Genomic DNA, 55,937 nt, shown 5'->3' on the forward strand with positions numbered 1-55,937 from the left:
CCCTTTACTCGGTCCGCGGAAGCCCGACACTGACAAAGAAGCGAGTGGCCCAACGCCCACTTCACAACACACGCAAACATCACGCCGCCCAAATAATGCAAGCACGCTTGATTGTTTCTGGCGCCCCTGCCATGCTCCCCTCATGTCCGATCCAACGCACGTGTTCGACGACCTGCGTGAGGAGAGCGAGGAACTCGACCGGCTGGTAGCCGAGTTGAGCCCGGAGGGCTGGGCGGTCGCGACTCCCGCCCCCCGCTGGACCGTCGCCCACCAGATCGCCCACCTGGCCTGGACCGATCACTCGGCGTTGCTCGCCGTGACGGACGAGGACGCGTTCGGTGCGCTGGTCGAGAAGGCGCTCGCCGCTCCCGAGTCGTTCGTGGACCAGGGCGCGGAAGAGGGTGCCGCCAAGCCTCCCGCTCGGCTTCTTGCCGACTGGCGGGCCGGGCGGACCGCCCTGTTGGCTGCCCTCTACGCCGCACCCACGAAGACCCGCTTCCCCTGGTACGGCCCACCCATGTCGGCCGCCTCCATGGCCACCGGTCGCCTCATGGAGACCTGGGCCCACGGCCAGGATGTCGCGGACGCGGTGGGTGCGGTCAGAACACCTACGGACCGGCTCCGGCATGTGGTGCGCATCGGTGTACGGGCGCGTGACTTCGCCTTCGGCGCGCATGGGCTCACCCCGCCGAGTGAGGAGTTTCGGGTCGAAATTGTCGCTCCCTCCGGCGAGTTGTGGACCTACGGTCCCGACACCGCCCCGCAGCGCGTCACCGGTCCCGCCCTCGACTTCTGCCTTCTCGTCACCCAGCGAGCCCACCGCGCCGACCTCGCGGTGGAGGCCGTAGGACCCGATGCCGGTCGGTGGCTCGACATCGCCCAGGCCTTCGCGGGACCACCCGGCCCCGGGCGACAGCCGAAGTCGAAGGGGACCGGCCAGTGAGCCCCCGGCTCACGTCCCGGCTCGCGCCCCTCCGCATAGGCAACGCCTCCGGTTTCTACGGCGACCGCTTCGACGCCCTGCGCGAGATGCTCACCGGTGGACAGCTCGACGTCCTCACCGGCGACTATCTCGCCGAGCTCACCATGCTCATCCTGGCCCGGGACCGGCTCAAGGACCCGAGCGCCGGATACGCCCGCACCTTCCTGAAGCAGTTGGAGGAGTGCCTCGGGCTCGCCCACGAGCGCGGGGTGCGGATCGTCACCAACGCCGGCGGCCTCAATCCGGCCGGACTCGCCGATGCCGTACGGAAGTTGGCCGATCGGCTCGGGATATCCGTGCGGGTCGCGCATGTCGAGGGGGACGATCTCGTCGGCCGGTATCCGGGGTCTCTCGCCGCTCACGCCTATCTGGGTGGGTTCGGTATCGCCGCCTGTCTCGGCGCGGGGGCCGATGTCGTCGTGACCGGGCGGGTCACCGACGCGGCCCTGGTGACCGGTCCCGCCGCCGCCCACTTCGGGTGGGGGGCCGGCGACCACGACCGGCTCGCGGGTGCTGTGGTCGCCGGACATGTGCTGGAGTGCGGGACCCAGGCCACCGGCGGCAACTACGCCTTCTTCACCGAGCACACGGCGGAGAAGCTTCGCCGCCCCGGCTTTCCGCTCGCCGAGATCCATGAGGACGGTTCGTCCGTCATCACCAAGCATCCCGGCACAGGGGGAGTCGTCGACGTCGGCACCGTCACCGCTCAGCTGCTCTACGAGACGCAGGGGGCGCGGTACGCCGGTCCCGATGTCACCGCCCGCCTCGACACCGTAAGGCTCGCGGACGACGGGCCCGACCGGGTGCGGATCGAGGGGGTGCGGGGGGAGGCCCCGCCGCCGACGCTCAAGGTCGGGCTCAACCGGCTGGGGGGTTTCCGCAACGAGGTCACCTTCGTGCTCACCGGACTCGACATCGAGCGCAAGGCAGCCCTTGTGCGGGAGCAGATGAACCTCGCGTTCAGCAACGCCAAGTCCCGGCCCGGTGAACTTCGTTGGGATCTCGCCCGCACGGATCACGCCGACGCGCCGACCGAGGAGACCGCCAGTGCGCTGCTTCGGCTTGTCGTCCGGGACGCCGATCAGGAGGTTGTCGGGCGGGCGCTGAGTGCGGCTGCCGTCGAGCTCGCGTTGGCCAGCTACCCGGGCTTCCATGTGCTGACCCCACCTGGAAAGGGAGCGCCCTATGGCGTCTTCGACGATGTGTATGTCCCCCATGGCACCGTCGACCATGTCGCCGTCCTCCACGACGGGCGCCGGGTTGCTGTGGCCCCGGCCCACGACATCCTCGTACTGGAAGACGTTCCACAGCCTGCCCTCCCCGAGCCTCCGCCGGACGGGCCCACTGCGCGGGCGGCCCTTGGTCTGGTCGCCGGGGCCCGTAGCGGGGACAAGGGAGGGAACGCCAACGTGGGAGTCTGGGCGCGTACGGATGAGGCGTGGCGCTGGCTCGCCCATGCGCTGACCGTGGAGCGGTTCCGCCAACTCCTGCCGGAGACAGCGGAGTTCACGGTCGTCCGGCATGTACTGCCCAACCTTCGCGCCCTCAACTTCGTCGTCGAGGGCATTCTCGGCGAGGGTGTCGCCGCCCAGCACCGTTTCGATCCGCAGGCCAAGGCCCTGGGCGAGTGGCTGCGTTCCCGTCGACTGGACATTCCGGAGGCCCTGCTGTGACCGTCCTTCCGTCCGCCCTGGACATCAGCGGTCCCGACTACCGGGCCAACCGCGAGGCCATGCTCGCCAAACTCGCCGAACTGGACGCCGAGCACGCGAAGGCCCTCGCGGGCGGCGGGCCGAAGTACGTCGAACGGCACCGCAAACGCGGCAAGTTGCTCGCCCGCGAACGCATCGAGCTGCTGCTCGACCCCGACACGCCCTTCCTCGAACTGTCGCCCCTCGCCGCCTGGGGCAGCGACTACGCGGTCGGCGCCGCCCTCGTCACCGGCATCGGGGTCGTCGAGGGCGTGGAGTGCCTGATCACCGCCAACGACCCGACCGTGCGCGGGGGCGCGAGCAATCCCTGGTCGCTGAAGAAGGCCCTGCGGGCCAATGACATCGCGCTCGCCAACCGGCTGCCCTGCATCAGCCTCGTGGAGTCGGGGGGCGCCGATCTGCCGTCCCAGAAGGAGATCTTCATCCCCGGCGGCGCCATCTTCCGCGACCTGACCCGCCTTTCGGCCGCCGGTATCCCCACCATCGCGGTCGTCTTCGGCAACTCGACCGCCGGCGGCGCGTACATCCCCGGCATGTCCGACCACGTCATCATGGTCAAAGAGCGCGCCAAGGTGTTCCTCGGCGGGCCGCCGCTCGTGAAGATGGCCACCGGGGAGGAGAGCGACGACGAGTCGCTCGGCGGCGCCGAGATGCACGCGCGCGTCTCCGGACTCGCCGACCACTTCGCCGTCGACGAACAGGACGCGCTGCGGCAGGCCCGCCGCGTCGTCGCCCGCCTCAACCACCGCAAGGCGTACGACGATCCGGGGCCGGCCGCACCCCCCAAGTACGACGAGGACGAGCTGCTGGGCATCGTCCCGGGGGACCTGAAGACGCCCTTCGATCCGCGCGAGGTCGTCGCCCGCCTCGTCGACGCCTCCGACTTCGACGAGTTCAAGCCCCTCTACGGCACCAGCCTGGTGACGGGGTGGGCCGCTCTGCACGGCTATCCGGTCGGCATCCTGGCGAACGCCCAAGGGGTCCTCTTCAGCCAGGAGTCCCAAAAGGCCGCCCAGTTCATCCAGTTGGCCAACCAGCGCGACATCCCGCTGCTCTTCCTGCACAACACCACCGGCTACATGGTCGGCAAGGAGTACGAGCAGGGCGGCATCATCAAACACGGCGCGATGATGATCAACGCCGTCAGCAACAGCCGCGTACCGCACCTGTCCGTGCTCATGGGCGCCTCGTACGGCGCCGGCCACTACGGCATGTGCGGCCGCGCCTACGACCCCCGCTTCCTGTTCGCCTGGCCCAGTGCCAAGTCCGCCGTCATGGGCCCCCAGCAGCTCGCCGGCGTCCTGTCGATCGTCGCCCGCCAGTCGGCCGTGGCCAAGGGACAGCCCTACGACGAGGAGGCGGACGCGGCGCTGCGCGCCATGGTGGAGCAGCAGATCGAGTGCGAGTCCCTGCCGATGTTCCTGTCGGGGCGGCTGTACGACGACGGTGTCATCGACCCGCGCGACACCCGCACCGTCCTCGGCCTGTGCCTGTCCGCCCTCCACACGGCGCCCTTCGAGGGTGCGCGCGGTGGCTTCGGCGTCTTCCGGATGTGAGGGATCACGTGATTTCGACAGTACTGGTCGCCAACCGGGGCGAGATCGCCTGCCGGGTCTTCCGCACCTGCCGCGAACTGGGCATCCGGACCGTCGCCGTGCACTCCGACGCCGACGAGCGCGCGCTCCACGCACGCGCGGCCGACACGACGGTACGGCTGCCCGGGGCGACGCCCCAAGAGACGTACCTGCGCGGCGAGTTGATCGTGAAGGCGGCCGTCGCCGCGGGCGCGGACGCGGTGCACCCCGGCTACGGCTTCCTTTCCGAGAACGCCGACTTCGCCCGCGCCGTCCTGGACGCCGGCCTGGTGTGGATCGGACCCCCGCCCGAGGCGATCGAGGCGATGGCGTCGAAGACCCGCGCCAAGGAGCTGATGGGCATCGCGCCCCTCGGCACGGTCACCGAGGCCGACCTCCCCGTCCTGGTGAAGGCGGCGGCGGGCGGCGGCGGACGCGGCATGCGCGTCGTACGCCAACTCGCCGACCTCGACGCCGAGTTGACGGCCGCCCGCGCCGAGGCCACCAGCGCTTTCGGTGACGGCGAGGTCTTCGTCGAGCCCTACGTCGAGGGCGGCCGACACGTCGAGGTACAGATCCTCGCCGACACCCACGGCACGGTCTGGCCCCTCGGTACCCGTGACTGCTCCCTCCAGCGCCGTCACCAGAAGGTGATCGAGGAATCGCCGGCCCCCGGCCTCGGCGAGGAACTCACTCAGGAACTCGGCGAGTTGGCCGTACGCGCCGCCCACGCGGTCGCCTACGAGGGCGCGGGGACGGTCGAGTTCCTCATCTCCCCCGACGGCAGGCCCCACTTCCTCGAAATGAACACCCGCCTCCAGGTCGAACACCCCGTCACGGAGGCCGTGTTCGGCATCGACCTGGTGGCCCTGCAACTGAGGATCGCGGAGGGCGAGCCCCTCGAAAGCACGCCTCCCCACCCCCACGGCCACGCCATCGAGGCCCGCCTCTACGCCGAGGACCCGGCGACCGGCTGGACCCCCCAGACCGGCACCCTGCACCGCCTCGCCGTCCCGGACGGCGTCCGCCTCGACACCGGCTACACCGACGGCGACGACATCGGCGTCCACTACGACCCGATGCTCGCCAAGGTCGTCGCCCACGCCCCCACCCGAGCGGAGGCCGTCCGCAAACTGGCGGGAGCCCTCGACCGCGCGACGATCCACGGCCCGCTCACCAACCGAGACCTCCTCGTACGCTCCCTGCGCCACAAGGAGTTCACGACCGGCACGATGGACACCGGCTTCTACGACCGCCACCTCACCGAACTCACCGAGCCGACCCCGGAGCCGTACGCCCCCCTCGCGGCCGCCCTCGCCGACACCCACGGCCGCTCCCGCTTCGCCCCCGGCTGGCGCAACCTCCCGTCCCAGCCGCAGACCAAGCGCTACGCCATGGGTGACACCGAATACGAGGTCCAGTACAGGCACACCAGGGAGGGCCTGACCGCGGACGGGATCCGCGTCGTCCGTGCGGACGCCACTCTCGTCGTACTCGAAGTGGACGGCGTGCGAAGGAAGTTCGAGGTAGCCCGCTACAACACCGACCAGGTGTACGTGAACGCGACGACCCTGACGGCCCTGCCTCGCTTCCCCGACCCAACAGCCCAACTGGCCCCGGGCTCGCTACTGGCACCGATGCCCGGGACGGTGGTGAGGGTCGCGGAGGACTTGGCCGTAGGAGCCGCTGTGAGCGCCGGACAGCCCCTGATCTGGCTGGAGGCGATGAAGATGGAACACAAGATCACAGCCCCGGTCACAGGCAAGCTGACAGCCCTGCACGCCGTGCCCGGCCAACAAGTGCAGCTAGCCGCCCTATTGGCGGTAGTCGAACCCACCTAAGGAGCGCGGGGAACTGCGCGACCAGCCACGACGAGGGAGTCACATGCCCACCACCGAAACCGAAGAACACAGGGCCCTACGCCAAGCCGTCTCCGCCCTGGGCAAACGCCACGGCCGAGACTACGACCGAGAGCAACTCTGGTCCGAGGCAGCGAAACTCGGCTACCTGGGCGTCAACCTCCCGGAGGAATACGGCGGAGGCGGAGGCGGCATCTCCGAACTCTCCATCGTCCTGGAGGAGTTGGGAGCCGCAGGCTGCCCCCTGCTGATGATGGTCGTGTCACCCGCGATCTGCGGCACGGTGATCGCCCGCTTCGGCACCGAGGAACAGAAGCGGACCTGGCTCCCCGCCCTCGCCGACGGCACCCGCACCATGGCCTTCGGCATCACCGAACCCGACGCCGGCTCCAACAGCCACCGCATCACCACCACCGCCCGCAGGGACGGCACGGACTGGCTGCTCACCGGCCGCAAGGTCTTCATCTCCGGCGTGGACCTGGCCGACGCCACCCTGATCGTCGGCCGCACGGAAGACGCCCGCACGGGCCGGCTCAAGCCCTGCCTGTTCATCGTCCCGCGCGACGCCGACGGCTTCACGCGCCGCCAGATCGACATGGAACTCCAGGCGGCTGAGAAGCAGTTCGAGCTGACCCTGGACGACGTGCGACTGCCCGCCGACGCACTCGTCGGGGACGAGGACGCGGGCCTGCTGCAGCTCTTCGCCGGCCTCAACCCCGAACGCATCATGACGGCCGCCTTCGCGATCGGCATGGGCCGCTACGCGCTGGCCCGCGCCGTCGAGTACGCGCGCGACCGCACCGTGTGGGACGCCCCCATCGGCGCCCACCAGGCGATCGCGCACCCGCTCGCACAGGCGCACATCGACCTCGAACTGGCCCGCCTGATGATGCAGAAGGCGGCGTACCTGTACGACGCGGGCGACGACGTCGGCGCGGGCGAGGCGGCAAACATGGCCAAGTACGCGGCGGGGGAGGCGTGCGTGCGGGCCGTGGACCAGTCGGTGCACACGCTCGGCGGCAACGGCCTCACACGCGAGTTCGGGCTCGCCTCGTTGATAACCGCCGCGCGCGTGGCTCGTATTGCTCCGGTGAGCCGGGAGATGATTCTCAACTACGTCTCCCACCAGACCCTGGGCCTGCCCAAGTCGTACTAGCCCCTCAGGGGCCCATGCCAGTTCGCGCCAGGAGGAACCATGTTCCGCAGCGAGTACGCAGACGTTCCGGCCGTAGAACTCCCCATCCACGACGCGGTGTTGGCCGCGGCCGCGGAGTTCGCGGACGAACCCGCGCTGATCGACGGCACGGACGGCACCACCCTCACGTACGCCCAGGTGGACCGGTTCCACCGCAGTATCGCGGCGGGGCTCGCGGAGGCGGGCGTACGCAAGGGGGACGTTCTCGCGCTGCACAGCCCGAACACGGTCGCCTTCCCGCTGGCCTTCTACGCCGCCACGCGCGCGGGTGCCTCCGTCACGACGGTGCATCCGCTCGCCACGCCCGAGGAGTTCGCCAAGCAGCTGCGGGACTCGGCGGCCCGCTGGATCGTCACCGTGTCGCCGTTCCTGGAGTCGGCCCGCCGGGCCGCCGAACTCGCGGGCGGTGTCGAGGAGATATTCGTCTGCGACAGCGCGCCCGGACACCGCTCGCTCGCCGACATGCTCGCCTCGACGGCCCCCGAGCCGGAGGTCGACATCGACCCCGTGGCGGACGTCGCGGCCCTCCCGTACTCCTCGGGAACGACCGGCATACCCAAGGGCGTCATGCTGACGCACAGTCAAATAGCCACGAACCTGGCCCAGTTGGAGCCCGAGGTTCCCACCGGCCCCGGCGACCGCATCCTCGCCGTCCTGCCGTTCTTCCACATCTACGGCCTCACGGCCCTGATGAACGCACCCCTGCGAAAAGGCGCCGCGGTCGTCGTCCTCCCGCGCTTCGACCTCGAAACCTTCCTCGCGGCCATCCAGAACCACCGCATCACCGGCCTGTACGTCGCCCCGCCGATCGTCCTGGCCCTGGCCAAGCACCCGGCGGTCGCGGAGTACGACCTCTCCTCACTGAAGTACGTCATCAGCGCCGCCGCACCCCTCGACGCGAACCTCGCCGCAGCCTGCTCGCAACGCCTGGGCCTGCCGCCCGTGGGCCAGGCGTACGGCATGACGGAACTGTCCCCGGGCACCCACGTGGTCCCCGTGCGGGACATGCCCACGGCGCCCCCCGGCACGGTCGGCAAACTCATCGCCGGCACCGAGATGCGGATCGTCTCCCTCGACGACCCCGACAAGGACCTCGGCATCGGAGAAGCCGGCGAACTCCTCATCCGCGGCCCCCAGGTGATGAAGGGCTACCTCGGCCGCCCCGACGACACCGCCGCGATGATCGACGGGGACGGCTGGCTGCACACCGGGGACGTCGGCCATGTGGACGCCGACGGCTGGACCTTCGTCGTCGACCGGGTCAAGGAACTCATCAAGTACAAGGGCTTCCAGGTGGCCCCCGCCGAACTGGAGGCACTCCTGCTCACCCACCCCGGCATCGCCGACACGGCCGTGGTGGGCGAGTACGACGAGGACAACAACGAGGTCCCGCACGCGTACGTGGTCCGCCAGAAGACGGACGTAGACCTCCCCGAACTGACCGAAGGCGAGGTCATGATGTACGTGGCCGAACGCGTCGCCCCCTACAAGCGGGTCCGCCGGGTCACCTTCATCGACGCCGTCCCGCGCGCCGCCTCCGGCAAGATCCTGCGCCGCGAACTCCGAGGCCGCTCATGACACTGATCGGCCGGACCCTCGAACGTGGCATCGAGACCCTGAGCCTGGACTCACCGGACACCCGCAACGCGCTGTCGGCGCCCCTGGTGGCCGAGTTGGCGGACGCGCTGACCGACTGCGCCGAGGACACGGACGTACGGGCGATCGTCCTGACCCACACCGGGAACACGTTCTGCGCGGGCGCGGACCTGCGGAACCCGCCGTCCCCGGACGCGTTGGTGGCCCTGCTCCGGCAGATCGTGGAGACGCCCAGGCCGGTCGTCGCCCGGGTGACGGGCCACGTACGGGCGGGCGGCCTGGGCCTGGTTGCGGCCTGCGACATCGCGGTGGCATCCGGGGAAGCCACCTTCGCGTTCACGGAAGTACGGATCGGCGTCGCCCCGGCGGTGATCTCCCTCCCGCTCCTGCCCCGCACGGACCCCCGCGCCCTGGCCCGCTACTACCTCACCGGCGAACGCTTCGACGCGCCGGAAGCGGCCCGCATCGGCCTGCTGACGACAGCGGGAGAGGACGTGGACGCATCCCTCGCCCCCCTCCTCGACGGCCTGCGCCGCTCCGCCCCCGAGGCCTTGGCCGAGACGAAACGGCTGCTCACGGCTAGGGTGCTGGAAACCTTCGACCGGGACGCGGCCGACCTGACCGCGCTCTCGGCACGGCTGTTCGCCTCCGCGCAGGCCCGCGAGGGGATGACGGCCTTCCTCGAACGACGGGATCCCGCATGGCTGGTGTGAGCGCGGCGCCCGCGCCCGGCACGGTCGACCGCAGCCCCAAGCAGGACCGCAGCCGGGCCACCCGGCAGCGCCTCCTGGAAGCCGCCGTGTCCTGCCTCGCCGAACACGGCTGGGCGGGCTCCACGGTAGCCGTCGTGGCCGAACGTGCCGGCGTCTCCCGAGGCGCCGCCCAACACCACTTCCCCACCCGCGAGGACCTCTTCACGGCGGCCGTCGAGTACGTGGCGGAAGAACGCTCCACGGCCCTGCGGGCCCTGTTCCCGGAGGGCGCCGAAGACCGCCGCGCAGTGGTCGAGGCCCTGGTCGACCTCTACACGGGCCCCCTGTTCCGAGCAGCCCTGCATTTGTGGGTAGCAGCCTCGAACGAGGACCAACTCAGGCCCCGAGTAACGGAGTTGGAGGCGAGAGTGGGCCGAGAGACCCACCGCATCGCCGTGGACCTCCTGGGCGCGGACGAGTCGAGACCGGGCGTACGAGAGACGGTCCAGGGCCTCCTGGACATGGCGAGGGGCCTGGGCCTGGCCAACCTGCTCACGGACGACAGGGGACGCAGGGAGAGGGTCGTCGCCCAATGGACCCACCTGCTGGAGGGCGCCCTCTAGGGGCGCGGGGAACTGCGCGACCAGCCCCCACGCACCCGCACCCGCCCACGCTCCTGTCGGAGATCCTCAGTGGGCGATGTCCCCGAACCCCTCGATCGCCTGCGGACCGCGACTCGCAGGCCCCACATACCGAGCGGACGGCCGCACCAACCGCCCCGTCCGCTTCTGCTCAAGAATGTGCGCCGACCACCCCGCGGTCCGCGCACACGTGAACATCGACGTGAACATGTGCGCCGGCACCTCGGCGAAGTCGAGCACGATCGCGGCCCAGAACTCGACGTTGGTCGCGAGCACCCGGTCGGGACGCCGAGCGTGCAGTTCGGCAAGCGCGGCCTTCTCCAACGCCTCCGCGATCTCGAACCGCGGCGCCCCCAACTCCCGTGCCGTACGCCGCAGTACACGTGCCCGAGGATCCTCGGCCCGGTACACCCGGTGCCCGAACCCCATCAACCGCTCACCCTTGTCCAGCGCCTGCTTGACGTACGCCTCCGCGTCCCCCGTCCGCTCGATCTCCTCGATCATCCCGAGCACCCGGGACGGCGCACCACCGTGCAGGGGTCCGGACATGGCACCCACGGCCCCCGACAGCGCGGCGGCGACATCCGCCCCGGTCGAGGCGATGACCCGGGCCGTGAACGTCGACGCGTTCATTCCGTGCTCGGCGGCGGACGTCCAGTACGCGTCCACGGCGGCGACATGCTTCGGATCGGGCTCACCGCGCCACCGGATCATGAACCGCTCGACGACGGACTGCGCCTTGTCGATCTCGCGCTGCGGCACCATCGCGTTCCCCTGCCCGCGCGCGGACTGGGCGACGTACGACAGGGCCATGACGGCCGCGCGGGCGAGGTCGTCGCGGGCCTGCTCCTCGTCGATGTCGAGGAGCGGCTTGAGGCCCCACACGGGCGCGAGCATGGCCAGCGCGGACTGTACGTCGACGCGGATGTCACCGGAGTGCACCGGGATCGGGAACGGCTCGGCGGGCGGCAGCCCGGGATTGAAGGCGCCGTCGACGAGCAGCCCCCACACGTTGCCGAACGAGACATGACCGACCAGGTCCTCGATGTCGACGCCCCGGTACCGCAGGGCGCCGCCCTCCTTGTCCGGTTCGGCGATCTCCGTCTCGAACGCGACGACTCCTTCGAGTCCAGGTACAAAGCCGGGGTCGGACATCAGGCGGCTCCTCATGCTGTGGCTCCACGGTCGCTCGGGACTCGCGGGCCGAAGATAGAGACAGCAGCACCATAACGCCGGGTGCCACCCGAGGGGAGGTCTGCGGCACTGAGTGCCACCCGAACTCGTGGCCGTACCCGCCGTACGGCAAGATGACCGCCGTGACCGACCGCGATCCCACCGCCGGTGAAGCCACCACCCGCGATTCCGCCGCCCGTGATCCCCGCCTCGACCCCGCCGCGATGCGCAAGCAGTACCGGGCGGTGGGCCTCGACGAGAGGGACCTGGCCGCCGGCCCCATGGCACAGTTCGGCCGCTGGTTCGAGGAGGCGGCGCTCCAGGATCTCGTCTACGAGCCCAACGCCATGGTCGTCTCCACCGCCGACCCGGAGGGCCGCCCCAGCTCCCGCACGGTGCTCCTCAAGGACTACGACGAGCAGGGCTTCGTCTTCTACACGAACTACGAGTCCCGCAAGGCCCGCGAACTCGCCGCCAACCCGTACGTCTCCCTGCTCTTCCCCTGGCACCCGATGGCCCGCCAGGTCCTGGTCACCGGCACCGCCCGCCGCACCGGCCGCGACGAGACCGCCGCGTACTTCCGCACCCGCCCGCACGGCTCCCAACTCGGCGCGTGGGCCAGCGCCCAGTCCTCGGTGATCGCCTCCCGGACCGAACTGGAGTCGTCCTACGCCGAGTTGACCGCCCGCTACCCCGAGGGCGAACAGGTCCCGGTCCCACCCCACTGGGGCGGCTTCCGCATCGCCCCCCAGACGGTCGAGTTCTGGCAGGGCCGGGAGAACCGCCTCCACGACCGCCTCCGCTACACCGCACAGCAGGACGGCAGCTGGCGGGTGGAGCGCCTGAGCCCCTGAGCTCTCGCGGACCCGGCCCGGCCCTGGGAAAGGGCCCTTCACTTCGGACGAGAGAGAGGGATGGCGTGCGAGTTCCGGTGCGTGGGTGGGGCGCCCGCCGATGGATCCTCACCGGAGTCATCACGTTCGGATCGCTGTTCCTGACCGTCGGACTGATCCTCGCCGGGGTGTCGGTCTCGTTCCTGACGGGCGCGGACCGTGCCCCGGGCACCGTCGTCTCCCTGGACTGGCGGGCCGGCCACGGCACCGGCACCTCCCGCACCCACCGCACGAACAGCGGCCCCATGGCGTACCCGGTCGTCGAGTTCACCCCGGCACACGGCACACGGCGCACGTTCCGCAGCTCCACGGGCTCAAATCCACCGTCCTACGCCACGGGCGACCGCGTCGAGGTCCTCTACCACGCGAACTCCGCCGGGGACGCGCGCATCAACGGCTTCGCCTCCCTGTGGCTGCTGCCCCTGATCTTCGGCGGAATCGGCCTGGCCACGGTCGTGATCGCGACGGTCGTCGCGCGCCTGACACGCAGACGACCCGCGAGCTCAGGTCCCTCCGCCTCACAGCGGGGGAGCCGGCCGGACGTACCGGCGAGCTCGCGGGTCGGGTGACTGCGTTGGGTTAGGCCGGTTGCGTGCGACTCACACACGCGGGCCCGGCGCCGAACCGAGTACGACGGCGGGCAACTAGCCCGCAGCCACCTCTTCCGTCCGGTATCCATACATCTGCCGAACCACCTCCTTTCCGAAGTACTCGCCACCCTAAGAACCCTCCGCCGACGGATCAACCGCTTTTCGCGGACGGCATAGGCCACGGCAGCACCGTCAGCTCCGGCCAGGACTCCCGCCAGCGGGCCGCCTTCGTCTCGTAGACCTCTTGTGGGGCCCGGACCGGGTTCGGGCGTACGACGAGGTTGTAGATGTCGGAGAGGCCGTGCGGGGCGTAGACGCGCCAGGTGCCGTCCTCCTTGAGGCGTACGGCGAGGCAGCAGGTGGTCGACGCGAAGGAGTCGATCGCGGATTCCACGGAGTCGTACGGCGGGCACGGGGTGCCGAATCTCTGCTCGTACCAGAGGTGGACGCGGGCCTCGTTGCGGATCTCCACCTCGGCGGGGAGGCCGGCGAAGGCCTCGCGGCCTGCGCGGATCGCTGTGTCCTCCGCCTCCCAGGAGAGGTCCGTGGCGTCGTAGTAGAAGACGTCGTAGTCCTTGATGCCGTGGGCGGGAGGACGGCCGGTGACCGTGTTCCAGATCGTTTGGAAGAGGCAGCCCGCGGTCAGGTACCACTCGGGGAGACCGAGGGCCGCGGTGCGGTCGAGTACTTCCAGGAGGGTCCTGTTGCGGGACAGCGTCGTCCGCAGCGCGGTGAGCTGTTCGTCCAGGGGGAGGCGGGCGGGCACCGGTCGAGTGTGCCGGTACCGGAAGCGGTGCCGTACAACGATTGCCTCAATCTTTGGGAACGCGGTGTGTGCTGCGTCACGTTCGAGTTGAATGATGGTGAGTGAGTGAACCGACGCTCCGTGTCCGCGGACGCAGCCTGCAGCAGGGGGTCCAGGTGAGTGCTTCCCGGCGTAGTGGGACCACCGACGAGTTGGGTCCCGACGAGCCCGAGCGGGACGGTGGTCCCGAGGGGCCCGGCGGGTCCGATCTGCTCGCCGCGTTGCTGGACGGGATGGACGCGGCACTGTGTGCCTTCGACGCCGACGGGGTGCTGACCCACTGGAACCGTGAGGCCGAGCGCATCCTCGGCTGGACCGCGGCCGAGGCCGTCGGGCGGCACGGGCTGGCCGGGTGGGCCGTACGGAGTGCGGACGCCGAGGAGGTCGAGGGGCGGCTCATGTCCGCCATGCAGGCTCCCGGCCGGCAGGTCAACGAGTTCGCCCTGTTGACCAAAGAGGGTGGGCGAGTGCTGGTGCGGACCCAGTCCGCCGCCGTGCGCGGGCCCGACGGGAAGCCCGCCGGTGTCTACTGCGCCTTCAGCGAAGTGCACGCCCAGATCGACCTTGAGCGGTCGATCGCCCTCAGTGAGGCCCTCTTCGAGGATGCCTCCTGGGGTGTTGTGCTCGTCGACGCCGATCTGCGGCCCGCCGTCGTCAACGCGCATGCCGCGCGGGCGCTCGGCACCGGGCGCACCTCCGTCCTCGGGCGGCCCCTCGGCGAGCTGCTGGCCCAGGGCGTCGAGGAGTTGGAGGCCGCGCTCACACATGTGCTGGCCGAGGGCGCGCCGCCCGCGCCGGCCGAGATCTGGGTGAGCGTACGGACGCCCGAGGGGAATCTGCGGCGCTGCTGGCGGAGCGGGTTCCTGCGGCTGGCCTCGCCGCTCACCGAGGAACCGGTGCCGCTGGGGGTCGGCTGGCTCTTCCAGGACGTCACCGAGGCCAAGCAGATCGAGCAGGAGGCCTCCCTGCTGCGCTTCCGTGCCCAGCAGCTGCACCGGGCCGCGCGCGCCGCCGCCGAGTGCGAGGACCCGCGCGACGCGGCCACCGTCCACCTGGACTTCGCCCTCGCCGGCTTCGCCGACCACGCGCTCGTCGACCGGGTCGTGGGTGGATCGTTGAACGATTCTGACGTGGCCCAGGCAGTTGCCGTACGGCTCGTGCGGGTCGCCGCCACGCCGACGGGGGCGCCGGGGCCCAGCCTGCTCACCGGTGCGGCCGGGCTGCCCGTGCGCTACGGAGAGGGGCATCCTGCCCTCCAGTGCGTCGAACGCGTCGGCTCGGTGCGGGCCAGTATCGGTGCCGCCCCGCCCGAACAGGCCCGGGAGTGGGCCCGGGCCCGCCAGTGGCCCCTGGACACCGTGCACGCGCTGTGCGCGGTGCTGCGCAGCCGGGGGCGGACGCTGGGTGTGGTGACGTTCCTGCGCGGGGCGGGCCGCAGCCAGTTCGAGCGGTCCGACTCGATCTACGCCGAGGACGTGGCCGTACGGATCGCGGCGGCGCTGGATCTGGCGGCGGAGGCGGGCGAGCAGCAGTAGGGGTGCCTCGGCACGTCAGTACTGGTAGAAGATCCGGTCCCGGTACTCCTCGAACACCCGGCCGTTCCACTCGTGGCCGCCGTCGACGTTCCCCGAGCGCAGCAGCGGCGGTTCGATGCCCCGGTCGGCCAGGGTCGCCGCCGCCGTCGCCATGACGGCCTGGAGGAGGGCCGCGGTGACGACCGTGGAGGCGGGGGCGAAGGGGGCGGGGATGGCGTCGTGGGTGAGTTCCGCGTCGCCGATCGCGATCTTCGAGTCGAGTACGACGTCGCAGTGGTCCTTGAGGTACGTCCCCGAGGAGTGCCGTGACGTCGTCTCCGAGGCGTACGCCACCGAGGTGACGCCGATGACGCGGACGCCGAGGGCGCGGGCCTTCATGGCCATCTCCACGGGCAGGGCGTTGCGGCCCGACAGCGAGATGATCACCAGGGCGTCGCCGGAGCGCAGCGGCGACGTCTCCAGGACCACGCCCGCGAGGCCGTCGACGCGCTCCAGGGCGGAGCCCAGCGTGGCCGGCATGACGTCGACGCCGAGGACTCCGGGGACCACGAGGAGGTTCATCAGGGCGAGTCCGCCCGCGCGGTAGACGAGGTCCTGCGCGGCGAGCGAGGAGTGCCCGGCGCCGAAGGCGAAGAGGCGCCCGCCGTCGGCCACGGTGTCCGCGAGGAGCGTGCCGGCCGCCCCGACGGAGTCGGCCTCTTCGTCGCTGACCCGCTGGAGCAGGGTGATCGCGGCGTCGAAGAACTGGCCGGCCGGCGTACGGTCGCTCATGCGGGAGCCCCCTCGGTGAGTTTGTGTCGCGGATCACCGTGCGGTCTGGACCAAGTGGATGTCAATACGGCGTGGAGGGCGATCCGGTCCGCCGCGGAGCGGGCGGAGAGGGGCTGCACGGACCGCCGTAACCGGCTGGTTTCAACGGCGCGGCACGGTTGTCAGTGCGATGCGTCAGAATTGGGTCCAGGGCCAGCGCACGCGCCGCGGAGCCGCCGAGCTTCGGGCAGAGGTAATCGAGGGGCACGTATGTCCGGACTGATCGACACCACGGAGATGTATCTCCGCACCATCCTCGAGCTGGAGGAGGAAGGTGTGGTCCCCATGCGCGCCCGCATCGCCGAGCGGCTCGACCAGAGCGGCCCGACGGTGAGCCAGACGGTGGCGCGCATGGAGCGCGACGGCCTGGTGGCCGTCGCCAGCGACCGCCATCTGGAGCTGACCGACGAGGGCCGCCGCCTGGCCACGCGCGTGATGCGCAAGCACCGGCTCGCCGAGTGTCTGCTCGTCGACGTGATCGGCCTGGAGTGGGAGCAGGTGCACGCCGAGGCCTGCCGCTGGGAGCACGTGATGAGCGAGGCCGTGGAGCGGCGGGTCCTGGAGCTGCTGCGCCACCCCACGGAGTCGCCGTACGGCAATCCGATCCCCGGTCTTGAGGAGCTGGGCGAGAAGGACGGGGCCGACCCGTTCCTCGACGAGGGCATGGTGTCGCTGGCCGAGCTGGATCCCGGTTCGGACGGCAAGACGGTCGTGGTGCGCCGGATCGGCGAGCCCATCCAGACGGACGCCCAGCTGATGTACACGCTGCGCCGCGCGGGTGTGCAGCCCGGCTCGGTGGTGAGCGTGACGGAGTCGGCGGGCGGGGTGCTGGTGGGCAGCGGTGGCGAGGCGGCCGAGCTGGACTCGGACGTCGCCTCGCATGTGTTCGTCGCCAAGCGCTGACCACGCTCTTCGCCCGCGGGTCCGTCAACTCGTGGGGCTGGAGAGGCAGTTGTGACGTTCCGCCGGTCGCGGAGTTTTCAAGATTCAGTGCGCTGAATCGCAGCGCGGGGACGCTTCGCGTGCCAGGCTGTCGCGTGAGGCATATGACCGTGAGGGGGCGGGAGGATGTGCCGCAAACGTGGGGAGGGCCCCGGCGCCGTGCGGCGCCGGGGCCTGTCCTCCCCTGTTCTGACCCGGAGCCCCGAGCTCTCAAGGTCATCCCCTTCGGACCGGTTTCCCCGAGCGGTCCGCCTCCCGGTGAAGATCTCCCCTCGGCGGCGGCGATCATTCCTTGAGCGGGGTCACTCGAACGAGGGGTGTTGCGGCCGGAGACCGCATTTTCGAATCTGTATTCGATAACCTGTGGGTGATGAAACGCGCGGGGCGTGACCTGTAGGAAGAGACGAGCAAGAGAAGAGACAGCAGCAAGAACGAACGGCACAAGCGGCAGAGCGTGGCTAGGGGGGTGCCAGGACCAATGGCGCGGCGCATCGACGTGACCGGAGCAGGCGGCGTACGCCTGGCCGCATGGGAGTTCGCGGACCCGCCCAAATCGGGGGAGATCGAGCGGGCACCCGGAGTTCTCTTACTGCACGGCCTGATGGGCCGCGCCTCGCACTGGGCGTCCACCGCCCGCTGGCTCTCCGAACGGCACCGCGCGGTCGCACTCGACCAGCGCGGCCACGGACAGAGCGACAAGCCGCCGCAGGCGGCGTTCACCCGTGAGGCCTACGTCGAGGACGCGGAGGCCGCGCTGGAACAGCTGGGGCTCGCCCCGGTCGTCCTCGTCGGCCACGCGATGGGCGCGCTGACCGCGTGGCAGCTCGCCGCGAAACGGCCCGATCTGGTGCGGGGGCTGATCATCTGCGACATGCGCGCCTCCGCGCTGGGGGCGGCCTCGCAGCGGGAGTGGTCCGACTGGTTCAAGTCCTGGCCCGTGCCCTTCTCCACGCTCGCGGACGTCCGCAAGTGGTTCGGCGAGGACGACCCGTGGGTGGAGCGGCCGAACCCGTCCCGGGGGGAGTTCTACGCCGAGGTCATGCAGGAGTCTCCCGACGGGTGGCGGCCGGTGTTCGAGCCGGAGCAGATGCTGAAGTCGCGGGAGACGTGGGTGTACGACGCGCACTGGGAGGAGCTGGCCCAGGTTCAGTGCCCCGCGCTCGTGGTGCGGGGGCTGGACGGGGAGCTGGGGCGGGCCGAGGCGCAGGAGATGGTGCGGGTTCTCCCCCGAGGGGAATATGCGGAGGTCGCCGACGCCGGGCATCTGGTGCACTACGACCAGCCGTCGGCTTGGCGGGCGGCTATTGAGCCGTTTCTTGATGGGGTGCTGGTGTGAGATCGCCCATGGGGGTGGGGAGTTCGGTTGTCTGGCGGGAGCGGGTGCGCTGTGGTTGCTCGCGCAGTTCCCCGCGCCCCTAAAACAACTCAGCTCACCCTTTACTGACAGCCGCCAGGATCTCCGGCAGCCGCCTCGCCGTCCCCGGTGCCGCCATGCGCAGCCCCGCATACGTAATCGCCGCCCCGTACCCCGCCCCCACCGGCAGCAGCAGCCAGCTCCACTGATCCCCGTCCGCGGTCACGTTGGACCAGATGGTGAGGGTGATGACGGGGGAGCAGAGCAGGGCCGCCGAGATCATGCCGCCGAAGATGGAGATCCAGGCGAGGCCCGCCTGGCCGGGGGCGACGTTCTTGTGGCCGCCCTGGGGGATCGAGTACGGGAAGCGGGCCGAGGTCCAGGCGCCGGTCGCGAGCATCGCGCCGAGGAGGGCGAAGGAGAGGCCGAGGACCTCCGGAAGCCGGTGCCAGTCGCCGAGCATCGCCGTCGTCAGGATGGTCACCAGCGCCGCGTAAGGGACGGTGATGAGGAGCAACGCGAGGGCGCGGGCGCGGAGTTCGACGTAGGCGTCCCTGGTCGTGGAGATCGTCATCGCGACCATCCAGAACGCGGAGGTGTCCTGTCCGAACTGGTTGTACATCTGGATGCCGAGCATTCCGGCGGCGAAGCACGCGAAGTAGACCGAGCCGGTGCCCTGGAGTGCGTTGAACACCGGCACGATCAGACCGATCGCCAGTGACGTCACCCACGCCGCCTTGGTCTTGGGGTCGCGCCAGACATAGCGCAGGCTGCGTTCCATGACCGTGCCGGTGCGGCCGGCCGGGAGGAGACGGGCCAGACCGCCGGCGGACGCCCTGTCCTTCGCGGCCGGTTCGGCGGACTGGAGGGTGGAGCCGTCGGGCGAGGTCATCAACTTGGTGAGACTGCGCGACCAGAGGAACAGCAGGGCCGCCAAAGCGCCTGCGGACAGGGCGAGTTGGATGACGGCGGGGCCGTACGAACCCTTGCTCGCCGAGTCCACCGCGCCCACCGCCGACGCGGGTGGCACCCAGCGCAACACCTCGGCCGCCGGGTCGAGTTGGGACAGCCCGGACGAACCCAGGCGCTGCGCACCGAAGTTGACCAACTGTGCTCCGACCGCGATCACCAGCCCGCTCAGCACCGCGAGGTCCCGGCCCTTCCGGCTGGTCAGCAGGCGGATGTTGGCGGCGGCGACGGCCCGCGCGAGCGCCACACAGACCAGCAGGGAGAGCGGCAGCGCCAGGACCGCCGTGACACAGGCGGCGGCGCCGTGCGCGACCGCGGTCACCGAACCGAGCAGCAGCACCAGCGTGAACAGCGGCCCGATACCGACCAACGAGGCCGCCAGCAGCGCCCGTACGAGAGGCCGGGGCCGTAGCGGCAGCATCACCAGGCGGGTCGGGTCGAGGGTCTCGTCGCCGGTGGGGAAGAACAGTGGCATCACCGCCCAGCCAAGACCCAGCACCGACACCAGGACGACGACCACCGAGTCGGCGTGCGCCTCCCCGCGCAACGCGATCAGTCCGAGCAACTGGAGCGCCGCGAACAGCAGCGCCACGACCGCCGACGCGACATACGCGGCCCGCCGGCCACCGGACTGCCGTAGACCGTTGCGCAACAACGACAGCTTCAGTCGTACGACGACGGGAGTGATCGAGACCGGGGGCGTGGTGTCGGTCATCGGGTGCCGCCGCCCAGCCAGTCGAGGTCGGAGCCGTGGTCGCGGGCGCCCGCGCCGACGAGTTCGAGGAACGCCTGCTGGAGCGTGGGGGATTCGCCGCGCACCTCGGCCAGGGTGCCCTGGGCGCGGATGCGGCCGGCGGCCATCACGGCCACCCAGTCGCAGAGCGACTCGACGAGTTCCATGACGTGGGAGGAGAAGACGACGGTGGCGCCGGAGGCGGTGTAGCGCTCCAGGACGCCCCGGATGGTCTGCGCGGAGACCGGGTCGACGCCCTCGAACGGCTCGTCCAGGAAGAGGACTTCGGGATTGTGGAGGAGAGCGGCGGCGAGCCCGATCTTCTTGCGCATACCGGTGGAGTAGTCGACGACGAGCTTGTGCTGCGCCCCGGCCAGGTCGAGCACGTCCAGCAGTTGCGTGACCCGCTTGTCGACCTCGCCCCCGGGCAGCCCCCGCAACCGCCCGCTGTAGCCGAGGAGTTCACGCCCGGAGAGTCGTTCGAAGAGTCGCAGACCCTCGGGCAGCACCCCGATCCGCGCCTTCACGGCCACGGGGTCGCGCCAGACGTCGTGCCCGACCACCTCCACGGTTCCCTGATCGGGTCGCAGCAACCCGGTCACCATGGAGAGGGTGGTGGTCTTCCCGGCCCCGTTGGGCCCAACAAGCCCGATGAACTTGCCCGCGGGCAACTCCAGATCGATCCCGGCAACAGCAACCTGCTGCCCAAACCGCTTCCAGAGCCCACGCACACGCACGGCAGCAGACGTCATACCTTGCAGCCTACGGTCAGGTGCCCCACCTGAGGGGCGCGGGGAACTGCGCGACCAGCCCCCACCGACCCGCACCCGCCAACGCTACCGATCCCGCCCACACGCATAGGCGAGCGGCGAGATCAACTCCTCCGCATCCGGCAGCCACCGATTCGCCGCAGTCGGCCGGCAGGCCCACTGCACAGCCCCCCGAGACCCGAACCGCGTGGGCGGCGCGGCCACGTACGCGCCCTCACCCAGCACCACAAGATCAAGAGTGGCGGGGGACCAGCCGATCTTCCGCACCAGATCCGGCACCTTCACCGACGCACCCGGCAGAACAAAGAACTCCATCCGCCGCGACGGCGTCAACGTGACAGGACCCAGCGTCAACTCCATGCGCTCCATCCGGGCCAGCGCCAGGAACCCCGCGGTCTCCGGGACGGAGATCGCGTCGAACGTCCGCCCGGTCGGCAGCAGAATCGATGCCCCTGGCTGCTTCTGCCACATCCGCCGCGCGACCGTCGCGCTGCCCGTCGCCTGCGTCGCCCAGTCCTCACGCGCCGGATGTGCGCCGGGTGCGGCGCACGCGGGGTCCTCGCACGAGCAGCGCTGCACCCCGTCGACGGCTTCCAGCCAGGTGCCGGGAAAGACGTCCCAGTGGCGCTCCTCGGCGTAGCGTACGGCTGTCTCCAGCAGCGATTCCCCGCGCTGCTTCGGAATCTGAGCGGCTTCGGTGCCCGCGATCGTCTCTTCCACGCCCAACACAACTCCCGCACCCACCTCGGGTTACGGCTGTAGCGCGCGCGGGGGAGGAGCATCGATTCCGCAACTGGGGCGCATGGATGCATGTGCGGGGGCGCGCGGGAGGACCGAGGGCGGGATCGGGGTAGCCACGTGAGGGGCGGGCGCGAGCCTTTACCCCGGCATTCCTCGCATGCTTCGCATTTTCGCCATGTTCGCTGGGCATTGATCTTCTCGGCCGGATCTTTTCGCTTCAGGGGTTGTTCCCAGGGGGTACGCCATGGCCGCAAGGCCACTTGTCGCGCGGCAGCCGAACGAACGGCTGCAGGCGCTCATCCAGGAGGCGGGGTGCTCGAACGCCGGGCTGGCCCGCCGGGTCAACATGTGCGGCGCCGAGCACGGTCTCGACCTGCGCTACGACAAGACGTCCGTGGCCCGTTGGCTGCGGGGACAGCAGCCGCGCGGGCGGGCTCCGGCGATCATCGCCGAGGCGCTGGGCCGCAAGCTGGGCCGTACGGTCACGATCGACGAGATCGGCATGGCCAACGGCAAGAACCTCGCGTCGGGTGTGGGCCTGCAGTTCTCGCCGACCGTGCTCGGGGCCATCGAGCAGGTGTGTGAGCTGTGGCGCAGTGACGTCGGGCGCCGGGACTTCCTGTCCGGTTCGTCGGTCGCCGCGTCCGCGCTGGTCGAGCCGAGCCGTGACTGGCTGATCTCCTCGCCGGACTCGCAGGTCGCGCGCGCGGCGGGGCCCCGGGTGGGCCAGTCCGACGTGGCGGCCGTGCGCGCGATGACGCAGGCGCTCAGCGAGCTGGACCACCAGTACGGCAGCGGGCATGTCCGCCCGGTCGTCGTCCACTACCTCAACAGCGTCGTCTCCGGGCTGCTGGCGGGGTCGTACCGGGAGGCCGTGGGGCGTGAACTGTTCGCCGCCGTCGCCCGGTTGACGGAACTCGCCGGCTACATGGCCGTCGACACCGGTCAACCCGGCCTGGCCCAGCGGTACTACATCCAGGCGCTGCGCCTCGCGCAGGCGGCCGGGGACCGGGGATACGGCGGGTATGTGCTCGCCGCGTCCATGAGCCATCTCGCCGCGCAGCTCGGGAACCCGCGTGAGATCGCGCAGTTGGCGCGGGCGGCGCAGGAAGGGGCGCGCGGTCGCGTGACCCCGCGGGCCGAGGCGATGTTCCATGCGGCGGAGGCGCGCGGGCACGCCCTGATGGGTGACGCGCGGTCGGCGCAGCTGGCGTCGGGGCGCGCGGTGAGCGCGCTGGACGCGGCGGATCCGTCGTCCGGGGACGACCCGGCGTGGATCGGGCACTTCGACGAGGCGTATCTCGCCGACGAGTTGGCGCACTGCCACCGCGACCTGGGGCAGGCCGAGGCGGCGGCCAGGTGCGCCCAGGAGTCCCTGGACGGGCACCCGGAGTCGCGGGCCCGCCGCCGGGCCATCGGGTACGTGCTGCTGGCGAGCGCGCAGGTGCAGCAGCGCGAGGTCGAGCAGGCCTGCAACACGGGCCTGAAAGCGGTGGAGTTGCTCGGTTCGCTGCGCTCCAACCGGGGTGCCGAGTACCTGGAGGACCTCCAGCAGCGCCTGGAGCCGTACCGGGACGAGCCGGTGGTACGGGAGTTCGGGGCGCGGATGGAGTTGCAGGCAGCCGCGTGAACAGGGAGTGAACGAAGCCTCCGGTGGTGATCCGGTTGTGAAAGGAGGGCGCGGAACGGGATTTGGCGTGGATGAGGGGCCGGAACTGTTACCGGGGTCACAAGTGGAGAGGTCCAGTCCAGTGCTGCGTGGCACGGGGCTCGGGGTACCCGGTAGCGTGAACCGACGATCCCGTAGGTCCCCCATTCGTAGGAGTCCCGGTGACGCAGAGTGGACAGGGCGAGGAGCCCTCGGCGCGGCCCGCGCGCGAAGGCATCGTGCTGCCCTCCGACGGAGGTGAACCCCTCCTTCCGGGGATGACGGGCGGACGCGGTAACCAGCAGTCGGCAGGGCAGCCGCCGAGCACACCCCCGAGCGGCCAGGCCTGGGGCGGGTCGTGGGGCCCGGACCAGCAGCACGACCCGCAGCACCGGACCCCGGCCCCGCCGCCGGGCCAGGGCTGGGGCGACGCACAGCAGCAGCCGCAGCAGCCGGGGCAGCAGTGGGGCACCGCCCCCGAGCAGCCGTCCCCGTGGGGCGCCCAGGAGGGCATCCCGAGCCAGCCGGGGGCCCTGCCCCAGGAGAGCGCCCAGCACGCGGCCTACGGCGTGCAGCAGCAGTCGTACGCACAGGAGTACTCGTCGGCACCGGGCTACGCCCCGGAGCAGTCCGCCGGGTACGGGGCGGGCGCGCCGGGCTACGGATCCGGCGCACAGGACTACGGCTACGGATACGGGGCTTCCGGTTCGGGCGGCGCGCCCCTGCCCCCCGCCGCCTCCCCGACCTCGTCCTCTTCCTCGTCCGCGTTCCCGAGCGCGCCGCTGCCGCCCGCCGACGAGGGCGCGACGCAGTACATCCCGCCGGTGGTCAACATCCCCGGCGACGAGGGCGCCACCCAGTTCCTGCCGCCGGTCCCGGCCGCGCCGATGGACGAGGGGGCGACGCAGTTCATCCCGCCCGTACTGCCCGGCGCGCTGCCGCCCGAGGTGTCCGGCGGTGCCGGACCGATGCCGCCGGCCGCGCATCCCGACGCGCAGCCCACGCAGTTCCTCCCGCCGGTGCCCGCGCAGGGCGGCGCTCCCGGGTACGGGGGGCGGCCGGGCGGGGCCGAGGACCGGCAGCCGCCCGCCGAGTTCGACAACCTCTTCCGCAGCGGGGAGACACCGGCCGGGTCCACACAGCAGCTGCCGCGCTTCCAGCAGCCGCCGCGGGCCGAGCAGCCGGGCTACGGGCAGCAGGGCCACGGACAGCAGGGCTACGCGCAGCCGTCGTACGCCCAGCCCGGCTACGCCGATCCGTCCTACGCCCCGCCCGGGCAGGACGACGACGGCGGCCGGGGCGGGCGCCGTTCGCGGGTGCCGTTGATCGCCGGGGTCGGGATCGCCATCGCGATCCTCGGGGTCGGTGCCGGCGCGCTGCTCAGCGGCGGCGGCAGCAAGAGCGACGACAACAAGACGGTCGCCGCGACGTCGCCCGCGACCGGGGGCTCCTCGTCGGATGGCACCGACGCCGCCAAGCAACAGGCCGTCGCGCTGGACAAGTTGCTGGCCGACAGCGGCAGCAGCCGTGCCTCGGTGATCCGTGCCGTGGGCAATGTGAAGGCCTGCAACAGCCTCGGCGACTCCGCCTCCGACCTGCGGGACGCGGCCACGCAGCGCACCGAACTGGTCACGAAACTCTCGCAGTTGACGGTGGACAAGCTGCCGGACAACGCGGCCCTGACGACCGCCCTCACCAACGCGTGGAAGGCGTCCGCGTCCGCCGACAACCACTACGCGGCCTGGGCCGACCAGGCCGCCGGCAAGCACGGCTGCAAGAAGGGCCAGGCCCGCACCACCGGCCAGACCGCGGCCGGCAACGCGGCGAGCGGCGTCGCCAGCAACCAGAAGACCAAGGCCGCCGCGCTCTGGAACACGATCGCGAAGACCTACGGTCTGACCCAGCGCCAGCCGACCCAGCTCTAGGACACGGATTCAGGACACGGACGGCGCGGACCTCAGTCGAGGTTCGCGCTCTCCAGCGTCCCCGTCATGTCGAAGAAGCCCTTCTTCGCCGACACCAGAACGCCCTTGCGTACGACTTGAAGGGTCACCGAGGCGTTGACCAGGCGGGACAGGCCCACGGAGGCGAGATCGTCGTCGTCCGCGGAGCTCCACTGGAGCGTCGGCGTGAGCCCGCCCGTGGTGACCTTGACGCCGTCGTCGAGGGCGCGCCGTACGGTGTCGGCGGTCACCTCGCCGTTGCCGAGCGAGTTCACGACCGTCTTGAACGCGGTGTACGCGATCCAGGTCGTCTCCACCCCCGCGTCCGCCGGGTCGATGCGGTTGTCGCCGAAGGCCACCTCGTCGACGGCCTTCTTCATCGGGTCCCAGCGCGAGTCGCCCGCGACCGGGTACCAGCCGGTGATGTACGACCCCTCGTACGGCCCGGACTGCCCGCCCGTCGCGTTGATCTCGGTCTGGTCGACGCTGCCGAGCACGGTCGCGGTGCGCACGGCGGGATAGTCCGCGCGCGCCCGCCGGAAGGAGTCCATGAAGGTGTCGGTGCGGTCCCCGAGCGAGGGCACCACGCACCCGTCCTTCGACGAGGTGCCGCCGGACGCGCTCTCCAGCGCGCGCGTCGACTGGCCGGCGTACTCGGTGGCGTTGTCGGCCGCGAGCTGGTCGGTGGCCGGCGCGTGGCCGCCCGCCTTGAGCCCCGCGTTCAGCAGCGGGGGCAGGTCGTCGCCGGCGATGGAGTCGGGCCGGACCAGGGTGACGGTGCCGCAGCCGGGGGCGAGTTGCTTGCCGAGACCGGCCAGCAGCGCGGGCTGGCCGCCGTTGACGGGGTAGGACAGGGCGCGGGTGAACTCCTCGCTCGTCACGCCGTAGCCGCCGATGTACGGGATGCCGGCGCCCTCCAGCGGGGCGAAGAACGAGTCGCTGAACTCGCTGTAGGAGCCGACGACCGCGACCACGTTCTCCTTGACGGCCTGTCGGGCGCACTGCGCCGCGGCGATGCTGGTGTTGTGGTCGTTGCAGGTCAGGACCTTGAGCTTGCGGCCGTTGAGACCGCCGTGCTTGTTGACCCACTTCGCGTACGCCGTCGCCATGGCGGGCATGCCGGGCTTGTTGGTCGCGTTGGTGTCCCAGGGCGCCCAGGTCATGACGGTGATCGGGGCGTCCGCGGAGCCGGCGGTGCCGGGGATGACCCCGCAGCCGGCCGCGAGCGACGCACATGCCACCAGCGCCGCCGCCGACATGACGGTGGTTCTGACGCGCCGGGTGATCGTGGGGAGGAAGGTGCTGCGGTTGCGCCGACTGCCAGTCATGTACACACACGCTTCCGCCACACCACTAACCCGGGAGTGACTCGCGGTCAACGAATGGTGACGTGGAGGTGAATTACGGGGGGCGTTCCTGTGTGTGTGACAAGGAACGTACGATCGATGACCGTGCAAGCTCCGGAGAACTCTTCCCGTCGCCCCCGTCGCTCCTCCACCATGGGCGGCATGCCACTGAACGACATGCCGTGGTGGCGCTGGCGCAGCAACGTGCGTTCCGCGCTGCACATGCTCTCCGATCCGGTGTTCCAGCAGAACGTCTGGCTGGCCGGTGTCGACGGGTACGGGGACGTCACCGACGCCGTCTACCGCCTCGTCGAGGACACCTGGCTGGACAACTGGTCCGCCGAGAAATACGTCGGCACGATCTTCCGCGACTCCCAGGAGGCGGCCCTCGTCGACTCCGCCGTCCTGCGTGTGCTGCGGATCATGCACCAGGTCGGGCCCGACGCCCCGGTCTCCGCGTACGTCGACCACCAGGCGTGGCCGGAGGCGGTACGGGCGGCCCGCGACGCGCACGTCCGGATGGCGTCCAGCGACGGGGAGGACCCGGACGCGCCGCCGCGCACGCTTGAGGTGCTGCAGATCATGACGCGGTCCGCGTAGTCCGCCGACCGGCGCGGGCCGCCGGTCCGGGTGGCGGACGCCGGTCTCCCTGCTCAGGGGGATATGGGACCCTGTTCCGCATGAACGCGCAGTCCACCCGAGCCGCGGCGCCCGCCGACCAGTACGTCCTGACCCTGTCCTGCCCCGACAAGCAGGGCATCGTGCACGCCGTGTCGAGCTACCTCTTCATGACCGGCTGCAACATCGAGGACAGCCAGCAGTTCGGCGACCACGACACGGGACTGTTCTTCATGCGCGTCCACTTCTCGGCGGAGCCGCCGGTGACCGTGGACAAGCTGCGCGCGAGCTTCGCGGCGATCGGTGACTCCTTCCACATGGACTGGCAGATCAACCGGGCCGACGAGAAGATGCGCGTCGTCCTCATGGTCAGCAAGTTCGGCCACTGCCTGAACGACCTGCTGTTCCGCGCGCGCATCGGGGCGCTCCCCGTGGAGATCGCGGCGGTGGTGTCCAACCACACCGACTTCGCCGAGCTGGTGGAGTCGTACCACATCCCCTTCCACCACATCCCCGTGACGAAGGACAACAAGGCCGAGGCCGAGGCGCGGGTCCTGGACCTGGTCCGCGAGGAGAACGTCGAACTCGTCGTCCTCGCCCGCTACATGCAGGTCCTCTCCGACGACCTCTGCAAGGCGCTCAGCGGCCGGATCATCAACATCCACCACTCGTTCCTGCCGAGCTTCAAGGGTGCGAAGCCGTATCACCAGGCGCACGCGCGGGGCGTCAAGCTCATCGGCGCCACGGCCCACTATGTGACCGCCGACCTGGACGAAGGACCGATCATCGAGCAGGAGGTCGAGCGGGTCGGGCATGACGTGACCCCGGACCAGCTGGTGGCGATCGGGCGGGATGTCGAGTGCCAGGCGCTGGCGCGGGCCGTGAAGTGGCATGCGGAGCGGCGGATTCTGCTCAACGGGCGCCGGACTGTGGTGTTCGCCTAGGAGCTCGGGGGGATCGGGTGCGTGGGCGGCTGCGGCCCGGTGGGGGCCGTTCGCGCAGTTCCCCGCGCCCCTGGAAACGCAGGCTCGCTTTCAGGCCCCGGCGCCTTGGAAGCTCTGGCTCACTTTCAGGGGCGTGGGGAACTGCGCGACCAACCCCCACGCACCCGCACTCGCCCGACTACATCCGGCTCAACGACGCCGTGGCGAACAGAACGTCCCTGATCGCCTCCCGATCCCCCAGCTGCCCCGCCGCCGCGTCCTCCGGCGACACATGCCCGGCCGCCAGATGACAGAACTCCACACCGTCCAGGGCGATATGGGCCACTTCACGCTCGGCCGACCCCACCGCGCCGGGTGAGTCGAGAGGGATCAGCCACTCACCCCCACCATGACCCTCGATCTCCAGCCGCAGGCTGCGCCCGGGATCCCCGGCCGGGACCAGGTGCCGTCCCTCGGCAGGCGCGGCCAACCCGTGGCGCCGGCGCTCGGCCAGCACCGCGGGCAGCATGCGGGCCGCGAGGTCGATCATCCGGTTCAGGCTGCGCGGCGAGGGCGGCTCGTAGGGATAGTCCACCGCGTCCGCGATGTCCTCCGCGTGGACCCAGCACTCGAAGGCCCGGTCGAGCATCGCGTCGTGCAGCGGCAGCTCGAAGTCGCCGTAGGACACGGCCCGTTTGCCGGTGGTGGTGCCGGTGAACGACACCGTGCGGACGATGGCGTGGCTCTGCTCGCGCCAGGGCGCGCGGATGGAGCGGGTGGGCGGGAAGTACGAGGCCCGCCAGTACGCCTCGGTGCGCGCGGCCGGGTTCGTGGCCTTGTCGGCCGACTCCCCGGTGAGCGGGTCGTCGAGGCCCAGCGCCGTCGCGACCAGGCCGTCGACGGTCAGCAGATGCGCGATGACTCCGACGACGGTCGTACGGCGGCTCGCCGGGGCCCGGCCGTCGAACCAGCGCAGCCGCACGGGCGCGTGCCACTCGGCGTCGCCTATGTCCTGCAGCAGGGCGTCCAGGCGCGCGGTCTCGGCGTCGTACGGCGTCGCCCACTCGGGTACCGGGATGCGCGGCGGTCGGCGGTCGAAGGAGCCGGTGAGGACGCGGGTGCGCAGGCCGGGGTCGAGGTCGAGGGGTTCGACGGGGTGGAGGAGGCCGACCGCGCCGCGCAGCCGCAGCGCCTCGTCCGCGCAGGAGCCGCACTCGCCGAGGTGTTCCTCCACGGCGGCCGTCTCCGCCGCCGAGCACGCGGCCAGCGCCCACGCGCCGAGCAGCGCCTTCAGCACCGGGTGCTCCAGCACCAGCGGCGCGGGCCGGGACGCGGACTCGTCGAGCTCGGGCAACGGCTGCCCACTGTCCTCGACCGAGGCGCGGGGCATGGGAATGCGCGGCGGCACCGCAGCCCCTTCGTACGCCTCGTGCTCGTCGTTCGCGTCGCTCACACCGCACCCCCTGGTTCCGCTGGTTCCGGCGGTGCGCCGGTGTCGTGGGCGGTGGACAGGAGTTGGAGGCCCAGGCGCAGCCGGCGGCGGGCCTCGTCCTCGGTGACGCCGAGGTCGACGGCGGTCTGGCGGTAGTCGCGGCGCTGGAAGTAGGCCAGCTCCAGGGCGGCCCGCAGCGGGGCGGGCATGGACGTGACGATGTAGTCGGCGCGGGCGGCGACGGAGGCGCGGCGGACCTTGCGCTCCAGTTCCTCGGTGGAGCCCTGGCCGCCCTGGGCGAGGGCGGCGGTCTCGGTGGCGCGCAGCCGCTGCACGGCGAGGCGGGCGGTCAGCGCGGCCACCCAGGAGCGCAGCGGGCCCTGCTTGGGGTCGTAGGAGTCGGGGTGTTCCCAGACGTGGGCGAAGACATCGCGGGTGATGCCGTCGGCGGCGCGCTCGTCGCCGAGGACGCGGTGGGCGAGGGCGTGCACGAGGGAGGCGAAGCGGTCGTAGAGCTCACCGAGGGCCGCCGCCTCGCCGCGGGCCAGCCGCTGCTGCATCTTGCGGTCCCACCGGGGCGGTGCGTCCTTCGTCGCCATGCGGCCCCCTCACCGTGTCCGTGCCCGAGTCAAGCCTGCGCCCACCGTCTCTTCGAATGTAGTCGGCACCTCGGACAGCGCACGCCCCTTCGTGCAATCGCACGCCCCCGAAGGGCCGCGGGTGGTAGCGGACATGCGCCGACCCGGTCCACAACTGATCGAACAGGATCGAAGGCGACTAAAACAAGCCTCTTCGGACCGGTTTCCGTTTCTGTTGCCGTGTTTCAGGGAACGGCCGCTGGGCAGCCGCGCTGCAAGGAAGCGTAGGTACGGCTTCCGTTTCCGGACGGTTTCCGGGAGTTCCGGCTAGCGAAAGGCGCGATGGTGGCCTTCAAAGTGAACGACGGCGAGCGCGGCGGCTGGTCCGTGCTCCTCGTGTCCGGCGAACTGGACCTGGTGACCTCGCCGGTGCTGCGCCAGCGGGTGCACGACGTGGTGGCGGACGGTCACCACAGCCTGGTCGTGGACCTCTCCGAGGTGCTGTTCTGCGACTCCAGCGGCGTCGGCGTGCTGATCGCCGCCCGCCGGCTGATCCGCTCCTGCCAGGGCCACCTGCGCGTGGTCCTGCCCGCCCAGGGCGCGGCCGACGGCTCGCACGTCAACCGCGTGCTCGGTGCCCTCGGAGTGCGACGCCTCTTCGACGTCTACCCCGATGTGATGACGGCCACAGAAGAGGACCCCGAAGAGGAGGCGGACCCCCTCTCGGCGTGACGCGTCGGTTTCCGGGGTGACGCCGTTGTTTCGGAATTTCCCCGGTCTTGGTACAAGCGACGTTTTCGGCTCCCGGACCCGCCCCGGCGTCGTACGCTCCAGCCAAGCGCACCCCCACATGAGTAAGGCGGCCCGAAAGACATGGTCAGCACCGAGTACGAGCGACGCATCGCCGCCCGGTTCGCCACCTTCGACCAGGACGGCAACGGCTTCATCGACCGCGAGGACTTCAACTCGGCGGCCAAGGCGCTGCTCGCGGAGTTCGGCACGGCGGCCCGCTCCGACAAGGGCCAGGCCCTGTACATCGGCGCGGAGGCGTTCTGGCAGGGCATGGCGGGCATCGCGGACCGGGACGGCGACCAGCGGGTCAGCCGGGAGGAGTTCGTGGGCGGCGCGGTCAAGCGGCTGCGCGACAACCCGGAGCGCTTCGCCGAGATCGGCCGCCCCTTCCTGCACGCGGCCCTCGACGTCGCGGACCCGGACGGCGACGGCTCGGCCACCATCGAGGACACCGTGCGCGTCCTCAAGGCTCTCGGGGTGCCCGACGACATCGCCGCCATGGCCGCCGACGCGCTCGACACGGACAGCGACGGCAAGGTCGGCGAGGCGGAGATCGTCTCCGCCTTCGCCCGCTATTTCACCGTCCCGGAATAGTCCCGGGATCCGTCCTCGGATCCGTCCCGGGATCCGAATAACGCTCCCGCAGCTTGTACTTGAGCACCTTGCGCAGTGTCTCGTTGCGCGGAAGGGCGTCCACGATCTCCAGCTGCTCGGGCAGCTTGTGCACGGACAGCCCTTCCGCGCGCAGATGGTCCGTCACGACGGACAGGGTCAACTCACCGGCCCCCGGCGGCTGTTCGACCACCGCGCACACCCGCTCCCCGCGCTCCGCGTCCGGCAGCCCCACGACGGCCACGTCACCGACGTCCGGATGCGCGGCGAGCAGGTCCTCGATCTCCTTCGCCGAGATGTTCTCGCCCTTGCGGATGATCACGTCCTTGAGCCGCCCGGTGAGAATGAGATGCCCGCTGTCGGTGACGACCCCCAGGTCCCCGGTACGCAGAAACCCGTCCGCGTCGAAGGCCTCCGCCGTCTGCGCGGGGTCCAAATACCCCTGGCACACGGCCTCCCCGCGCAGCCGCACCTCCCCGCCCTCCGCGATCCGTATCTCCATCCCCTCGGGCGGCCGTCCCTCGGTCGTGGCGAGGTTCTCGGTCGTGTCCTCCGGGTCGCCCATGGTGATCATCGGCACCTCGGTCATGCCGTATCCGTGGGTGAGCTGGACGCCCATCTCCCGTACGACGGAGTGGTAGACCTCCGGCGGCTTGGGCGCCCCGCCGCCGGCGAGCAGCCGCAGCGAGGGAATCACCTTCGTCCCCGGCTGCTTGCGCTGCTCGGCAAGGAACATGGAATAGAAGGCCGTTGACCCGCCGGCCACCGTCACCCCGTGCTTGCGGTACCCCTCCAGCGCGTCCGGCAGCGCGAACTGCTCGAACATCACCGCCGGGAAGCCGTACAGCAGCAGCATCACCGTGTAGTCGGGCCCCGCGATGTGCGCGTACGGGAATGCCATCGAGCCCACGTCGTCCGCCGTCAGCCGCAGCGCGTGCGCGAGACACGAGCCGCCCGCGATCAGCGAACGGTCCGTGTGCAGCACGCCCTTGGGGTCGGAGGTGGTGCCGGAGGTCCAGTAGATCCAGCGGACCGAGGTGCCGTCGGCGGGCGGCGCGGGCAGCAAGGCCGGGTCGCCGTCCGGGAGTTGGCTGCTCTCGTACGCCTCGAAGATCCCCTTCGCGCCGAGCCGCCGCGCCATCTCCGTGTGGTCGAAGCCGCGCCAGGTGCCGGGCACGGCGAAGTACTCGGCCTTCGACTCCCGCAGCGCGAAGCCGACTTCGCGGTCCCGGTAGAAGGGGATCACCGGCGTCTGTACGGCGCCCAGGCGGGCCAGCGCGAAGGAGAGCAGCGCGGTCTCGATCCGGGTGGGCAGCTGCCAGGCGACGACCGTGCCGGGGCGTACGCCCATGCCGTACAGGCCCGCCGCCACCCGCTCCGCCCGGTCCCGCAGCTCGCCGAAGGTCAGGGCGCGGTCGTCCTGGAGGAAAACGGGCCGGTCAGGGGTCAAGGCGGCACGGCGGACGACCAGTTCCCACAGCGTGGGGGCGGAACTCAGGGAGTACGGCGTCTCGTTCATGGTGCCCCCTCCTTGGCTGACGACTCGTCAGGTGACATGCTATCTGACGGGTCATCAGATAAGTACCGTCCGGCGGAGGGGAACCCATGACCACCGAACTGCCCCGCATCATCAGCGTCGACGACCACGTGATCGAACCCGCCCACCTCTTCGAGACCTGGCTGCCGGCGAAATACCGCGAGCGCGGACCCCAGCCGCTCACCGCCGGAATCGGCGAACTCGCCTACGTGGCGGGCAAATACCAGATCACGATGGACCCGGACGGTCCGCCCACGGACTGGTGGATCTACGAGGACCTCAAGTTCCCGTACAAGCGCAACATCGCCGCCGTCGGCTTCGACCGCGACGAGATGACCCTGGAGGGCATCACCCGCGAGCAGATGCGCAGGGGCTGCTGGGACCCCAAGGCGCGGCTCGCGGACATGGACCTCAACCATGTCGAGGGCTCCCTCTGCTTCCCGACCTTCCCGCGCTTCTGCGGCCAGACCTTCGCCGAGGCGCACGACAAGGAGGTCGCGCTCGCCTGTGTCCGCGCCTACAACGACTGGATGGTCGAGGAGTGGTGCGGCGACAGCGGCGGCAGGCTCATCCCGCTGTGCCTGATCCCGCTCTGGGACGTGGAGTTGGCGGTGGAGGAGATCAAGCGCAACGCGGCACGTGGGGTGAGGGCGGTGACGTTCTCCGAGATCCCCACCTACCTCGGACTGCCGTCCATCCACTCCGGCTACTGGGACCCGTTCTTCGCGGCCTGCCAGGAGACGGGGACGGTCGTCAACATGCACATCGGCAGCAGCTCCCAGATGCCCGCCGCCTCCCCGGACGCGCCCCCCGCCGTACAGGCCTCCCTCTCCTTCAACAACGCGATGGCCTCGATGATGGACTTCCTCTTCAGCGGGGTCCTGGTGGAGTTCCCGACCCTCAAACTCGCCTACAGCGAAGGGCAGATGGGGTGGATCCCGTACGCCCTGGAGCGCGCCGACGACGTGTGGGAGGAGCACCGTGCGTGGGGCGGCGTGCGCGACCTCATCCCGGACCCGCCCTCCACGTACTACTACCGCCAGATGTTCTGCTGCTTCTTCCGCGACAAGCACGGGGTCGCCTCCCTGGACGTGGTGGGGCGGGACAACGCGACCTTCGAGACCGACTACCCGCACGTCGACTCGACCTTCCCGCACACCAAGGAGGTCGCCCTCGACCACGTCAAGGGCCTCGACGACGAGACGGTCTACAAGCTGATGCGGGGCAACGCGATCCGCATGCTGGGCCTGGACCTCGACCGGTAATGGACCTCTCGTACACGGCCGAGGAGGACGAGTACCGGGCCCGACTGCGGGAGTGGCTCGCGAAGGTCCTTCCCACGCTGCCTCCGAAGCCGTCCCCCGACGACTGGCCGGGCAGGCGCGCCTACGACCTCGGCTGGCAGCGGATGCTGTACGACGCCGGGTACGGCGACGTGCACTGGGACGCGTCCCCGACCACCCGCCTCATCTTCCTTGAGGAGACCGAGAAGGCGGGCGCGCCTTATGTGGGGGCCAACTTCGTGGGGCTGTTGCACGCCGGCCCGACGATCGCCGCCGAGGGCACACCCGAGCAGCGGGAGCGCTGGCTGCCGCCCGTGCTGCGCGGCGACGAGGTGTGGTGCCAGGGGTTCAGCGAACCCGAGGCCGGTTCCGACCTCGCGTCGTTGCGCACGCGCGCGTGGCGGGACGGCGACGACTACGTGGTGACCGGTTCCAAGATCTGGACCTCGCACGCCGAAGTCGCCGACTGGTGCGAGTTGTTGGTCCGTACGGACCCTTCCGCGCCGAAGCACCGGGGGATCAGCTGGCTCGCCATGCCGATGCACGCGCCGGGCATCACCGTACGGCCGCTGCGGACGCTCGCCGGGTCCGCGGAGTTCGCCGAGGTGTTCCTCGACGAGGTGCGGGTGCCTGTCGGCAACCGGGTGGGGGACGAGAACGACGGGTGGCGCGTGACGATGGTGACGCTGTCGTTCGAGCGCGGTACGGCCTTCGTGGGTGAGGTTGTCGCCTGTCGGCGGGTGTTGGGTGAACTCGCGGTCGAGGCGCGGCGGAACGGGCGGTGGGACGACCCCGTGCTGCGGCGGCAACTGGGGCGGTTGAACGCGGAGTTCCGGGCGTTGTGGCGGCTCACGCAGTGGAACGTGAGCGAGGCGGAGGCCTCCGGCGGCGTTCCGGGTGTGGGCGGGTCGGTCTTCAAACTCCGGTACTCGCACGCCCGTCAGGAGCTGTACGACGTGGCGGCGGAGGTGCTGGGGGTGGACTCGCTGGATCTGGAGCGGCCTTGGGTGCTCGATCGGTTGTCGTCGCTGTCGTACACGATCGCTGCGGGGACCTCGCAGATCCAGCAGAACATCGTCGCCGAGCGGATTCTCGGGTTGCCGAAGGGGAGGTGAGCGGTGCGGTTTCAACTGACGGATGATCAAAGGGCGTTGCGGGATGCAGTGCGGGGTGTGGTCGGTCGTTCGTCGTCCGCGGGTCCGTCGTGGCTTGTCGCGCAGCTCCCCGCGCCCCCAAAGGCTCCTCGGGTGGACCGGGGTTTGTGGCGGGCCCTCGGGGACCTTGGGCTGTTCTCCCTGCGACTGTCCGAAGCCGACGGCGGAGCCGGACTCGGGCTGCCCGAAGCCGTGTTGGCGTTCGAAGAGGTTGGGGCGGCGCTGGTGCCTGGGCCGTTGGTCGCTACGCATCTTGCTGCCGGGGTGGTTCCAGGGGCCGCCACCGGGGAGACCGTGGTCGCCGCTGCCGATGGGCGGCTCGTGGAGTGGCTGGACGAGGCCGATGTCGTATTGCCGGGGGCCGAGGGGGCCGTAGCGCTGCGGTCGGTGGATCCGTTGACGCCGTTGCATCGGGTGCCGGCGCCGGCGCGGGTCGAGCCTGTCGCCGTGCTGCTCACCGCTGCCGAGCAGCTCGGTACGGCCGGCCGGGTGTGTGGGCTCGCGGTGCAACACGCCCGGACGCGGGAGCAGTTCGGGCAGCCGATCGGGGGCTTCCAGGCCGTGAAGCACCTGTGCGCGCAGTCGCTGGTGCGGGTCGAGGTGGCGCGGGCCGCGGTGTACGCGGCGGCCGTGACCGGGGATCCGGTGGACATCGCGGCGGCCCGGCTGCTGGCCGACGAAGCGGCCGTGCGCGGGGCCCGGGACTGTCTGCAGGTGCACGGCGGGATGGGCTTCACCTGGGAGTCCGAGGTGCATCTGCATCTGAAACGGGCATGGGTGCGGGCCCAGCGTGGTGGCGGGAACACGGAGAGTGAGGAGCTGCTCGCCGCCGATCTGGTGGGCGAAGCGGTGTAGTGGGGTGCCTGCCTGCGGCGACCGGAACGGCTCCGACAACGGTGTCGCGGATCGTGGCACACAGGAATCACACAGCGTTGATATCGGGTTGTGTCCCAGGCGTGACTCGTCACGGCCTGGAGTCGCCTCGGGGCTCCGGTACCTTGTGTGGGATGCGAGTGGTTCAAGGTACGAGCCATGCCGGAGTTGCCTGTGAGGCGGCTCCGGATCGGGCGGTGCGCTCCGCAGTTCGTATGGCAGAACGGGCTTTCACCCCTGCCTGTTCGACTCCCCGCGATGAGCGTCGCACAGTATCCCGCACGCGTACTCCTTCGCGCTGGAATATGCCCGAAGCGCTTGTTGGGGTGACGGAACGTCAATCATGCTGTCTCGCAAGGGATTCACGTTCCGTGACCCTGGCTCCGGTCGTTGTTCTGGCCATGCAGAAAATGGCTACGATCGTGGCCCTCGTGAGGCGCGAGGCTATGTGTCCGCCGGTTCGGATGGTGTGAGCGGTGCAGGTGCTTCAAGTGCAGCTGGAGATCCGGCCCGACCCCGCAGAGGTGGGGCGGGCCAGGAGATGGGCGCGCTCCCGGCTCGCCGGGTCCGGGATAGAAGCAGACGAACCGCTCGCGGAGACGCTGATCCTGCTGGTCTCCGAACTCGTCACCAACGCGGTGGTGCACACCGGCTGTCCGGCCGTGCTGCGGCTCTCCCTGCCGGACGGGGCGGACGAGTCGGCCACGGTCCGCCTGGAGGTCGCCGACACCAGCTGTACGGCCCCCGTGCCGCGTTGCGCGGACGGTGACGAGACCGGTGGCCGCGGACTGGCGCTGGTGGACGGCCTCGCCGACCGCTGGGGCTGGAGCGCCGAGGGCACCGGCAAGCGCATCTGGTGCGAGCTGGACCGGGGCAGCCAACCCCGGGACGCGGCCGCCGCGTTCGGGGGCGGTGTCACGGCGTACGGGGGTTTCGAGGGCTTCGCGTACGAAGCCGTGTAGGTGCTGTCTGCAAGTGCCCGGCGGAGATGCGCCGGGCCGTGCTTCCGTGCGCGCCCTGCGACAAAGCGGTGCTTAGGGAACAAATCCCCGAACGGGCGTTGACGCGACGTGACCGTTTGGTCACGCTTGTGGGCAGCGATTCGCCGCGAGGGGACGACGAGGGCTTCGGTGACGGGGGCCCTCGGCGAGTGTGGGTCGTGTTCGGCGTGGGTTCCCTCGGGGCCGGGGGCCGGGACGGGTACGCCGGAGTCGGATGGCGGCAGCGCGGTGCCGTGCTCGGGGCGGGCAGCAGCGCGCCGCCATCCGACCGTAAGTCCGGCCCTCGTCAAAACCGGACTGACCTAGAGGATGGCGATCGGGGCCACCGGGGTTCCCGTGGCGCCCACGAAAGGTTCGGGCATCGCCGACAGGAAGAACGTGAAGCGGTTCTCTTGTCCACAAGCTGTGGACAACTCTTCGAGATTCCAGTTCTGCCCCTGGAGCATCCCCATCTCGACCAGGTCGAGGGCGTGCACCGGCAGCCACAAGTCCTCGATCTCCGGCGGAAATATCTCGAACGTGAGGGTGTCGTTGGCGACCGCCGCGACATCCCGCGCGTGGAACCACTCCGGCGTGCGGATCGAGAGGCCGGGCGAGGGGTAGCCGTAACCGTGCTTGTCGCCGGACAGGTACACCTGCACCTGTCCGGTCCGTACGAGCACGATGTCGCCCGCGCGGACCTGCGTGCCGGCGAGTTGCTCGGCGGCCTCCAGGTCCTCCGGGGTCACCGCGTGACCGCCTTCGAGCCGGTCGACGCCCCGCGCGCGTGCCACGTCGAGCAGGACCCCGCGCGAGACGATGTGCCGCGCCTTGTCGATACCGCTGAACTCGGCGCCCCCGTGGGCCGTCACGGTGCCGGCCGGGCGGCCGTTGTAGAGCTTCCCCGAGTGCGAGACATGGGTCAGCGCGTCCCAGTGGGTGCCCGCCTGCAGCCCCATGGTCACGGCGTCGTCGCTGCACGCGACCGTCCCCGGACCGAAGAGCTCCTGGTTGATCTGCACCATCGCGTGCAGCGGGTTGACCCGGCCCGGGATCATCCCCGTCTGCACGCCGTCGTGTTGGAGGGGGAGGGCGAGCGGGATACGGCGGCCGGTCCGGATCTCGGCCGCCGCCCGTTGGACCACCTCGTCGGTGATCAGGTTCAGGGTGCCGATCTCGTCGTCCGGTCCCCAACGGCCCCAGTTGTTCACGCGCTTGGCGATGTCGTGGAACTCCGGACCGAGTGCCGGCGGTGACGTCGGTGACGGCGGCAGTGACATCGGGGCCTCCCCGGGGCTTGTCCTCAGGCATCTGACGGGTCGTAGAATCTGAGTCGAATCTAACGGACCGTCAGAAACTGCGGGAGGGGCCGGACATGGGGAACTTCTTGGCAGGCAAGGCCGTCGCCGTCACGGGCGCGGGCCGGGGCATCGGCCGGGCGGTCGCGCTGGCGGCGGCGGCCGAGGGGGCGCGGGTCGTCGTCAACGACTACGGCGTCTCGATGGACGGCGCGTCACCGACGAGCGAGATCGCCGAGGGGGTCGTCAAGGAGATCGAGGCGGCGGGGGGCGAGGCCGTCGCCGTCGCCGACGACATTTCCACGATGGCGGGAGGGCAGCGGGTCGTCGACGTCGCGCTGTCCTCGTACGGGCGGCTCGACGGTGTCGTGTGTGTCGCCGGGATTCTGCGGGAGCGGATGCTCTTCAACATGTCCGAGGAGGAGTGGGATCCCGTTCTCGCCACGCATTTGAAGGGGACGTTCACCGTTTTCCGGGCGGCTTCGGCGGTGATGCGGAAGCAGCGGGGCGGGACGTTGATCGGGTTCACCAGCGGGAACCACCAAGGGTCTGTTTCGCAGGCCAACTACAGCGCGGCCAAGGGCGGGATCATCTCGCTGGTGCGGAGCGCCGCACTGGGGCTGAACAAGTACGGGGTGACCGCCAACGCGGTGGCGCCTGTTGCCCGTACGCGGATGTCGGCGAACGTTCCCATGGAGTTGGCGGAGATCGGGTCGCCGGAGGACGTGGCGGCGATGGTCGTCTATCTGCTGTCGGATTCGGCTCGGGAGGTCGGTATCACCGGGCAGGTTTACACCGTCGCGGGGCCGAAGATCGCGGTGTGGGCGCAGCCTCGGGAGTTGCGGTCCGCGTATGCCTCTGCCTCCGGCGGGTGGACGGCTGAGAAGATCGCGGAGTTTCTGCCGGGGTCCGTGGGGGTGGATCCGATGCCGATGCTTTCTCGGTTGCAGGAGATGGAGAGGGCCGCGCGGGAAGGGAGTCGACCCAACACCTAAGGGGTGGGGGCTTTGGGCTGTGGGGCGGGTGCGGGTGTGTGCGGGCTGGTCGCGCAGTTCCCCGCGCCCCTTGGGCGGGAAACCTGAGCGGTGTTCTGAGGAGAGCCTCTGTGGACTTTGGATTCACTGGCGCGGATGAAGAGTTTCGGGCCGAAGCTCGGGCCTGGCTCGCTGAGCACGCTGATTCCGTTCAGGATCGACGGGTTTGGGAACGCACTCTTGGCAAAAGCGGCTGGATCGGGCTGGGTTGGCCCGAGGGCGGCTACGGAAATCGCACCGCCACTCTCACTCAGCAGGTCGCCTGGGCCGAGGAGTATGCGCGGTCGGACGCGCCGCCCCGGTCCGGGCACATAGGCGAGAACCTGCTCGCCCCCACCCTCATCGCACACGGCACCGACGAGCAGAAGTCCCGCTTCCTGCCCCCCATTGCCGCGGGGGACGAGTTGTGGTGTCAGGGGTACAGCGAGCCCGGGGCGGGGTCCGATCTGGCCGGGGTGCGGACCGTGGCCGTACGGGAGGCGGACGGGTACCGGATCAGCGGGCAGAAGATCTGGACCTCGCTCGCGCATGAGGCCGACTGGTGTTTTGTGCTGGCGCGGACCGAGGCGGGGTCGCGGCGGCATCACGGGCTGAGTTTTCTGCTGGTGCCGATGGATCAGCCGGGGCGTGTCGAGGTGCGGCCCATCCGACAGCTGACCGGGACGAGTGAGTTCAACGAGGTGTTCTTCGATGGGGCGTTGGCGCGGGGCGAGCATCTTGTGGGGGGTGAGGGCGGCGGTTGGGGGGTCGCCATGAGTCTGCTCGGGTTTGAGCGGGGGGTTTCGACCCTGGCCCAACAGATCGGGTTCGCACGGGAGTTGGGGCGGGTCGTCGAGGCCGCCGTCGCTTCCGGTGCCGTGCTCGATCCCGTCGTACGCGATCGACTCGTGCGGCAGTGGGCCGAGTTGCGGACCATGCGGTGGAACGCCCTGCGGACGCTGGGGCGGGCCGGGGACGCCGGGGCGCCCAGTGTGGCCAAGCTGTTGTGGGGCGGGTGGCATCAGCGGCTCGGGGAGCTGGCGATGTCGGTGCGGGGAGCCGGGGCGGCGGTGGGGCCGGTGGACTGGTCGCCGTCGCTGTCGTACGAACTCGACGTGTTTCAGCACCTGTTCCTCTTCTCGCGGGCCGACACGATCTACGGCGGCTCGGACCAGGTTCAGCGCACGATCATCGCCGAGCGGGTGCTCGGTCTGCCCAGGGAACCCAAGGGGGTCGTCTGATGCGCGGTGTGGTCTTCGACGGCAAGCAGATCCAGGTCGTGGACGATTTGGAGGTGCGGGAGCCCGGGGCGGGGGAAGTGCTGGTCGCCATTTCCGCGGCCGGGCTGTGTCACAGCGATCTGTCCGTGGTGGACGGGACCATTCCTTTTCCTGTCCCTGTGGTGTTGGGGCATGAGGGGGCGGGGGTGGTGGAGGCCGTGGGTGTGGGCGTCACCCATGTGGCGCCCGGAGATCATGTGGCCCTGTCCACACTCGCCAACTGCGGGACCTGCGCCGAGTGCGACCGGGGGCGGCCGACCATGTGCCGGCAGGCCATCGGGCGGCCGGGGAAGCCGTTCACGCGGGGCGGGCAGCCGGTCTACCAGTTCGCCTCCAACTCCGCCTTCGCGGAACGGACCGTGGTGAAGGCCGTGCAGGCCGTGCGGATACCCAAGGACATTCCGATGCCGTCCGCCGCGCTCATCGGGTGCGGGGTGCTGACGGGGGTCGGCGCCGTGCTGAACCGGGCGCGGGTCGATCGCGGGGAGAGCGTCGTCGTCATCGGGACCGGGGGGATCGGGCTCAATGTCATTCAGGGGGCGCGGATCGCGGGGGCCTCGACGATCGTCGCCGTCGACGCGAATCCCGGGAAGGAGGGCGTGGCGCGGCAGTTCGGGGCCACGGACTTCCTCACCTCGACCGAGGGGGTGCGGGAGATTCTGCCGAACGGGGCCGATCACGCGTTTGAGTGCGTGGGGCGGGTGGAGCTGATCCGGCAGGCGGTGGATCTGCTGGACCGGCACGGGCAGGCCGTTCTGCTGGGTGTGCCCGCGGCCACCGCCGAGGCCTCCTTCCTCGTCTCGTCCATGTACCTGGACAAGTCGATCCTCGGCTGCCGGTACGGGTCCTCCCGGCCGCAGCGGGACATCGCCCTGTACGCCCGGCTGTACCGCGAGGGGCGGCTGCTGCTCGACGAGTTGGTGACCGAGACCTATCCCGTCGAGGACTTCGAGAAGGCGGCGGGGGACGCGGAGGCGGGGCGGGTGGCCCGGGGCGTGCTGACCTTCTGACGGTCCGGGGTTTCCGCGTCCCGGCGGTGCGTGACGGGTGCACGACGGGAGTTGTCCACAGGTGGGGAAATCCCGTGGGGCGTTGTCGGTCCCGGACCGTAGCGTGCCTGCATGACCTACCGCGACGTCGTCTCCCGACAGGTCCTGACCTGGGCCTGCACCGCCGTCGGCGCCCGCATGCCCGTGGCCATGGCCCCGCTCGCCCTGGTCTTCCTGGTGCGCGAGCGACCCGGCGGCTACTCGCTGGGCGCGATCATCGCGGCGGCGTACGTCCTTGGGGAGATCGTCGCCGCCCCGGTGCTCGGGATGCGGCTGCGGCCGGAGCGGGCCCGGGGGCAACTGGCGGTCGGGCTCGGGCTCGGCGCGGCGGGTTTCCTGGGGCTCGGGTTGTTTCCGGGCGCGCATCCCGTCGTCCTCGCCGGGTTCGCCTGTCTCGCCGGGGCCGCCCCGGCCGCCGCGACCGGTGCGCTGCGCACCCTGCTCAGCTCGCTGGTGCCGGAGCGGTCCGTGGCGCAGGCGCTGTCCGTCGAGTCGATCCTCACGGCGGGGGTCTGGGCGCTGTCCCCGGCCGCCGTGGCCGGGCTGGCGCTCGCTGTCGCACCGCGCGTTCCGCTGCTGCTCGCGGCCGGTCTGATGGCCTCCTCGGTCGGCGGGCTGTGGCTGCTGCCGGCGGGGTGGGACGCGGGTGGCACGGAGGGGGCCGGCGGGAGTGGCGCTCCGCTGCGCCAGGTGCTGGTCGGTGCCTGGCCGGTCTATGTCACGGGCGCGGCCAGCCTGACCCTGCTCGGACTGTCGGAACTCGTACTGCCCGCCCTGCTCGAACAGCGCGGCATCGGTGTCGGCTGGTCCGGTCCGCTGCTGGCCGGGATGGCGGTGGGCGGCGGCCTCGGTGCCTTCCTCTACGGCCTGCGCGGGTGGCCGGGACTGCTGCGTACCCGCAGCCTGGTGCTGATGGCCGGGACCTCGGCCTGCGTCGCTCTCGCCGCGCTGATACCGAGCACGCCCGGGATCGCGGTCGCGCTCGTCCTGGGCGGCACGCTCCAGTCGGGCGCGATGATCACCCGCAATCTGTCCCTGCGCGAAGTGCTGCCGCCCGGCGCCCTGGCCGCCGGCTACTCGGTCATGTACGCGGCGGCAGGGGCGGGTTACGCGGCGACGGGGTCGCTGGCCGGGGCGCTGCTCAAGGTGACGGCGCCGTCGACGGCGATCCTGGCGGGAGTGGCCCTGACCGCGCTGCTGACCGTGACCGGGTGGTGGGGGGAGGTGCGGCGTGCGGGCCGGGTGTCGGGGGCGGGCCGGGTGTCGGAGGGTGCCGATGTCGCCGATGTCGCCGTGGCGGATGGGGGTGTCGGCGGCGGGGCGGTGGTCGACGGCGGGGATCGGGCCGGGCCGTTCGGTCCCTGAAGTTGCGGGTCGCGATGGGGTGTCGGCGGCGGGGCGGTGGCCGGCGGCGGAGATCGCGCCGGACCGTTCGGTCCCTGAAGTGCGGGTCGAGATGAGGGTGCCGGTGGCGGGCCGGTGGCTGACGGCGGGGATCGGGCCGGGCCGTTCGGTCCCTGAAGTTGCCGGTCGCGAAGGGGAGTTGGTGGCGTTTGCGACGCGAGGTCGGTGGAGTCGGCGGTGATTCTTACGAAGCTCGGACGTCGTACCCTGGTGAGATTTTTGTCCGCTTATGTACCGCGGTCGCGGGCTAGCGTTACAGCCGTCCGGCAGTGAGCGCGAGTCGCTCCTCCGGTTCCTGATCCCGCGTTCCGCGTTCGTTCCGCATGCCGTTTTCCGCAAGAGGAGTACCCACACATGGCTCTCGCCAAGGCCCGTGCCTCCCGCACCTCCCGCGCCGCCCGGATCGCCCGCACGGCGGGTACGGGCGCCGTCGCGCTCGCCGCCGGGGCCCTCTTCGCCGCCCCCGCCGCCAGCGCCGCCGACGGGCACCGCGGCTCCGACTCCCGCGCCCACCACGGCAGTTCGGCGGTGTTCGTGCAGACCGACGACACGACCGCCAACTCCGTGGTCGCCTACGACCGCGCCGCCGACGGCACCCTCGGCCAGAAGGGCGTCTACCGCACCGGGGGCAAGGGTGGCGTCCTGGCAGGCACCGTCGCCGACCACCTGGCCTCGCAGGGGTCGCTCGCCTACGACCGGCACAACCAGCTGCTCTACGCCGTCAACGCGGGCAGCGACACCGTGACCGTCTTCGCCGTGCACGGCACCCACCTGCGCCGCGTCCAGGAGATCTCCAGTGGCGGGCAGTTCCCGGTCAGCGTCACCTTCCACGGCGACCGCGTCTACGTCGCCAACGCGCTCGGCGGCGGTTCCGTGCAGGGCTTCGTGCGGACCGGCGAGCGGCTGGTCAAGGTTCCCGCCTGGCACCGCGAACTCGGCCTGGCCGCGACCGCTTCGGCCATAGGGCAGATCTCCTTCACTCCCGACGGCTCCAAGCTCGTGGTCACCACCAAGGCCGCCGGGCAGAGCATCGACGTCTTCCCGGTCAGCCGGTACGGCGGCCCGTCCGCGCGGCCCGTGGTGACCCCGCTGCCGGGGGCCGTGCCGTTCGGCTTCGACTTCGACTCCGCCGGGCGGATCCATGTGACGGAGGCCGGGACGAACTCGGTGGGCACCTTCGCCGTCGCCCGTGACGGCGGACTGACCGCGAAGGGCACCGTCGCGACCGGCCAGGCCGCCACCTGCTGGGCGGTCACGGCCGCGGGCAACGTGTACGTCTCCAACGCCGCCAGCGGTACGGTGTCCGGCTACCGGGTCGGCCCCCAGGGCAAGTTGACCGCGCTGGGCAACACGGCGACCGACGCCGGCACGGTGGACGCGGCGGCCTCCTCGGACGGCCGGTACCTGTACGTCCAGACCGGAATCAAGGGCATCGTCGACGAGTTCCGGGTCGACAAGAACGGGGCGCTCACCGAGATCGGCTCGGTCGTGGTGCCGGGCGCCGTCGGCGGGGAGGGCATCGTCGCGGGCTGACCGGCAGGAGGGCGAGATGCCCGGGGCACGGGTTCAGGACGCGGCGCCGACACCGCCGTAACTCCTGGATCCGCTGCCCTCGGACCTGCCGGACCTGCCGGCGGTGCCCGTGCGGAACGTGCGGCGGTAGGCCGTCGGAGTGACTCCGAGCGCCGCCTGCAGATGCTGGCGCATCGACTGGGCGGTGCCGAAGCCCGCGTCCGTGGCCACCTGGTCCATGGACAGGTCGGTGGACTCCAGCAGGTGCCGGGCGCGTTCGACGCGCTGCTGGGTGAGCCACTGGCCGGGGCTGACCCCGACCTCCTCGCGGAAGCGACGGGTGAAGGTGCGTACGGACATCGCCTCCTGCTCCGCCATGTCGCGCAGCTGGATCGGCTCGTGCAGCCGGCCCAGCGCCCAGGCCCGGGCGGCGGTCGTGGTCGCCAACTGCGGGTCGGGGACCGGGCGGTGGATGTACTGCGCCTGCCCGCCGTCACGGTGCGGCGGTACGACCGTGCGGCGGGCCACGTCGTTGGCGACGGCGGTGCCGAAGTCCCGGCGGACCATGTGCAGGCACAGATCGATCCCGGCCGCGACACCCGCCGAGGTCAGGACGTCGCCGTCGTCGATGAACAGCACGTCCGCGTCGACCTCGATCCGCGGGAAGAGCCGCTGGAAGCGTTCGGCGTCCGCCCAGTGCGTGGTCGCCGGGCGCCCGTCGAGGAGACCTGCGGCGGCGAGGACGTAGACGCCCGTGCAGATCGACGCGAGGCGGGTGCCGGGGCGGATGTGGGCGAAGGCGGCGGCGAGTTCGGGGGTGAGGACACCCTCCTCGAAGACGGGGCCGAGTTCGTACGACGCCGGGACGATCACCGTGTCGGCGGTGGCCAGCGCCTCCGGCCCGTTCGGGACCTGGACGGCGAAGTCGGCGTCGGTGTCGACGGGGCCCGGCGGCCGGACCGAACACGTCACGACCTCGTACAGCAGCCGCCCCTCGGCGTCCCTGGGCCGCCCGAAGATCCGGTGCGGGATGCCCAGCTCGAAGGGGAGCAGCCCGTCGAGGGCGAGCACGACGACACGGTGCGGGCGGAAACCGTCGGTGGCGGTGGCGGTGGCATTGGCGGTCGCGGTGACTGTGGCCATGACCCGATTGTATGGCCCGATCCTAGTGAATGCTGTCCTTCGGGCCAATGGATCGGATCCGTCGCAGGCCGGAAGCTGTATGGCGTGACCCAGACAACGGAACCGACCGCCGCTCCGACCGAAGCCCGGCCCACCCCGCGCCTACGCATCCACCGCGCCTGGTTCGTCGCCGCCGTCACCTTCGTGACGATCATCGGCGCGGCGGCCTTCCGTTCGCTGCCGGGGCTGCTGATCGATCCGCTGCACCAGGAGTTCGGCTGGTCGCGCGGGACGATCGGGGCCGCGGCCTCCATCAACCTCGCGCTGTACGGACTGACGGCCCCCTTCGCGGCGGCGCTGATGGACCGCTTCGGGATCAGGCGCGTCGTCGCGGTCGCGCTGACCGTGATCGCGCTCGGCTCCGGCCTGACGGTGTGGATGACCGCGCCTTGGCAACTCCTGCTGTGCTGGGGCCTGTTGGTGGGTCTGGGCAGTGGTTCGATGGCGCTGGCCTTCGCCGCGACGGTCACCAACCGCTGGTTCACCGAGCGGAAGGGCCTGGTCACCGGCATCCTCACCGCCGCCTCGGCCTCCGGCCAGCTGATCTTCCTGCCGCTGCTGTCCTGGATAGTCGAGGAGCACAGCTGGCGCCCGGCGGCCGTGACCGTCTCCCTCGCGGCCCTCACGGTCGTCCCCTTCGTGTGGCTGCTGCTGCGCGACCACCCGGCGGACGTGGGCGCGAAGCCGTACGGCGCGACGGAGTTCGTACCGAAGCCGGAACCCGTGCCGGGCGCGGCCCGTCGCACGGTCTCCGTCCTGTTCAAGGCGGTCCGCACCGGCCCCTTCTGGCTGCTGGCCGGCACCTTCGCGATCTGCGGCGCCTCCACCAACGGCCTGATCCAGACCCACTTCGTGCCCGCGGCCCACGACCACGGCATGCCCATCACGGCCGCGGCCTCGCTGCTCGCGGTGATCGGCGTCTTCGACGTGGTCGGCACGATCGCCTCCGGCTGGTTCACCGACCGCTTCGAACCCCGCCGCCTGCTCGCCGTCTACTACGCCCTGCGCGGCATCTCCCTCCTCTTCCTCCCCATGCTGCTGGCGCCGACGGTCCACCCGCCCATGCTCTTCTTCATCGTCTTCTACGGCCTCGACTGGGTCGCCACCGTCCCCCCGACCCTCGCCCTGTGCCGCGAGCAGTACGGCGAGGACAGCGCGATCGTCTTCGGCTGGGTGCTCGCCTCGCACCAGATCGGCGCGGCGCTCGTCGCCTTCCTGGGCGGGGTCGCACGGGACGCGTTCGGCTCGTACGACATGGTCTGGTACGTGTCCGGGGCGCTGTGCGCTGTGGCGGCGCTGATGGCGCTGGTGATCCGGCGGCGGCCGGTCGTGGGCATGCGGCCGGTGGCCGTGGCGTGACGGCTACGGGGCCGAGGTGACGTTCCCCTTCGCGTCCACGGTGTGGGTCTCCCAGTAGGTGTCCCACTTGTCGCCGACGTGCTGCGGCACCTTCCCCTTCGGGTAGCGCGTGTAGCCGCTCGGCGGGGCGTCGCCGTTCTTGACGCAGGCGCCGCCCGCGGTGCTGCCCACGGCCAGGACCGGGTACTCGCCCGAGCCGCACATGGCGTCCTCCATGGAGAACGAGCAGGCGGACAGCAGCGCGGCGGTGGATAGCAGGACGGAAGCGAGAACGGCGACTCGCGTGCGCTGGCTCATGGTCGAGGTCCCCCGGTCGGATGCTCGAATCGGTCTGGGAGCAAGGCTGTCGGAGGAGCGGCGGACGTTCATGAGTACGTGGGCCCAGAACCGCAGTGCGGGTTACTCAGGGGAACTGAGGAGCAATCAGAGGAACCGGCCCCGGTGGAACAACAGCGGTGCCTCGTCCCCGTCCTCCGCCGTGCCCAGCCCGTCCACCCGCCCCACCACGATCAGATGGTCGCCCCCGGTGTGCACCGCGTGGATCGTGCAGTCGATCCAGGCGGCGGCGCCGGCCAGGCGCGGGGAGCCGGAGACCGGGGAGGCGTCGTACGGCACGCCGGCGAACTTGTCGGTGCCGCGCACCGCGAAGCCGCGGCACAACTCGCCCTGGTGGGCGGCGAGTACGTTCACGCAGAAGACGCCGGCGCGGGCGATGCGCGGCCAGGTCGTGGACGTACGGCCGACCATGAAGACGACGAGCGGCGGGTCGAGGGAGAGCGCGGAGAACGACTGGCAGGCGAAGCCGGCGGGGCCGGGCTCGCCGGCCGCCGCGGGGGCGGTGATCACCGTCACGCCGGTCGCGAAGTGGCCCAGCACGCGCCGGAATTCGCCGTGCTCGACCGGTGCGCGCTCGTCGTCCGCGACGCACCGGAGCTCCGGCCGCGGCAGCGCCTCGACAGGCTGCGCGGCCGGAGCGCCTCCGGACGACCTGAGGTAGCGGACGGCGGCGGCGGCCGCTCCTGCGTGTCCCATCACACCACCCATTGAAGCTGACGGGCCATCAGATAGGAAGGGGTGCGGGCGGCGGGGGTTCCGACAGCTCGTTCACAGACTCCCGGGAAGAACATGGGAGTTACGACGCCGCACGGACCTCCCTGAGTCACTCCCCGCACACCCGTCCGCAGCAGAGTTCCGCAACGACCGCCGCCGGTACGGAACCGGTGGCCGCCGCGACCCCCGAGGAGCATCCACCCGATGAACCGTCTCACCGCACGCGGCACCGCAGTTGCCGCCGTGGCCGGCCTCGCCCTGACCCTCGCCGCCGCCCTGCCCGCGCAGGCCGCCGACTCGACCGTCACCGAGTCCCAGTGGCTGTCCGACGTCGCCGCCGTCACCGGCCCCGCGCAGACCTACGTCGACTCCCGTGCCGCCGCCAACACCTCGGGCGCCAGGCTGGCGATCGTCCTCGACATCGACAACACCTCGCTGGCGTCCTACTTCGAGGGCGGCTACCCCACCCCGGCCACCGCACCGGTACTCGCCCTGGCCAAGGACGCGCACGCCAAGGGGGTCAGCGTCTTCTTCGTCAGCGCCCGCACCAACCTGATCGACGTGGCCACCAAGTACAACCTGACGAACGTCGGTTACACCGTCGAGGGCCTCTACACCCGCACGCTCATCGACATCGCGAGCGAGAGCGTCGCCGACTTCAAGACCTCCCAGCGCAAGGCGATCGAGGCGAACGGCTACGACATCGTCGCCAACATCGGCAACAACACGACCGACCTGACGGGCGGTTACGCGGACACGACGTACAAACTCCCGGACTACGACGGCCTGTTGGACTGACGCGCGGCGCGCGGCCGGCACGCGGGGACCCCCGCCGAGCACGTCGGCGGGGGTCTCAGCTCTTGTTCAGCGACCGGGTCACGCCCGCGACCACGGCGGTCGTGAGCAGCCAGCCCGCCGCGATCAGGGCGTAGGAGAGCCATTGCGCGGAGCTTCCCTCCGCCCAGTACCAGGTGGTGCGCTGGCCGAGGCCGCCGAACGGGATCAGCAGGTCGAGGGTGTAGACGAGGGCGTTGAACCGCGGTCCTTGCCCGGCCTGGACCCGGATCGGCTTCTGGTGACCGAAGACGACCGTGCCGAGGACGGCCAGGGCCACGATCCACACTCCGGCCAGCCAGGGCCGGTAGCCGTAGCCGACCACGGCATCGAGCAGGTGCCCCCACACCCGGCCGGCCGGATGCAGGGTGCTGCGGCGGTGGCGCTGCTTGGCCAGCAGCACCTTGCGGGCGTCGTCCTCGTGGCCGACCTGTCGGTACCAGCTCGCCAACTGCTCGTAGGGCTGCGGGGCGTAGCCGGGCTCGCGGCGGACCCACTCGACGCGGCGGTTCACGTCGTAGCCGCGCAGACCGTCCTCGGACTGGACGGAGGCGTAGTCGAACCCCTGGAGCCGTACGACGTCCGGCCAGCTGTTCTCGCCGTCGTGCAGGACCGAGACACGGGCCCCGCGCAGGTCCACCGCACCGGAAGGGGGTGCGGCGGGTGTGAAGTGGAGCTCGCCCGCCTGCATCCGTGAGCAGTCCAGGGCCACGTCCGGCCCGCTCAAAAAGGCGCTGTCGAAGGTGAGTTGGTCGGATATCTGGGCGCCGCGCAGCTGCACGGTCCCGGTGGCGGTGAAGCCCTCCGAGAAGGCCACGGTCTGGGCCACCGCGTTGTCCGCGACGAGCGCGGGGCCGTCGGGGTTGTCGAGGCGGGCGCCCTCCATGAACAGGCCGCCGGGCAGGTGGGCCCCCAGCAGCCGGATCCCCCCGTGGGCGGTGAATCCCCGACGGCAGAAGATCCCGCCCTCCATGACCAGACCGCCGGCGAACAGCGCCCAGCCTTCCGGGTCCGACAACACCGCCCCGCCCAGCTGCAGTTCGCCCGCGATCCGCGCCCGCATGAGCGACAGTCTGCCGTGCAGGACCGAACGCCTCAGGTCGAGGGTGCCCTCGACGGAGGCCAACGTGGCGTCGATGCCCGGTACCTGGCAGCCGGCGATGCCGATCGTCCGGGTGGCGGCTCCGCGGAGACTCGGACCCTCCTCGAACCAGCAGCCCTCGAACCGCAGCAGGTGCCCGATCTCCGCGTCGGCCAGGTCGAGTTGGCCGGTGATCCGCGCACCGATGACCCGCAGCGCGGTGACCGACCCCGGCGGTGCGGCGTTGGCTCCCCGCGCCAGTGCCGTCACGACAGCGGCCCGAAGCGTCCGCTCGGGTCCCCAGCCCGCCCCCTCCGCCGGATCGTTCTCGTCCGGTGCGCCCACGCGCAGGTCCACCAGACGGCCTTCGGGGAAGGCGTCCCACAACTCCTGTTCGGGCGGCGTCATTTCTCCGTACGACAGCATCCACACAGCGTAGAGAGCGAGGTCCGCCGCGCGGGCATCAGCGTCCCCGGTACTCCGGACTCCGCCGCTCCACGAAGCTCGCCACGCCCTCCCTCGCGTCCTGTGTCGTCATGTTGATCTCCTGGGCCGCCGCCTCCGCCGCGAACGCGGTCGCGCGGTCGCTGTCCAGGGAGGCGTTGACGAGCTGCTTGGTGAGGGCGAGGGCGCGGGTCGGGCCGGTGGCCAGGCGGTGCGCCCACTCGCGGGCCGTCTTCTCCAACTCCCCGTCCGGGACCACCCGGTTGACGAGGCCGAGGCGTTCCGCGTCCGTGGCGGTCAGGACGTCGCCGAAGAACATCAGCTCCTTCGCCCGCTGCGGGCCGATCAGGCGGGGGAGCAGATAGGCGCCGCCGCCGTCCGGGATCAGGCCCCGGCGGACGAACACCTCGATGAACCGCGCCGACTCCGCGGCCAGGACGAGGTCGCAGGCGAGGGCCAGATGCGCGCCCAGGCCCGCCGCCGTGCCGTTCACCGCGGCGATCACCGGTTTCTCGCAGTCCAGGACGGCGGCGATCAGGCGTTGCGCGCCCAGGCGGATCGTGCGGGCCACGTCTCCGGCCACCCGTTCGCCGTTCGCCGCCCCGCCGCCCCTCAGGTCGGCGCCCGCGCAGAAGCCGCGTCCGGTGCCGGTGAGGACCACCGCCCGTACGGACGGGTCGGCCGATGCGTCGTTCAAGGTGGCGATCAGAAGGTTCCGTTGGTCCGGGGTGATCGCGTTCATGGCCTCGGGGCGGTTCAGGGTGAGGTACGCGACCTGGCCCGAGACGGTGTGCACGACCTCGCTCATCGGCACACCGCCAGCGCGTCCAGGGCCACCGCGCCCTGTCCCCGGGGCAGCACCATCAGCGGGTTGATGTCCAACTCGGAGAGCACGTCGCCCAGTTCGAGGGCCATGCGCTGCACGCGCAGGATCACCTCCACCAGCGCGTCCAGGTCCGCCGGCGGTCGCCCCCGTACCCCGTCGAGCAGGGGACGGCCGCGCAGTTCGCCGAGCATCGTGGCCGCCTGGTCCTCGCCGAACGGCGGCACCCGTACGGCCACGTCCCGCAAGACCTCGACCAGCACCCCGCCAAGCCCGACCGTCACCGTCGGCCCGAACAGGTCGTCCTGGGTGACGCCCACCACCATCTCGACGCCCCGCTCGACCATCTGGCAGACCAGCACGCCGTCGAGGGTCACGTCCTCGTAGCGGGCGATGTCGGTCAACTCGCGGTAGGCATCGCGGACCTGGCTGGCCGAGGTCAGTCCGACCTTCACCAGGCCCAGTTCCGTCTTGTGGGCGATCTGGCCGCCCGACGCCTTCATCACCACCGGGTAGCCCACCAGGCCCGCCGCCCGTACGGCCGCCGCCGCGCTGGTCACCAGCTGCTCGCGGGGCACCCGGATGCCGTAGGCCCGCAGCAGTTGTTTCGCCGCGTGCTCGCTCAGCTGCTGGCCGGGGCGCATCAGGGCCTGGGCCTTGCGGAAGGAGGGGGAGAGGGCGCGGGGGGCCTCGTCGAAGGGGGAGCGGTAGGCGTGGACGAAGCGGTGGTGGGAGAAGTAGGCGCGCAGTGCCGTGATGCAGTTGCCGACCGTCCGGAAGGTGGCCACCCGGGAGGAGCCCAACAGGACGTCCCGGTAGGCCGGTTCGGTGCCGACCGGTGAACCCCACACCACGCACACCAGCTTGTCGGTGCGTTCGGCCGCGGCGACCAGGTCCTCGACCAGCTTGTCGCTCAGCGGCGGGAAGGGGCCCGTGATCGGGCACACCAGGACGCCCACCTCCGGGTCGTCGAGGATCGCGTCGATGATCTTCCGGCCGCGCCAGTCGCCCACCGGGTGACCGCCGTTGTCCACCGGGTTCGCCACGCTCAGGTACGGCGGTATCCACTCGTGCAGCTCGGCCTGCTTGGCGGCCGACAGCTGCGGCAGTCGTAGCCCCGCCTCGCTCGCCAGGTCGGCGAAGTGGGCGCCGGTGCCGCCGGAGATCGAGTACACGACGACCCCGTCCGCGACGGGCGCCTTCGCCCGCGCCAACAGGCTTGCCGTGTCCTGGAGTTCGTCCAGGCCGTCGACGCGCAGCACGCCGTACTGGCGCATCGCCGCGTCCACCACCGTGTCCGCACCGGTGAGTTTGCCGGTGTGGGAGGCGGCGGTACGGGCCCCGGTCTCGGTGCGGCCGACCTTCACCGCGACGACGGGCACCTTGCGGCGGGCGGCGCGGTCGGCGGCGAGCAGGAAGGCGCGGCCGTCCTTGAGGCCCTCCAAGTAGCAGGCTATGGCGCCGACTTCGGGGCGTTCGGCGAAGTAGGAGATGAAGTCGGCCGTTTCCAGGTCGGCCTCGTTGCCGGTGGGTGCCCAGTGGGAGAGGCGGATGCCGAGTTCCTGGAGGGCGAACACCGGGCGGCCCTGGTGGCCGGACTGGGTGATGAGCGCGATCGCGGGGCCGTCCAGGTCCTCGCGGAAGTTCTCGAAGGCGTTGAGGTTGGTGTTCGGGCCGAGCAGACGGAGCCCGGACCGGCTCACGGCGGCGGCGAGTCGCTCCTGCGCCAGTGCGCCCTCCTCGCCCGTCTCCGCGAAGCCGGACGCGAAGGCGACCGCGAACTTCGCCTTCGCCTCGGCCAGTTGCTCGATGACGGGGAGCGGGTCGGCCACCAGCACCACGGCCAGGTCGACCTGTTCGGGGAGATCGGGGACGCTGGGGAAGCAGGGGACGCCGAAGACCGTCGTACGGGTGGGATGCACCGGGTGCAGGCGCGCCCCCACCCGGTCGGCCCAGGCCATGAGCTGGCGGGTGATGCCCGTGTTCGGGCGTCCCTCCGCGTCCGAGGCGCCGATCACGGCGACCGACTCGGGGCGGAAGAAACGGTCCAGGTCGGGTACGCCGGCGTACAACGGCCGCCCGCCGACATCGAGATCGTCGACGTCGGCGGGCCTTCCGTGGACGGCGGGGCCGGGTTGCTCACCGCAGGCGATGACCCGGGCCCGGCGGGAGTCGGTGGTGAGGGTGCCGTGGGTTGATCCAAGCATCGGTCCGCCCGCTCCTGTGTGACAGTCGTGACAGCACAATTAACTGACGCACTGTCAGATTACTGAACTGACACTGCGTCAGGAACTGTCGTGCACGCAAAGAACGGGCGGAACCTAGCGCGTGACGCTCCTGCGGGCGGACTTGGCGAGGGTCTTCGCGATCTTCTCCGCGTCGATCGCCAGCTCGCGGAGCATGCCGCTGATGGGGTTGGTGAAGCCGGTGAAGTACAGGCCGGGCGCGTCCTTCGGGGAGCGGGCGCCGTGCACGACCGGCTTCCCGCGCGCGTCCAGCACGCCGAGGTGGCCGACGAGACCCTCCAGCGAGCGGACGTAACCCGTGGCCGCGACGACGGCGTCCGGCTCGATCCGCTCACCGTCGGCCAGCACCACCTTGCCGTCCTCGAACGACTCCACGGCCGCCACGATCTCCACCCGCCCCTTGCGCACGGCGTCGATCAGACCGACGTCCTGCACCGGGATCGACCCGTCCTTGACCCGGCTGTACAGCCCGGTGTCGGGCCGCGCGAGCCCCTGCTCCGACAGGTCCGGCACGCTCAGCTTGGCCATCGGCCCCGCGAGCCGGTCGACGAGGCGGACCGGCAGCCGTCGTACGACGATGCCCGTGTACTGGGCGGCCCAGCCCGCGGTCGAGCGGCGCACGATGTGCGGGGTGGTGCGCACGGAGAGCCGTACGCGCGCCGCGCCGCCCTCCACCAGGTCGACGGCGATCTCCGCACCTGTGTTGCCGACGCCGACGACCAGGACGTCCCGGCCCGCGTACGGCTGCGGGTTGCGGTAGTCGGCGGCGTGCAGGAGCTCGCCGGTGTAGGTGTCGCGGCCGGGCCAGTCGGGCAGCCGGGGGGTGTGGTTGGTGCCGGTGGCGACGACGACCGCGCGGCCGGTCAGCTCACGGCCGCCGGTGGCGTGCAGCAGCCAGCCGGCGCCGTCGGCCGAGCGCTCGATGCGGGAGACCTCGACACCGGTGACGATCTCCAGCTCGTGGACCTCGGCGTACTTCTCCAGATAGCGCACCACGTCGTCGCGCGCGACCCAGCGCCCGAAACGGCGCGGCATCGCGAGGCCCGGCAGGCCCGAGAGCCGCCGGGTGGTGTGCAGGTGGAGGCGGTCGTAGTGCCCGCGCCAGGACGCCCCGACCCGGTCCGACCGCTCCAGTACGACGGCGCGGATGCCCCGCGCGCGCAGCGCGTACGCGGCGGCGAGTCCGCCGGGGCCGCCGCCGACGACGTACACGGGGCGGTCTGCGTGGTTCTGCTGCGCCGGGGTCGGGGACGCTGTGGAGTCGGCCATGAGCGCGAGCGTAATCACGTCCCACGTTGATGGGTCTCGGTCAAGACCGGAATTGGTTGCGGATTGATCACGGGTGTGGAGGACCGGGTGAGATCGGTGGCGTAGAGCCTCTGGTTGTGGGGGCGGGGTGGGCGCGGTCGCGGGACCCACCCCACCGCCCTCGCGGGCTACTTGCCGTGCTTGGCCCGGTGGCCCGTCACCTGGCCGATCCACGTGATGAAGTCGCCCGGGTCGGTGTTTGCGCCGTGGCCCTCGTCCCAGTAGTAGATGTGGTTCACGTCGTCGCCCAGGTTGTCGAGGCGGGCGGCGAGGTTGGCGGCGACCGTCAGCGAGGTGTCCGAGTCCTTGGTGCCCAGGCGGATCCACCAGTGCCTGGAGCGGTTCGGGTTCACCTTCTCGACCAGGTGGTGCATCGGGTTCATCAGGTCGAGCTTCGCGGGGACGTCGCTCGCGACGCGCTTGCTGCTGAGGCCCGTGGAGTCGTTCTTCGCGCCGTACGCCGTGAAGTGGCGGGCCAGGGTCGTGCCCGTGCCGAACTCGTTGTTCTCGCCGGCCGACAGGTCGAAGGCGTCGAAGGCCGGGGTGTCCTTCTTGCGGGCGCCGACGTGGGTGAGGAAGTCGGCCCAGGTGAAGGTGGCCCTGCCGCCGGACCAGGTGATGAAGGTGTTGGCCTTCAGATAGGTCTCGCGGGCGGAGTCCGACAGGGCGGCGAGGTAGGTGGTGGCCGACGGCTCCAGGTACTGCTTGACCATGTACTCGTCGAGGTTGCGCGCGTTCAGCGGACCGAAGCCGCCGAGGCCGCGCAGCT

Annotated in this window: 49 protein-coding genes (1 of these 49 running past the window's edge); 30 read left to right on the forward strand and 19 right to left on the reverse strand. The window is 71.0% G+C overall.

Annotation, left to right across the window (positions count from 1 at the left end; genetic code table 11):
- The first annotated feature begins 142 nt into the window (after positions 1–142).
- The 8 genes from ACWDEW_RS44715 to ACWDEW_RS44750 are packed head-to-tail and all read left to right on the forward strand — an operon-like array spanning position 143 to position 10,233.
- Positions 143–943, forward strand: coding sequence for a TIGR03084 family metal-binding protein (locus tag ACWDEW_RS44715; RefSeq protein WP_450521490.1), 801 nt, complete (start codon positions 143–145; stop codon positions 941–943).
- Entirely contained in the window at positions 940–2,655 is a 1,716-nt protein-coding gene (locus ACWDEW_RS44720) for an acyclic terpene utilization AtuA family protein (RefSeq protein WP_450521492.1), read from the forward strand. Before ACWDEW_RS44715 ends, ACWDEW_RS44720 begins: the two co-directional genes overlap by 4 nt.
- Positions 2,652–4,250 (forward strand): acyl-CoA carboxylase subunit beta, encoded by a 1,599-nt coding sequence (locus tag ACWDEW_RS44725; RefSeq protein WP_450521493.1) that lies wholly within the window; start codon positions 2,652–2,654, stop codon positions 4,248–4,250. Before ACWDEW_RS44720 ends, ACWDEW_RS44725 begins: the two co-directional genes overlap by 4 nt.
- Positions 4,251–4,258: 8 nt before the next feature.
- Positions 4,259–6,109 (forward strand): acetyl/propionyl/methylcrotonyl-CoA carboxylase subunit alpha, encoded by a 1,851-nt coding sequence (locus ACWDEW_RS44730; protein ID WP_450521495.1) that lies wholly within the window; start codon positions 4,259–4,261, stop codon positions 6,107–6,109.
- 43 nt (positions 6,110–6,152) lie between these two features.
- Positions 6,153–7,283 (forward strand): acyl-CoA dehydrogenase family protein, encoded by a 1,131-nt coding sequence (locus ACWDEW_RS44735; protein WP_450521497.1) that lies wholly within the window; start codon positions 6,153–6,155, stop codon positions 7,281–7,283.
- A 39-nt stretch (positions 7,284–7,322) separates the two neighbouring features.
- A complete protein-coding gene (locus ACWDEW_RS44740) occupies positions 7,323–8,900 on the forward strand; it encodes a 4-coumarate--CoA ligase family protein (protein WP_450521499.1) in 1,578 nt (525 codons plus the stop codon).
- Entirely contained in the window at positions 8,897–9,631 is a 735-nt protein-coding gene (locus ACWDEW_RS44745; protein WP_450521501.1) for an enoyl-CoA hydratase family protein, read from the forward strand. Before ACWDEW_RS44740 ends, ACWDEW_RS44745 begins: the two co-directional genes overlap by 4 nt.
- A complete protein-coding gene (locus ACWDEW_RS44750) occupies positions 9,619–10,233 on the forward strand; it encodes a TetR/AcrR family transcriptional regulator (protein WP_450521503.1) in 615 nt (204 codons plus the stop codon). The genes ACWDEW_RS44745 and ACWDEW_RS44750 overlap by 13 nt, the downstream gene beginning before the upstream one ends.
- 66 nt (positions 10,234–10,299) lie before the next feature.
- Here ACWDEW_RS44750 and ACWDEW_RS44755 read toward each other — a convergent pair whose 3' ends face one another.
- The gene (locus tag ACWDEW_RS44755) at positions 10,300–11,406 is read right to left on the reverse strand and encodes a citrate synthase 2 (RefSeq protein ID WP_450521505.1); all 1,107 of its coding nucleotides are present in this window, start codon (positions 11,404–11,406) and stop codon (positions 10,300–10,302) included.
- A 152-nt stretch (positions 11,407–11,558) separates the two neighbouring features.
- Between ACWDEW_RS44755 and pdxH the strand changes: the two genes are divergently transcribed.
- The gene (gene pdxH / locus ACWDEW_RS44760) at positions 11,559–12,278 is read left to right on the forward strand and encodes a pyridoxamine 5'-phosphate oxidase (RefSeq protein ID WP_450521507.1); all 720 of its coding nucleotides are present in this window, start codon (positions 11,559–11,561) and stop codon (positions 12,276–12,278) included.
- 65 nt (positions 12,279–12,343) lie between these two features.
- Positions 12,344–12,886, forward strand: coding sequence for a DUF3592 domain-containing protein (locus ACWDEW_RS44765; RefSeq protein ID WP_450521509.1), 543 nt, complete (start codon positions 12,344–12,346; stop codon positions 12,884–12,886).
- 172 nt (positions 12,887–13,058) lie between these two features.
- On the opposite strand, the gene ACWDEW_RS44770 is transcribed toward ACWDEW_RS44765, so the two are convergent.
- Entirely contained in the window at positions 13,059–13,673 is a 615-nt protein-coding gene (locus ACWDEW_RS44770; protein WP_450521510.1) for a nucleotidyltransferase family protein, read from the reverse strand.
- 155 nt (positions 13,674–13,828) lie between these two features.
- Here ACWDEW_RS44770 and ACWDEW_RS44775 point away from each other — a divergent pair, with 155 nt between their 5' ends.
- Complete coding sequence (locus tag ACWDEW_RS44775; protein WP_450521511.1) at positions 13,829–15,247, forward strand: PAS domain-containing protein; 1,419 nt, start codon at positions 13,829–13,831, stop codon at positions 15,245–15,247.
- A gap of 15 nt (positions 15,248–15,262) precedes the next feature.
- Here ACWDEW_RS44775 and ACWDEW_RS44780 read toward each other — a convergent pair whose 3' ends face one another.
- Positions 15,263–16,018, reverse strand: coding sequence for an SIS domain-containing protein (locus tag ACWDEW_RS44780; RefSeq protein ID WP_399115440.1), 756 nt, complete (start codon positions 16,016–16,018; stop codon positions 15,263–15,265).
- 249 nt (positions 16,019–16,267) lie between these two features.
- Between ACWDEW_RS44780 and ACWDEW_RS44785 the strand changes: the two genes are divergently transcribed.
- Complete coding sequence (locus ACWDEW_RS44785; protein ID WP_450521513.1) at positions 16,268–16,960, forward strand: metal-dependent transcriptional regulator; 693 nt, start codon at positions 16,268–16,270, stop codon at positions 16,958–16,960.
- A gap of 517 nt (positions 16,961–17,477) precedes the next feature.
- Positions 17,478–18,335: an alpha/beta fold hydrolase gene (locus tag ACWDEW_RS44790; protein WP_450521515.1), complete on the forward strand. Its 858-nt coding sequence runs from the start codon at positions 17,478–17,480 to the stop codon at positions 18,333–18,335.
- Positions 18,336–18,429: 94 nt separating this feature from the next.
- Here the strand turns inward: ACWDEW_RS44790 and ACWDEW_RS44795 are convergent, their stop codons facing one another.
- From ACWDEW_RS44795 to ACWDEW_RS44805, 3 genes are all read right to left on the reverse strand, one after another.
- Positions 18,430–20,037: a transporter gene (locus tag ACWDEW_RS44795; RefSeq protein WP_450521517.1), complete on the reverse strand. Its 1,608-nt coding sequence runs from the start codon at positions 20,035–20,037 to the stop codon at positions 18,430–18,432.
- The gene (locus tag ACWDEW_RS44800; protein ID WP_450521519.1) at positions 20,034–20,807 is read right to left on the reverse strand and encodes an ABC transporter ATP-binding protein; all 774 of its coding nucleotides are present in this window, start codon (positions 20,805–20,807) and stop codon (positions 20,034–20,036) included. Before ACWDEW_RS44800 ends, ACWDEW_RS44795 begins: the two co-directional genes overlap by 4 nt.
- Positions 20,808–20,891: 84 nt before the next feature.
- A complete protein-coding gene (locus ACWDEW_RS44805; RefSeq protein WP_026179578.1) occupies positions 20,892–21,545 on the reverse strand; it encodes a bifunctional DNA primase/polymerase in 654 nt (217 codons plus the stop codon).
- 265 nt (positions 21,546–21,810) lie between these two features.
- Between ACWDEW_RS44805 and ACWDEW_RS44810 the strand changes: the two genes are divergently transcribed.
- Both ACWDEW_RS44810 and ACWDEW_RS44815 read left to right on the forward strand, forming a co-directional pair.
- On the forward strand, positions 21,811–23,196 hold the full coding sequence (locus ACWDEW_RS44810) for a transcriptional regulator (protein ID WP_381244065.1): 1,386 nt from the start codon (positions 21,811–21,813) through the stop codon (positions 23,194–23,196).
- Between the two features lie 200 nt (positions 23,197–23,396).
- Entirely contained in the window at positions 23,397–25,139 is a 1,743-nt protein-coding gene (locus ACWDEW_RS44815; protein ID WP_450521521.1) for a hypothetical protein, read from the forward strand.
- A 32-nt stretch (positions 25,140–25,171) separates the two neighbouring features.
- On the opposite strand, the gene ACWDEW_RS44820 is transcribed toward ACWDEW_RS44815, so the two are convergent.
- The gene (locus tag ACWDEW_RS44820; protein WP_450521522.1) at positions 25,172–26,485 is read right to left on the reverse strand and encodes an ABC transporter substrate-binding protein; all 1,314 of its coding nucleotides are present in this window, start codon (positions 26,483–26,485) and stop codon (positions 25,172–25,174) included.
- Between the two features lie 117 nt (positions 26,486–26,602).
- Between ACWDEW_RS44820 and ACWDEW_RS44825 the strand changes: the two genes are divergently transcribed.
- Both ACWDEW_RS44825 and purU read left to right on the forward strand, forming a co-directional pair.
- A complete protein-coding gene (locus ACWDEW_RS44825) occupies positions 26,603–27,103 on the forward strand; it encodes an SCO4402 family protein (RefSeq protein ID WP_026179576.1) in 501 nt (166 codons plus the stop codon).
- Between the two features lie 80 nt (positions 27,104–27,183).
- The gene (gene purU / locus ACWDEW_RS44830) at positions 27,184–28,065 is read left to right on the forward strand and encodes a formyltetrahydrofolate deformylase (RefSeq protein WP_450521524.1); all 882 of its coding nucleotides are present in this window, start codon (positions 27,184–27,186) and stop codon (positions 28,063–28,065) included.
- 178 nt (positions 28,066–28,243) lie between these two features.
- Here the strand turns inward: purU and ACWDEW_RS44835 are convergent, their stop codons facing one another.
- Both ACWDEW_RS44835 and ACWDEW_RS44840 read right to left on the reverse strand, forming a co-directional pair.
- A complete protein-coding gene (locus ACWDEW_RS44835) occupies positions 28,244–29,434 on the reverse strand; it encodes a maleylpyruvate isomerase N-terminal domain-containing protein (protein ID WP_450521578.1) in 1,191 nt (396 codons plus the stop codon).
- 59 nt (positions 29,435–29,493) lie between these two features.
- A complete protein-coding gene (locus tag ACWDEW_RS44840; RefSeq protein WP_450521526.1) occupies positions 29,494–30,075 on the reverse strand; it encodes a sigma-70 family RNA polymerase sigma factor in 582 nt (193 codons plus the stop codon).
- A gap of 321 nt (positions 30,076–30,396) precedes the next feature.
- Between ACWDEW_RS44840 and ACWDEW_RS44845 the strand changes: the two genes are divergently transcribed.
- Together ACWDEW_RS44845 and ACWDEW_RS44850 are read left to right on the forward strand one after the other, a co-directional pair.
- Positions 30,397–30,786, forward strand: coding sequence for an STAS domain-containing protein (locus ACWDEW_RS44845; RefSeq protein ID WP_450521528.1), 390 nt, complete (start codon positions 30,397–30,399; stop codon positions 30,784–30,786).
- 141 nt (positions 30,787–30,927) lie between these two features.
- Entirely contained in the window at positions 30,928–31,440 is a 513-nt protein-coding gene (locus ACWDEW_RS44850; RefSeq protein ID WP_450521530.1) for an EF-hand domain-containing protein, read from the forward strand.
- Here the strand turns inward: ACWDEW_RS44850 and ACWDEW_RS44855 are convergent.
- Positions 31,424–32,977, reverse strand: coding sequence for a class I adenylate-forming enzyme family protein (locus tag ACWDEW_RS44855; protein ID WP_450521532.1), 1,554 nt, complete (start codon positions 32,975–32,977; stop codon positions 31,424–31,426). The two genes, ACWDEW_RS44850 and ACWDEW_RS44855, sit on opposite strands and share 17 nt — an antisense overlap.
- A gap of 86 nt (positions 32,978–33,063) precedes the next feature.
- Between ACWDEW_RS44855 and ACWDEW_RS44860 the strand changes: the two genes are divergently transcribed.
- The 4 genes from ACWDEW_RS44860 (at position 33,064) to ACWDEW_RS44875 (ending at position 37,267) form a co-directional block, all read left to right on the forward strand.
- Positions 33,064–34,260 carry an amidohydrolase family protein gene (locus tag ACWDEW_RS44860; RefSeq protein WP_450521534.1) on the forward strand — a complete coding sequence of 399 codons (1,197 nt, stop codon included), beginning with the start codon at positions 33,064–33,066 and terminating at the stop codon, positions 34,258–34,260.
- Positions 34,260–35,393, forward strand: a complete 1,134-nt coding sequence (locus ACWDEW_RS44865) for an acyl-CoA dehydrogenase family protein (protein WP_450521536.1) — start codon at positions 34,260–34,262, stop codon at positions 35,391–35,393. The genes ACWDEW_RS44860 and ACWDEW_RS44865 overlap by 1 nt, the downstream gene beginning before the upstream one ends.
- A 3-nt stretch (positions 35,394–35,396) precedes the next feature.
- The gene (locus ACWDEW_RS44870) at positions 35,397–36,287 is read left to right on the forward strand and encodes an acyl-CoA dehydrogenase family protein (RefSeq protein ID WP_450521538.1); all 891 of its coding nucleotides are present in this window, start codon (positions 35,397–35,399) and stop codon (positions 36,285–36,287) included.
- Between the two features lie 509 nt (positions 36,288–36,796).
- Entirely contained in the window at positions 36,797–37,267 is a 471-nt protein-coding gene (locus tag ACWDEW_RS44875) for an ATP-binding protein (RefSeq protein WP_450521580.1), read from the forward strand.
- 341 nt (positions 37,268–37,608) lie between these two features.
- Here ACWDEW_RS44875 and ACWDEW_RS44880 read toward each other — a convergent pair whose 3' ends face one another.
- Positions 37,609–38,565, reverse strand: coding sequence for a cyclase family protein (locus ACWDEW_RS44880; RefSeq protein ID WP_450521540.1), 957 nt, complete (start codon positions 38,563–38,565; stop codon positions 37,609–37,611).
- A gap of 95 nt (positions 38,566–38,660) precedes the next feature.
- Between ACWDEW_RS44880 and ACWDEW_RS44885 the strand changes: the two genes are divergently transcribed.
- From ACWDEW_RS44885 to ACWDEW_RS44905, 5 genes are all read left to right on the forward strand, one after another.
- Complete coding sequence (locus ACWDEW_RS44885) at positions 38,661–39,578, forward strand: SDR family oxidoreductase (RefSeq protein WP_450521542.1); 918 nt, start codon at positions 38,661–38,663, stop codon at positions 39,576–39,578.
- Positions 39,579–39,688: 110 nt separating this feature from the next.
- Positions 39,689–40,837, forward strand: a complete 1,149-nt coding sequence (locus tag ACWDEW_RS44890) for an acyl-CoA dehydrogenase family protein (protein WP_450521544.1) — start codon at positions 39,689–39,691, stop codon at positions 40,835–40,837.
- The gene (locus tag ACWDEW_RS44895; protein WP_450521546.1) at positions 40,837–41,886 is read left to right on the forward strand and encodes a Zn-dependent alcohol dehydrogenase; all 1,050 of its coding nucleotides are present in this window, start codon (positions 40,837–40,839) and stop codon (positions 41,884–41,886) included. The genes ACWDEW_RS44890 and ACWDEW_RS44895 overlap by 1 nt, the downstream gene beginning before the upstream one ends.
- 111 nt (positions 41,887–41,997) lie before the next feature.
- Positions 41,998–43,290 (forward strand): MFS transporter, encoded by a 1,293-nt coding sequence (locus ACWDEW_RS44900; protein ID WP_450521548.1) that lies wholly within the window; start codon positions 41,998–42,000, stop codon positions 43,288–43,290.
- Positions 43,291–43,683: 393 nt separating this feature from the next.
- Entirely contained in the window at positions 43,684–44,862 is a 1,179-nt protein-coding gene (locus ACWDEW_RS44905; protein ID WP_450521549.1) for a lactonase family protein, read from the forward strand.
- A 33-nt stretch (positions 44,863–44,895) separates the two neighbouring features.
- On the opposite strand, the gene ACWDEW_RS44910 is transcribed toward ACWDEW_RS44905, so the two are convergent.
- Positions 44,896–45,984 (reverse strand): GlxA family transcriptional regulator, encoded by a 1,089-nt coding sequence (locus ACWDEW_RS44910; RefSeq protein ID WP_450521551.1) that lies wholly within the window; start codon positions 45,982–45,984, stop codon positions 44,896–44,898.
- Between the two features lie 84 nt (positions 45,985–46,068).
- On the opposite strand from ACWDEW_RS44910, the gene ACWDEW_RS44915 reads away from it, so the two are divergent.
- Entirely contained in the window at positions 46,069–47,382 is a 1,314-nt protein-coding gene (locus ACWDEW_RS44915) for an MFS transporter (RefSeq protein ID WP_450521553.1), read from the forward strand.
- A 3-nt stretch (positions 47,383–47,385) separates the two neighbouring features.
- On the opposite strand, the gene ACWDEW_RS44920 is transcribed toward ACWDEW_RS44915, so the two are convergent.
- Both ACWDEW_RS44920 and ACWDEW_RS44925 read right to left on the reverse strand, forming a co-directional pair.
- Positions 47,386–47,679: an SCO0607 family lipoprotein gene (locus ACWDEW_RS44920; protein ID WP_450521555.1), complete on the reverse strand. Its 294-nt coding sequence runs from the start codon at positions 47,677–47,679 to the stop codon at positions 47,386–47,388.
- A 126-nt stretch (positions 47,680–47,805) separates the two neighbouring features.
- Positions 47,806–48,414 (reverse strand): flavin reductase family protein, encoded by a 609-nt coding sequence (locus ACWDEW_RS44925; protein ID WP_450521557.1) that lies wholly within the window; start codon positions 48,412–48,414, stop codon positions 47,806–47,808.
- Between the two features lie 222 nt (positions 48,415–48,636).
- Here ACWDEW_RS44925 and ACWDEW_RS44930 point away from each other — a divergent pair, with 222 nt between their 5' ends.
- Positions 48,637–49,230, forward strand: a complete 594-nt coding sequence (locus tag ACWDEW_RS44930) for an HAD family acid phosphatase (RefSeq protein ID WP_450521558.1) — start codon at positions 48,637–48,639, stop codon at positions 49,228–49,230.
- 55 nt (positions 49,231–49,285) lie between these two features.
- Here the strand turns inward: ACWDEW_RS44930 and ACWDEW_RS44935 are convergent, their stop codons facing one another.
- The 5 genes from ACWDEW_RS44935 to ACWDEW_RS44955 form a co-directional block, all read right to left on the reverse strand.
- Entirely contained in the window at positions 49,286–50,773 is a 1,488-nt protein-coding gene (locus ACWDEW_RS44935; RefSeq protein ID WP_450521560.1) for an oxidoreductase, read from the reverse strand.
- 37 nt (positions 50,774–50,810) lie between these two features.
- Positions 50,811–51,599: an enoyl-CoA hydratase/isomerase family protein gene (locus tag ACWDEW_RS44940; protein WP_450521562.1), complete on the reverse strand. Its 789-nt coding sequence runs from the start codon at positions 51,597–51,599 to the stop codon at positions 50,811–50,813.
- The gene (locus ACWDEW_RS44945) at positions 51,596–53,821 is read right to left on the reverse strand and encodes an acetate--CoA ligase family protein (RefSeq protein WP_450521564.1); all 2,226 of its coding nucleotides are present in this window, start codon (positions 53,819–53,821) and stop codon (positions 51,596–51,598) included. The genes ACWDEW_RS44940 and ACWDEW_RS44945 overlap by 4 nt, the downstream gene beginning before the upstream one ends.
- Positions 53,822–53,935: 114 nt before the next feature.
- Positions 53,936–55,129, reverse strand: a complete 1,194-nt coding sequence (locus ACWDEW_RS44950; protein ID WP_450521566.1) for a flavin-containing monooxygenase — start codon at positions 55,127–55,129, stop codon at positions 53,936–53,938.
- Between the two features lie 167 nt (positions 55,130–55,296).
- Positions 55,297–55,937, reverse strand: the 3' end of a protein-coding gene (locus tag ACWDEW_RS44955; protein ID WP_450521567.1) for a subtype B tannase. Its footprint extends 970 nt past the window's final position; the window shows 641 of its 1,611 coding nt (coding positions 971–1,611); its start codon lies beyond the right edge, outside the window; its stop codon occupies positions 55,297–55,299.

The organism is Streptomyces sp. NPDC001100 (genome assembly GCF_053598575.1).

What these genes read in the sequence shown, in the direction of transcription:
- ACWDEW_RS44715 (WP_450521490.1), top strand. Translation starts at nt 143, where the DNA reads ATGTCCGATCCAACGCACGTGTTCGACGACCTGCGTGAGGAGAGCGAG.
- ACWDEW_RS44735 (WP_450521497.1), top strand. Translation starts at nt 6,153, where the DNA reads ATGCCCACCACCGAAACCGAAGAACACAGGGCCCTACGCCAAGCCGTC.
- ACWDEW_RS44740 (WP_450521499.1), top strand. Translation starts at nt 7,323, where the DNA reads ATGTTCCGCAGCGAGTACGCAGACGTTCCGGCCGTAGAACTCCCCATC.
- ACWDEW_RS44745 (WP_450521501.1), top strand. Translation starts at nt 8,897, where the DNA reads ATGACACTGATCGGCCGGACCCTCGAACGTGGCATCGAGACCCTGAGC.
- ACWDEW_RS44750 (WP_450521503.1), top strand. Translation starts at nt 9,619, where the DNA reads ATGGCTGGTGTGAGCGCGGCGCCCGCGCCCGGCACGGTCGACCGCAGC.
- ACWDEW_RS44755 (WP_450521505.1), bottom strand. Translation starts at nt 11,406, where the DNA reads ATGTCCGACCCCGGCTTTGTACCTGGACTCGAAGGAGTCGTCGCGTTC.
- pdxH (WP_450521507.1), top strand. Translation starts at nt 11,559, where the DNA reads ATGACCGCCGTGACCGACCGCGATCCCACCGCCGGTGAAGCCACCACC.
- ACWDEW_RS44780 (WP_399115440.1), bottom strand. Translation starts at nt 16,018, where the DNA reads ATGAGCGACCGTACGCCGGCCGGCCAGTTCTTCGACGCCGCGATCACC.
- ACWDEW_RS44785 (WP_450521513.1), top strand. Translation starts at nt 16,268, where the DNA reads ATGTCCGGACTGATCGACACCACGGAGATGTATCTCCGCACCATCCTC.
- ACWDEW_RS44790 (WP_450521515.1), top strand. Translation starts at nt 17,478, where the DNA reads ATGGCGCGGCGCATCGACGTGACCGGAGCAGGCGGCGTACGCCTGGCC.
- ACWDEW_RS44795 (WP_450521517.1), bottom strand. Translation starts at nt 20,037, where the DNA reads ATGACCGACACCACGCCCCCGGTCTCGATCACTCCCGTCGTCGTACGA.
- ACWDEW_RS44800 (WP_450521519.1), bottom strand. Translation starts at nt 20,807, where the DNA reads ATGACGTCTGCTGCCGTGCGTGTGCGTGGGCTCTGGAAGCGGTTTGGG.
- ACWDEW_RS44810 (WP_381244065.1), top strand. Translation starts at nt 21,811, where the DNA reads ATGGCCGCAAGGCCACTTGTCGCGCGGCAGCCGAACGAACGGCTGCAG.
- ACWDEW_RS44820 (WP_450521522.1), bottom strand. Translation starts at nt 26,485, where the DNA reads ATGACTGGCAGTCGGCGCAACCGCAGCACCTTCCTCCCCACGATCACC.
- ACWDEW_RS44825 (WP_026179576.1), top strand. Translation starts at nt 26,603, where the DNA reads ATGACCGTGCAAGCTCCGGAGAACTCTTCCCGTCGCCCCCGTCGCTCC.
- purU (WP_450521524.1), top strand. Translation starts at nt 27,184, where the DNA reads ATGAACGCGCAGTCCACCCGAGCCGCGGCGCCCGCCGACCAGTACGTC.
- ACWDEW_RS44835 (WP_450521578.1), bottom strand. Translation starts at nt 29,434, where the DNA reads ATGCCCCGCGCCTCGGTCGAGGACAGTGGGCAGCCGTTGCCCGAGCTC.
- ACWDEW_RS44840 (WP_450521526.1), bottom strand. Translation starts at nt 30,075, where the DNA reads ATGGCGACGAAGGACGCACCGCCCCGGTGGGACCGCAAGATGCAGCAG.
- ACWDEW_RS44845 (WP_450521528.1), top strand. Translation starts at nt 30,397, where the DNA reads ATGGTGGCCTTCAAAGTGAACGACGGCGAGCGCGGCGGCTGGTCCGTG.
- ACWDEW_RS44850 (WP_450521530.1), top strand. Translation starts at nt 30,928, where the DNA reads ATGGTCAGCACCGAGTACGAGCGACGCATCGCCGCCCGGTTCGCCACC.
- ACWDEW_RS44855 (WP_450521532.1), bottom strand. Translation starts at nt 32,977, where the DNA reads ATGAACGAGACGCCGTACTCCCTGAGTTCCGCCCCCACGCTGTGGGAA.
- ACWDEW_RS44860 (WP_450521534.1), top strand. Translation starts at nt 33,064, where the DNA reads ATGACCACCGAACTGCCCCGCATCATCAGCGTCGACGACCACGTGATC.
- ACWDEW_RS44865 (WP_450521536.1), top strand. Translation starts at nt 34,260, where the DNA reads ATGGACCTCTCGTACACGGCCGAGGAGGACGAGTACCGGGCCCGACTG.
- ACWDEW_RS44880 (WP_450521540.1), bottom strand. Translation starts at nt 38,565, where the DNA reads ATGTCACTGCCGCCGTCACCGACGTCACCGCCGGCACTCGGTCCGGAG.
- ACWDEW_RS44885 (WP_450521542.1), top strand. Translation starts at nt 38,661, where the DNA reads ATGGGGAACTTCTTGGCAGGCAAGGCCGTCGCCGTCACGGGCGCGGGC.
- ACWDEW_RS44895 (WP_450521546.1), top strand. Translation starts at nt 40,837, where the DNA reads ATGCGCGGTGTGGTCTTCGACGGCAAGCAGATCCAGGTCGTGGACGAT.
- ACWDEW_RS44900 (WP_450521548.1), top strand. Translation starts at nt 41,998, where the DNA reads ATGACCTACCGCGACGTCGTCTCCCGACAGGTCCTGACCTGGGCCTGC.
- ACWDEW_RS44905 (WP_450521549.1), top strand. Translation starts at nt 43,684, where the DNA reads ATGGCTCTCGCCAAGGCCCGTGCCTCCCGCACCTCCCGCGCCGCCCGG.
- ACWDEW_RS44910 (WP_450521551.1), bottom strand. Translation starts at nt 45,984, where the DNA reads ATGGCCACAGTCACCGCGACCGCCAATGCCACCGCCACCGCCACCGAC.
- ACWDEW_RS44920 (WP_450521555.1), bottom strand. Translation starts at nt 47,679, where the DNA reads ATGAGCCAGCGCACGCGAGTCGCCGTTCTCGCTTCCGTCCTGCTATCC.
- ACWDEW_RS44925 (WP_450521557.1), bottom strand. Translation starts at nt 48,414, where the DNA reads ATGGGACACGCAGGAGCGGCCGCCGCCGCCGTCCGCTACCTCAGGTCG.
- ACWDEW_RS44930 (WP_450521558.1), top strand. Translation starts at nt 48,637, where the DNA reads ATGAACCGTCTCACCGCACGCGGCACCGCAGTTGCCGCCGTGGCCGGC.
- ACWDEW_RS44935 (WP_450521560.1), bottom strand. Translation starts at nt 50,773, where the DNA reads ATGCTGTCGTACGGAGAAATGACGCCGCCCGAACAGGAGTTGTGGGAC.
- ACWDEW_RS44940 (WP_450521562.1), bottom strand. Translation starts at nt 51,599, where the DNA reads ATGAGCGAGGTCGTGCACACCGTCTCGGGCCAGGTCGCGTACCTCACC.
- ACWDEW_RS44945 (WP_450521564.1), bottom strand. Translation starts at nt 53,821, where the DNA reads ATGCTTGGATCAACCCACGGCACCCTCACCACCGACTCCCGCCGGGCC.
- ACWDEW_RS44950 (WP_450521566.1), bottom strand. Translation starts at nt 55,129, where the DNA reads ATGGCCGACTCCACAGCGTCCCCGACCCCGGCGCAGCAGAACCACGCA.